54 protein-coding genes (1 of these 54 running past the window's edge) are annotated in these 55,211 nt (G+C 72.1%); 19 read left to right on the forward strand and 35 right to left on the reverse strand.

Features of this window, described 5'->3' with window-relative positions; genetic code table 11:
- Positions 1-99: 99 nt before the first annotated feature.
- Positions 100-1,374, reverse strand: a complete 1,275-nt coding sequence (locus LADH09A_RS11970) for a cupin domain-containing protein (RefSeq protein ID WP_238644961.1) — start codon at positions 1,372-1,374, stop codon at positions 100-102.
- Positions 1,375-1,383: 9 nt separating this feature from the next.
- Positions 1,384-1,689 (reverse strand): hypothetical protein, encoded by a 306-nt coding sequence (locus tag LADH09A_RS11975; protein WP_030490939.1) that lies wholly within the window; start codon positions 1,687-1,689, stop codon positions 1,384-1,386.
- 157 nt (positions 1,690-1,846) lie between these two features.
- Here LADH09A_RS11975 and LADH09A_RS11980 point away from each other — a divergent pair, with 157 nt between their 5' ends.
- Complete coding sequence (locus tag LADH09A_RS11980; protein ID WP_238644962.1) at positions 1,847-2,626, forward strand: DUF72 domain-containing protein; 780 nt, start codon at positions 1,847-1,849, stop codon at positions 2,624-2,626.
- A 45-nt stretch (positions 2,627-2,671) separates the two neighbouring features.
- Here LADH09A_RS11980 and LADH09A_RS11985 read toward each other — a convergent pair whose 3' ends face one another.
- From LADH09A_RS11985 to LADH09A_RS12025, 9 genes are all read right to left on the reverse strand, one after another.
- Positions 2,672-3,100: a DUF2267 domain-containing protein gene (locus LADH09A_RS11985; RefSeq protein WP_179778947.1), complete on the reverse strand. Its 429-nt coding sequence runs from the start codon at positions 3,098-3,100 to the stop codon at positions 2,672-2,674.
- Between the two features lie 298 nt (positions 3,101-3,398).
- Positions 3,399-4,271 (reverse strand): DUF72 domain-containing protein, encoded by an 873-nt coding sequence (locus tag LADH09A_RS11990; protein ID WP_238644963.1) that lies wholly within the window; start codon positions 4,269-4,271, stop codon positions 3,399-3,401.
- 48 nt (positions 4,272-4,319) lie between these two features.
- Positions 4,320-4,718, reverse strand: a complete 399-nt coding sequence (locus tag LADH09A_RS11995) for a TraR/DksA family transcriptional regulator (protein WP_238644964.1) — start codon at positions 4,716-4,718, stop codon at positions 4,320-4,322.
- A 164-nt stretch (positions 4,719-4,882) separates the two neighbouring features.
- Complete coding sequence (locus LADH09A_RS12000; protein WP_238644965.1) at positions 4,883-5,545, reverse strand: nucleoside/nucleotide kinase family protein; 663 nt, start codon at positions 5,543-5,545, stop codon at positions 4,883-4,885.
- 41 nt (positions 5,546-5,586) lie between these two features.
- Entirely contained in the window at positions 5,587-6,192 is a 606-nt protein-coding gene (locus LADH09A_RS12005) for a winged helix-turn-helix domain-containing protein (RefSeq protein ID WP_238644966.1), read from the reverse strand.
- Positions 6,193-6,439: 247 nt separating this feature from the next.
- Positions 6,440-6,988 carry a winged helix-turn-helix domain-containing protein gene (locus tag LADH09A_RS12010; protein ID WP_238644967.1) on the reverse strand — a complete coding sequence of 183 codons (549 nt, stop codon included), beginning with the start codon at positions 6,986-6,988 and terminating at the stop codon, positions 6,440-6,442.
- A gap of 50 nt (positions 6,989-7,038) precedes the next feature.
- The gene (locus tag LADH09A_RS12015; RefSeq protein WP_238644968.1) at positions 7,039-7,524 is read right to left on the reverse strand and encodes a rhodanese-like domain-containing protein; all 486 of its coding nucleotides are present in this window, start codon (positions 7,522-7,524) and stop codon (positions 7,039-7,041) included.
- A 46-nt stretch (positions 7,525-7,570) separates the two neighbouring features.
- A complete protein-coding gene (locus LADH09A_RS12020; RefSeq protein ID WP_238644969.1) occupies positions 7,571-8,026 on the reverse strand; it encodes a cysteine dioxygenase in 456 nt (151 codons plus the stop codon).
- Positions 8,027-8,137: 111 nt separating this feature from the next.
- Entirely contained in the window at positions 8,138-8,515 is a 378-nt protein-coding gene (locus LADH09A_RS12025; protein WP_238644970.1) for a cupin domain-containing protein, read from the reverse strand.
- Between the two features lie 63 nt (positions 8,516-8,578).
- On the opposite strand from LADH09A_RS12025, the gene LADH09A_RS12030 reads away from it, so the two are divergent.
- Both LADH09A_RS12030 and LADH09A_RS12035 read left to right on the forward strand, forming a co-directional pair.
- Positions 8,579-8,971, forward strand: a complete 393-nt coding sequence (locus LADH09A_RS12030; RefSeq protein WP_238644971.1) for an ankyrin repeat domain-containing protein — start codon at positions 8,579-8,581, stop codon at positions 8,969-8,971.
- Positions 8,972-9,003: 32 nt separating this feature from the next.
- Positions 9,004-9,951, forward strand: coding sequence for a DUF3500 domain-containing protein (locus tag LADH09A_RS12035; RefSeq protein ID WP_238644972.1), 948 nt, complete (start codon positions 9,004-9,006; stop codon positions 9,949-9,951).
- 208 nt (positions 9,952-10,159) lie between these two features.
- Here LADH09A_RS12035 and LADH09A_RS12040 read toward each other — a convergent pair whose 3' ends face one another.
- The 7 genes from LADH09A_RS12040 to LADH09A_RS12070 form a co-directional block, all read right to left on the reverse strand.
- Positions 10,160-10,918 carry a class I SAM-dependent methyltransferase gene (locus LADH09A_RS12040; protein WP_238644973.1) on the reverse strand — a complete coding sequence of 253 codons (759 nt, stop codon included), beginning with the start codon at positions 10,916-10,918 and terminating at the stop codon, positions 10,160-10,162.
- A gap of 149 nt (positions 10,919-11,067) precedes the next feature.
- Positions 11,068-11,559, reverse strand: coding sequence for a DUF2231 domain-containing protein (locus tag LADH09A_RS12045; RefSeq protein ID WP_238644974.1), 492 nt, complete (start codon positions 11,557-11,559; stop codon positions 11,068-11,070).
- 267 nt (positions 11,560-11,826) lie between these two features.
- Positions 11,827-12,567: a GAF and ANTAR domain-containing protein gene (locus LADH09A_RS12050; protein WP_238644975.1), complete on the reverse strand. Its 741-nt coding sequence runs from the start codon at positions 12,565-12,567 to the stop codon at positions 11,827-11,829.
- Between the two features lie 179 nt (positions 12,568-12,746).
- The gene (secA2, locus tag LADH09A_RS12055) at positions 12,747-15,038 is read right to left on the reverse strand and encodes an accessory Sec system translocase SecA2 (protein WP_238644976.1); all 2,292 of its coding nucleotides are present in this window, start codon (positions 15,036-15,038) and stop codon (positions 12,747-12,749) included.
- 111 nt (positions 15,039-15,149) lie between these two features.
- Positions 15,150-16,952: an ABC transporter ATP-binding protein gene (locus LADH09A_RS12060; protein ID WP_238644977.1), complete on the reverse strand. Its 1,803-nt coding sequence runs from the start codon at positions 16,950-16,952 to the stop codon at positions 15,150-15,152.
- 55 nt (positions 16,953-17,007) lie between these two features.
- Positions 17,008-18,096 (reverse strand): zinc-binding dehydrogenase, encoded by a 1,089-nt coding sequence (locus LADH09A_RS12065; RefSeq protein ID WP_238644978.1) that lies wholly within the window; start codon positions 18,094-18,096, stop codon positions 17,008-17,010.
- Positions 18,089-19,099, reverse strand: coding sequence for a Gfo/Idh/MocA family protein (locus LADH09A_RS12070; protein WP_238644979.1), 1,011 nt, complete (start codon positions 19,097-19,099; stop codon positions 18,089-18,091). Before LADH09A_RS12070 ends, LADH09A_RS12065 begins: the two co-directional genes overlap by 8 nt.
- A gap of 227 nt (positions 19,100-19,326) precedes the next feature.
- Here LADH09A_RS12070 and LADH09A_RS12075 point away from each other — a divergent pair, with 227 nt between their 5' ends.
- The 5 genes from LADH09A_RS12075 (at position 19,327) to ctaD (ending at position 25,055) form a co-directional block, all read left to right on the forward strand.
- A complete protein-coding gene (locus LADH09A_RS12075) occupies positions 19,327-20,310 on the forward strand; it encodes a glucosyl-3-phosphoglycerate synthase (protein ID WP_238645074.1) in 984 nt (327 codons plus the stop codon).
- Positions 20,311-20,389: 79 nt separating this feature from the next.
- Positions 20,390-21,547: a glycosyltransferase gene (locus LADH09A_RS12080; protein ID WP_238644980.1), complete on the forward strand. Its 1,158-nt coding sequence runs from the start codon at positions 20,390-20,392 to the stop codon at positions 21,545-21,547.
- A 94-nt stretch (positions 21,548-21,641) separates the two neighbouring features.
- Positions 21,642-22,100 carry a DUF4383 domain-containing protein gene (locus LADH09A_RS12085; protein WP_308194540.1) on the forward strand — a complete coding sequence of 153 codons (459 nt, stop codon included), beginning with the start codon at positions 21,642-21,644 and terminating at the stop codon, positions 22,098-22,100.
- A 110-nt stretch (positions 22,101-22,210) separates the two neighbouring features.
- Positions 22,211-22,939: an STAS domain-containing protein gene (locus LADH09A_RS12090; protein WP_238644981.1), complete on the forward strand. Its 729-nt coding sequence runs from the start codon at positions 22,211-22,213 to the stop codon at positions 22,937-22,939.
- A 124-nt stretch (positions 22,940-23,063) separates the two neighbouring features.
- Positions 23,064-25,055: an aa3-type cytochrome oxidase subunit I gene (ctaD, locus tag LADH09A_RS12095; protein ID WP_238644982.1), complete on the forward strand. Its 1,992-nt coding sequence runs from the start codon at positions 23,064-23,066 to the stop codon at positions 25,053-25,055.
- Positions 25,056-25,119: 64 nt separating this feature from the next.
- Here ctaD and LADH09A_RS12100 read toward each other — a convergent pair whose 3' ends face one another.
- Together LADH09A_RS12100 and LADH09A_RS12105 are read right to left on the reverse strand one after the other, a co-directional pair.
- The gene (locus LADH09A_RS12100) at positions 25,120-26,262 is read right to left on the reverse strand and encodes a SigB/SigF/SigG family RNA polymerase sigma factor (protein WP_141909278.1); all 1,143 of its coding nucleotides are present in this window, start codon (positions 26,260-26,262) and stop codon (positions 25,120-25,122) included.
- A gap of 224 nt (positions 26,263-26,486) precedes the next feature.
- On the reverse strand, positions 26,487-27,929 hold the full coding sequence (locus tag LADH09A_RS12105) for a hypothetical protein (RefSeq protein WP_372492260.1): 1,443 nt from the start codon (positions 27,927-27,929) through the stop codon (positions 26,487-26,489).
- Between the two features lie 207 nt (positions 27,930-28,136).
- Between LADH09A_RS12105 and LADH09A_RS12110 the strand changes: the two genes are divergently transcribed.
- Positions 28,137-28,367 carry a CDGSH iron-sulfur domain-containing protein gene (locus tag LADH09A_RS12110; protein ID WP_238644983.1) on the forward strand — a complete coding sequence of 77 codons (231 nt, stop codon included), beginning with the start codon at positions 28,137-28,139 and terminating at the stop codon, positions 28,365-28,367.
- A gap of 331 nt (positions 28,368-28,698) precedes the next feature.
- Here the strand turns inward: LADH09A_RS12110 and LADH09A_RS12115 are convergent, their stop codons facing one another.
- From LADH09A_RS12115 to LADH09A_RS12125, 3 genes are read right to left on the reverse strand one after another with little or no spacing between them, the layout of a single operon-like run.
- Entirely contained in the window at positions 28,699-29,796 is a 1,098-nt protein-coding gene (locus LADH09A_RS12115; RefSeq protein WP_238644984.1) for an iron-containing redox enzyme family protein, read from the reverse strand.
- Positions 29,797-29,845: 49 nt separating this feature from the next.
- Positions 29,846-31,600: a thiamine pyrophosphate-binding protein gene (locus LADH09A_RS12120; protein WP_238644985.1), complete on the reverse strand. Its 1,755-nt coding sequence runs from the start codon at positions 31,598-31,600 to the stop codon at positions 29,846-29,848.
- Complete coding sequence (locus tag LADH09A_RS12125; RefSeq protein ID WP_238644986.1) at positions 31,593-32,717, reverse strand: baeRF2 domain-containing protein; 1,125 nt, start codon at positions 32,715-32,717, stop codon at positions 31,593-31,595. Before LADH09A_RS12125 ends, LADH09A_RS12120 begins: the two co-directional genes overlap by 8 nt.
- A 142-nt stretch (positions 32,718-32,859) precedes the next feature.
- Here LADH09A_RS12125 and LADH09A_RS12130 point away from each other — a divergent pair, with 142 nt between their 5' ends.
- Positions 32,860-33,408, forward strand: a complete 549-nt coding sequence (locus LADH09A_RS12130; RefSeq protein WP_238645077.1) for a hypothetical protein — start codon at positions 32,860-32,862, stop codon at positions 33,406-33,408.
- Positions 33,409-33,470: 62 nt separating this feature from the next.
- On the opposite strand, the gene LADH09A_RS12135 is transcribed toward LADH09A_RS12130, so the two are convergent.
- A complete protein-coding gene (locus LADH09A_RS12135; RefSeq protein ID WP_238645078.1) occupies positions 33,471-33,809 on the reverse strand; it encodes a DUF3817 domain-containing protein in 339 nt (112 codons plus the stop codon).
- 155 nt (positions 33,810-33,964) lie between these two features.
- Between LADH09A_RS12135 and LADH09A_RS12140 the strand changes: the two genes are divergently transcribed.
- On the forward strand, positions 33,965-35,443 hold the full coding sequence (locus LADH09A_RS12140; protein ID WP_238644987.1) for a glutamate-cysteine ligase family protein: 1,479 nt from the start codon (positions 33,965-33,967) through the stop codon (positions 35,441-35,443).
- A gap of 64 nt (positions 35,444-35,507) precedes the next feature.
- On the opposite strand, the gene LADH09A_RS12145 is transcribed toward LADH09A_RS12140, so the two are convergent.
- A complete protein-coding gene (locus tag LADH09A_RS12145; RefSeq protein WP_238644988.1) occupies positions 35,508-35,894 on the reverse strand; it encodes a DUF2267 domain-containing protein in 387 nt (128 codons plus the stop codon).
- A gap of 346 nt (positions 35,895-36,240) precedes the next feature.
- Between LADH09A_RS12145 and LADH09A_RS12150 the strand changes: the two genes are divergently transcribed.
- Entirely contained in the window at positions 36,241-37,260 is a 1,020-nt protein-coding gene (locus LADH09A_RS12150; RefSeq protein WP_238644989.1) for a S66 peptidase family protein, read from the forward strand.
- Between the two features lie 124 nt (positions 37,261-37,384).
- On the opposite strand, the gene LADH09A_RS12155 is transcribed toward LADH09A_RS12150, so the two are convergent.
- Together LADH09A_RS12155 and LADH09A_RS12160 are read right to left on the reverse strand one after the other, a co-directional pair.
- Positions 37,385-38,557 (reverse strand): zinc-dependent alcohol dehydrogenase, encoded by a 1,173-nt coding sequence (locus LADH09A_RS12155; RefSeq protein WP_238644990.1) that lies wholly within the window; start codon positions 38,555-38,557, stop codon positions 37,385-37,387.
- Between the two features lie 28 nt (positions 38,558-38,585).
- A complete protein-coding gene (locus LADH09A_RS12160) occupies positions 38,586-39,536 on the reverse strand; it encodes an SRPBCC family protein (RefSeq protein WP_238644991.1) in 951 nt (316 codons plus the stop codon).
- 238 nt (positions 39,537-39,774) lie between these two features.
- Between LADH09A_RS12160 and LADH09A_RS12165 the strand changes: the two genes are divergently transcribed.
- Positions 39,775-40,791: a carboxypeptidase-like regulatory domain-containing protein gene (locus LADH09A_RS12165; protein WP_238644992.1), complete on the forward strand. Its 1,017-nt coding sequence runs from the start codon at positions 39,775-39,777 to the stop codon at positions 40,789-40,791.
- Between the two features lie 10 nt (positions 40,792-40,801).
- Here the strand turns inward: LADH09A_RS12165 and LADH09A_RS12170 are convergent, their stop codons facing one another.
- On the reverse strand, positions 40,802-41,308 hold the full coding sequence (locus tag LADH09A_RS12170) for a DUF6584 family protein (RefSeq protein ID WP_238644993.1): 507 nt from the start codon (positions 41,306-41,308) through the stop codon (positions 40,802-40,804).
- A gap of 170 nt (positions 41,309-41,478) precedes the next feature.
- On the opposite strand from LADH09A_RS12170, the gene LADH09A_RS12175 reads away from it, so the two are divergent.
- Positions 41,479-41,841: an SCP2 sterol-binding domain-containing protein gene (locus LADH09A_RS12175; protein WP_238644994.1), complete on the forward strand. Its 363-nt coding sequence runs from the start codon at positions 41,479-41,481 to the stop codon at positions 41,839-41,841.
- Between the two features lie 3 nt (positions 41,842-41,844).
- The gene (locus tag LADH09A_RS12180) at positions 41,845-43,896 is read left to right on the forward strand and encodes an amylo-alpha-1,6-glucosidase (protein WP_274529404.1); all 2,052 of its coding nucleotides are present in this window, start codon (positions 41,845-41,847) and stop codon (positions 43,894-43,896) included.
- 59 nt (positions 43,897-43,955) lie between these two features.
- Here the strand turns inward: LADH09A_RS12180 and LADH09A_RS12185 are convergent, their stop codons facing one another.
- On the reverse strand, positions 43,956-44,609 hold the full coding sequence (locus LADH09A_RS12185) for a TetR/AcrR family transcriptional regulator (protein WP_238644995.1): 654 nt from the start codon (positions 44,607-44,609) through the stop codon (positions 43,956-43,958).
- Positions 44,610-44,815: 206 nt separating this feature from the next.
- Here LADH09A_RS12185 and LADH09A_RS12190 point away from each other — a divergent pair, with 206 nt between their 5' ends.
- The gene (locus LADH09A_RS12190) at positions 44,816-45,562 is read left to right on the forward strand and encodes an SDR family NAD(P)-dependent oxidoreductase (RefSeq protein WP_238644996.1); all 747 of its coding nucleotides are present in this window, start codon (positions 44,816-44,818) and stop codon (positions 45,560-45,562) included.
- Positions 45,563-45,640: 78 nt separating this feature from the next.
- Here the strand turns inward: LADH09A_RS12190 and LADH09A_RS12195 are convergent, their stop codons facing one another.
- Positions 45,641-46,579 carry a helix-turn-helix domain-containing protein gene (locus LADH09A_RS12195; protein ID WP_238644997.1) on the reverse strand — a complete coding sequence of 313 codons (939 nt, stop codon included), beginning with the start codon at positions 46,577-46,579 and terminating at the stop codon, positions 45,641-45,643.
- A gap of 94 nt (positions 46,580-46,673) precedes the next feature.
- Between LADH09A_RS12195 and LADH09A_RS12200 the strand changes: the two genes are divergently transcribed.
- The gene (locus LADH09A_RS12200; protein WP_238644998.1) at positions 46,674-47,687 is read left to right on the forward strand and encodes a saccharopine dehydrogenase family protein; all 1,014 of its coding nucleotides are present in this window, start codon (positions 46,674-46,676) and stop codon (positions 47,685-47,687) included.
- A gap of 75 nt (positions 47,688-47,762) precedes the next feature.
- Here the strand turns inward: LADH09A_RS12200 and LADH09A_RS12205 are convergent, their stop codons facing one another.
- The 4 genes from LADH09A_RS12205 to LADH09A_RS12220 are packed head-to-tail and all read right to left on the reverse strand — an operon-like array spanning position 47,763 to position 52,111.
- Positions 47,763-48,977 (reverse strand): DegT/DnrJ/EryC1/StrS family aminotransferase, encoded by a 1,215-nt coding sequence (locus tag LADH09A_RS12205; RefSeq protein WP_308194541.1) that lies wholly within the window; start codon positions 48,975-48,977, stop codon positions 47,763-47,765.
- A 20-nt stretch (positions 48,978-48,997) separates the two neighbouring features.
- The gene (locus LADH09A_RS12210) at positions 48,998-50,284 is read right to left on the reverse strand and encodes a hypothetical protein (protein ID WP_238644999.1); all 1,287 of its coding nucleotides are present in this window, start codon (positions 50,282-50,284) and stop codon (positions 48,998-49,000) included.
- 4 nt (positions 50,285-50,288) lie between these two features.
- Positions 50,289-51,092, reverse strand: a complete 804-nt coding sequence (locus LADH09A_RS12215) for a formyltransferase family protein (RefSeq protein WP_238645000.1) — start codon at positions 51,090-51,092, stop codon at positions 50,289-50,291.
- A gap of 17 nt (positions 51,093-51,109) precedes the next feature.
- Positions 51,110-52,111, reverse strand: coding sequence for a Gfo/Idh/MocA family protein (locus LADH09A_RS12220; protein WP_238645001.1), 1,002 nt, complete (start codon positions 52,109-52,111; stop codon positions 51,110-51,112).
- A 630-nt stretch (positions 52,112-52,741) separates the two neighbouring features.
- On the opposite strand from LADH09A_RS12220, the gene LADH09A_RS12225 reads away from it, so the two are divergent.
- Positions 52,742-54,250, forward strand: a complete 1,509-nt coding sequence (locus LADH09A_RS12225; protein ID WP_238645002.1) for a DUF1996 domain-containing protein — start codon at positions 52,742-52,744, stop codon at positions 54,248-54,250.
- A 176-nt stretch (positions 54,251-54,426) separates the two neighbouring features.
- Positions 54,427-55,134, forward strand: coding sequence for a carbonic anhydrase (locus LADH09A_RS12230; RefSeq protein ID WP_238645003.1), 708 nt, complete (start codon positions 54,427-54,429; stop codon positions 55,132-55,134).
- Between the two features lie 5 nt (positions 55,135-55,139).
- Here the strand turns inward: LADH09A_RS12230 and LADH09A_RS12235 are convergent, their stop codons facing one another.
- Positions 55,140-55,211: the end of a hypothetical protein gene (locus LADH09A_RS12235; RefSeq protein ID WP_238645004.1), read on the reverse strand. The gene runs 594 nt beyond the window's last position; 72 of the gene's 666 nt are visible here — the last part of the coding sequence; its start codon lies beyond the right edge, outside the window — the gene reads right to left on this strand; its stop codon occupies positions 55,140-55,142.

A 55,211-nucleotide genomic window follows, 5' to 3' on the forward strand; every position in this document is an offset into this window, starting at 1 on the left:
CCCGACAGGCCCCGGCCGGCCCCGGCAGGCCCCGGCAGGCCCTTCAGGCCCGACCGGCAAGCCCTGCGGGCCCGAGCGGACAAGCCTGCGGGCCCGGCGTCAGGCCGGGACCAGGACGGCCTCGCGGAGCAGTCGGCGGGCCAGGGTGACCCGGTCGGCGTCGTCGGGCAGGCCGGGCAGGTCACCGACCCGGGAGACTGTGCCGCTGAGCAGGGCACGAGCGGCCGGCTCGCAGGCGACGGGCAGGGTGATCGTCCGGTCGAACAGCCGCAACGCCACCGAGTCGGACCCGTGTGGCACGAGCTGCCAGCGCAGGCCCGGTCGCAGGGTGACCCGGGAGTCGGCGTCCAGGGCGGCCAGCGCGTCGGCCTGGGCGAGCGGTCGGATCGGCGCCGGTCGGGCGGCCGGCCAGGCGCGCTGGCGCAGGCGTGCGGCGACCGCGCCCGGATCGGCGCGCAGGAGCCAGTCCCGCAGTGCCTCCACCGTCTCGGTCAGCTCCGGTTCGATGGCGTCCGGGTCGGCGACGTCGGTGCCGAACGGCAGGCTGGCCCGCAGCCGCTGGTCCTCGACGGCCAGCGCCAGCAACTCCTCGACCAGGGCGTAGCGGGTGAGCGCGCGGATGCCGACGGTCAGGTGCAGCGAGCTGGCATCCTGCGCCTGCGCGCTGTGCAGCCAGCCCCTGGGCAGGTAGAGGGCGTCGCCGGGGGCGAGCACCACGTCCAGCGCGGCGGGGCCCTGCGCGGTGGCGCCGACCTCGTCGGCGCGGCCACCCCACGGCTGCTTCTCCAGCGGGTCGGGCAGCACCGGCGGGTGGATGCGCCAGTGTTTGCGGCCGTCGACCTGGAGGACGAACACGTCGTGGGTGTCGTAGTGGGTGGCGAAGCCCTGGCTGCCGGCCGGGGTGAGGTAGGCGTTGATCTGTAGTGGCTGGCTGAGCGCGAGGCCCAGGTCACGGGCGAAGTCGACAAGCGGTGGCCAGATCCGGTGCAGGCCCTGCAACACGAGGGTGGCACCGGAGGCGTACTGCTCGAGGATGCGCTCGTCGAGCACCTGGTCGCCGATCTCGGCGCCCGCGCCGCCGCCGCCGGTCCAGCGCGAGGACGCGACCAACTGGCCGTCCCTGGCGACGCGCAGGAAGGGGGTACGCAGACCGCGTCGACTGAGCAGCTCGTCGGCGTCGGCGGGGCTGAGGAGGTCGGCGAAGCCGCCCGCGTTGGGTAGTTCGGCGGCGCGGGACAGCAGCGGTGTGTGTCCCCAGTGCGCGGCGGCGAACTTGGCCGGCTCGACCGAGACGCAACGGGCCAGTGCCGCTGTGGCGTGCGCGGACGGAACCGCCGGGCGGCCGTGGCCGCCCGGCGGGTCGAGGTGCGTCATGATGTGCCGCTACCGGGCGCTGCCGTCAGCGCCACCGTCCTGCTGGCCCGGGGTGGCTCCGCCGTCGGCGGGACCCTCCGCGCTGCCGTCGGCGCCACCGTCGTGCTGACCCGGGGTGGCACCGCCGTCGGCGGGACCCTCCGCGCTGCCGTCGGCGCCACCGTCGTGCTGACCCGGGGTGGCACCACCGTCGGCGGGACCCTCCGCGCCACCGTCGGCGCCACCGTCGTGCTGACCGGGGGTCGCGCCACCGTCGGCCGGGCCCTCCGCGCCGCCGCCGCCCGTGGTCTGCATGTCGTCATCGTTGAGTGCCATCGGTACTCCCTTGGGTGTGCCGCCCCGCCGTGCGCCGGGGTCCGTCGTGCTGCGGGTGGTACCCCACGCGCGATCTTCTCTAACCCTCACCGTAGACGCCGAACCGGGGCGACACGGGCAGTTCGCGGGCGGCGGCGGAGAGTGCCAGGATGGGGTGGTGATCCTGGTGGGCACGTCCGGCTGGCAGTACCGGGACTGGCGGGGCCGCTTCTACCCGCAACAGCTGCCGCAGCGGCTCTGGCTGGAGCACTTCGCGGCGGGGTTCGCCACGGTGGAGGTCAACAACGCCTTCTACCGGCTGCCGGAACGGGAGACCTTCGCGGCCTGGCGGGCGCGGACACCGTCGGACTTCTGCGTGGCGGTGAAGATGAGCCGCTACCTCACCCACATCAAACGGTTGCGCGATCCGGCCGAGCCGGTGGCCCGTTTCCTCGGTCGCGCCACCGCGCTCGGTGACCGTCTGGGCCCGGTGCTGCTGCAACTGCCGCCGAACCTGCGGGCGGACGTCGACGCGCTCGACGCGACGCTGCGGCTGTTCCCGGCGGAGGTGCGGGTCGCCGTCGAGCCCCGGCACCCCTCCTGGTGGACCGACGCCACCCGGGCGGTGTTGGAACGGCGTGGGGCGGCGCTGGTCTGGGCCGACCGGCTGGGACGCCCGGTCGCGCCCCGCTGGCGCACCACCGACTTCGGGTACCTGCGGCTGCACGAGGGTCGGGCACGGCCCTGGCCCCGCTACGGCCGCGCCGCGCTCACCTCGTGGGTGCGCCGGCTGACCGACGCCTTCGACGCGGACGAGCCGGCGTACGTCTATTTCAACAACGACCCGGGCGGCGCCGCCATCGTGGACGCCGTCGCGTTCGCCGCGCTGGCCCGCCGGGCCGGGCACCCGGTGACGCGGGTGCCGACACCCGCCGAGGCCGACACCTCACACGACTGAGCCCGCCCGTGGGGTTCCTCGGGCGGGCTCACGAGCGTCAGGCCGTCACGGCATCATCATGGCGAGATCCTTGGGCATGGTGTCCTTCACGTCCTGCCACTCGCCCTGGGTGACGTGTCGGCGCAGGGTGTCCAGCACCACCTGCGTCACCCGTTCCGGGCCGCCCTCCGCGTCGTACGGGAAGCCCTGGCGGACCTCGTAGAGGAAGTCGTCCCGGTTGAGCTTGATCGGCACGTCGGACGGCACCCAGCCGTCGAAGTAGATCCCCCGCACCAGCACCGGCAACTGCTGGGCGAACTCGACGCTCTCGTCCACCGGCAGTCGGTCGCGCAGCAGGTGCAGCACCGTGCGCAGGGCCGCGTACGACTGGTTGCGCCGTTCCTTCGGCCAGCCGTAGGCGTTCTCGATGTCCTTGAGAATGAGGTTCGTCTTGTCCAGCGAGGACTCGAACGCTGAGATCATCGAGTCAGCCATCGGTCGACCCCCGTTCCGTGCTGTCCCACCGTCGGTCGTCGGCGCGCCGAGGCGGCCCCGATGGGCCGCGGCGGGCCCGCACCGGGCTGCCCTGCGGGGCGCGGCGGGCGTTGTCCGCCGTTCCGACCACGTGCAGGACGGCACCGCGCCGTCGATCCGTCACCACTCGAACCGTCATCCCCGTCACCTCCGTGTCGTCTGCGGCGTCGACCACCCCCGGGCGGTCGTACCCACCGAGCCCACCCTGCCCGCGGTGCGGGTGACCCGGCCCCACCCGGATCGGGTGAGCCGGCGACGATCAGTCGGCGCCGAGGAGCCCGGCCAGCGTCGTGGCGTTGGTCTGCGCGTAGTCGCGGTAGCAGTTGTTCATGAGGACGTGGGTCTCGCCGGCCTCGTCGGCCAGCTCGCGCAGCTTCGGCGCCCAGTCGGCCAGCTCCCGCTTGGAGTAGTGGTAGCCGAACTTCTCGTGGATGTCCTTGCTGGTCCACTTGTCGCTGTGCCCGTGGAAACGCACCACCGCGAGGTCCGCGGTGGCGGCCAGGATCGGGGGCAGCGAAGAGCGGTGGCCCTGCGGCATGTCCACGCAGACGTACGGCAGTTTGTGCTCGCGCAGGAACGCCAGGGTCTCGTCGGCGTTGTCGCCGTCGAACCAGGAGGCGTGCCGGAACTCGTAGACCGGGCGCAGCGGCGCGCAGCGCTTCGCCACCTCCAGCAGGTACTGCTTGTTGGCCCGCTTGATGGTGAACCAGGGCGGGAACTGGAACAGCAGCGCACCCAGCTTGCCCGCCTCGACCAGCGGGTCCAGGGCGGACAGGAAACGCGTCCAGACCTCCTCGTACGACTGCGCGGGCAGGTCGTCGGGGTAGACGTTCTTCTTGTCGGTCTCCGGACGCAGGTCCTTGTAGAGGGCGCTGACCCGGGTGGGGTGCCCGGTCAGCAGACTGAACGCCTTGATGTTGAAGGTGAAACCGGCCGGGGTGCGCTCGGCCCACAGCTGCGCGGTCGCCTCGGCGGGCGGCGAGTAGTACGTGGCGTCCACCTCGACCAGCGGGAACTTGCGCGCGTAGTAGGCCAGCCGCTTCTCCGGGGTGTCCGCCGTCTGCGGGTACCAACCCGAGTCCAGCAGAGTGCGGTCGGTCCACGACGCGGTGCCCACCAGGATGTCACCCATGGCTCAAGTCCATCGCGTCACGGACCGACCGGCAACCGCTGGCGTCGCTCAGGCCGCCCGCCGTTCGCGGGTCTGCTTGCAGGTCACGCAGGTGGTGGCGGACGGGAAGATCTCCAGTCGCTCCACCGGGATCGCCGCCGAGCAGCCCTCGCACCAGCCGTAGGTGCCCTCGGCGAGCCGGCCGAGCGCGTGCTCGTACTGGGCGCGACGGTCGAGGATGGTGCGCAACAGGGACTGCGCGGTGTCCCGCTCGGCCGTCTTGGTGCCGCTGTCGGCCTGGTCGTCGCCGGCGGTGTCGCCGACCTCCACCAGCCGCAGCACCTGGCTCTGGAGCACGGCCTGGTCGTACTCGGCGGTCAGCTCGTCGTAGCGCGCCTGGAGGGAGAGCCGGATCTGGTCGATCTCCGTCTGGGAACGGGTCGTACCGACCGTGTCGTGGACGAGCATCGCTGCCTGCCTTTCCTGGGCCTGTGGGCTCACGGTGAACCGGGTGCCGGCGGCGGGAAGCCCCGGTCACGGTCGCAATCGGTGCGCGGGCGATCACCCGTGCTCTGTGAGCCGGGCGAATACCCACCGGATCGGCAGAGCAAACCGGCGATTTTCCGGGGTTGTCAGCCGTCGCCGCCGGGCTCCACGAGCGCGGGACGGCGGGGGTCGTCGGCGCGTACCACCACGTCGGCGAAGCTCGCCGGGACGACCTCCTCGGCGTACCGGTCGAAGGCGGGCAGCGCCCACTCCTGCGCCGGTTCGGTGCGTCGGCGCAGCGCCGCCGGGGACAGCTCCAGGTGGACGGTGACGTCGAAGGGCAGCCCGCCGCCGAGCAGCAGCGGGCCGCTGACCAGGACGACGCCTCCGGGTGGCAGGTCGACGTAGCGGGCTCGGCTGGCCCGGTCGGCGTCGGCGTCCCACAGCGACGGGAGCACCCGACCGGTGCCGCCCGGGCCGGCCGGGTCGAGCACCTCCCGGCGCAGGCCGGCCTCGTCGACCCAGTTCTCGTAGAAGGAGTCCGGGTTGGTGCGGCCCAGCTCGTAGCGCAGCGACGCGGGGCGCAGGAAGTCGGTGGCGCGTACGTGCAGCACCGGACGGCCTCGGGCGCGCAGCGGGTCGACGAGCGCGGCGGCCAGCTCGTCCGGCCCGGCGGCGGGGGCACCGTCCACCGCCACCCGCAGCCGGGCGGGCCCGGCGTCGGCGGTCGCGGAGCGGGTCGCGGCGTCGGCCAGCCGGCCGGTCAGCTCGGTGACGAGCAGGTCGGGCGAGATGGGGCGGATGCGCACCGGACCATCCTGCCCCGCGTCGGGTGGGCGGGTGACGCCGGTCAGCCGCTGCGGTCGATGGTGACCCGGGCGTCGTCGGCCAGCCGGTAGCCCACCCCGTAGACGGTGGTGACCAGTGGAACGTCCACCCCGACCTTGCCGCGCAGCCGACGCACGTGCACGTCGACGGTGCGTACGCCGGCGTGCTCGTAGCCCCAGACGGCGTTGAGCAGTTGCAGGCGGGTGAACACCCGGCGCGGATGGGCGACCAGGTGCAGCAGCAGGTCGAACTCCAGCCGGGTCAGCGGCAGCGGCTCGTCGTCGCGCAGCACCGAGCGGGACGAGGCGAGGATGTGCAGGGCGGGGATGGTCGGGCTGAGCGCGCGGGTCGGCGACCGGTTGGCGGACGTCTGGTCGGGGCGGCGCTCGGTCGGGACGGACCCGATGATCACGCCCTCGCCGCGCTCCAGCATCTCCCGCGCGGCTTCGAGCAGGCGACGTGCCGCTGGGGTCAGCGACTCCTCACAGGCCAGCGGGATGGAGAGCGTCACGGTGAGCACGGGCGTCGCGGTGTTCGCCGGGCGACGCTGACCGCCGGGCGGTCGACCGGGCACCGCGGGTTGCGACGTATGCCATCCGGCGCGCGACGAGGCAGGGCTGACCGACATGGTCCTCCTTGGGCTGGTCCGGGTATCTCCCCACGGCCCGGGACGCCGCTTCATCGATGCTTCCCGGCACCCGGGCGAGAATCAAGAGGCGGCTGCGTTGCATGAATGTGACAATTGACGAACACATCGGAGCCAGATGCTCGCTCTGCGTACGAGGCCTGATGATTACAGCAGAGTCGCCGAGATGCCCCGATACGGGGGTCCCCGCCCGGTTCAGCGAGGTGGTCACAGGCCGCCGGACCAGGGGTTATCGGCTGTGGTCCACGCTGATCCGCGCCTCGTCGGCCAGCCGGTAGCCGACCCCGTAGACGGTCGTCACGACCTCCGAGCCGTCCAGCTTGGCGCGCAGCCGGCGAACGTGCACGTCCACGGTCCGGGCCACCGCGTGCTCGTACCCCCACACACTGGACAACAGCTGGAGACGGGTGAAGACGCGCCGTGGCCGTTCGGCCAGGAACAGCAGCAGCTCGTACTCGATGCGGGTCAGCGGGACGACCCGGTCGCCCTGGCGGACCATCCGCGAGCCGGCCAGGATGCGGACGTGGGCCGCGTCGGCGGGCGGCGCGCCGGTGGCGGGGCTCGGGGCCGGTCGCGGCCCCGGCACCACGTCCTCGACGGTACGCAGCTGACCCTCCCCCGACTCGGCCAGCTCGCCGAGCAACTGCACCAACCGGGCCAGCCGGGGGCTCAGCGGCCCCGGGACGAGGTCGAGGGTGATGGTGAGGGTCGGGCCGGTGCGCGGGCGGGCCGGGCGGGCGCCCGGGTGGCGGCGCGTGGGGATGGCGACGACGGACATGGTGCCTCCTGAGTGGCGGTACGCCCGCCACGCCGGGTGCGGCGTGACGGTCAGCGGCGCGCCCACCCGGTCTTGACGGGGGACGCGAGGGGGGAGGTGTGCAGCGGGGTCGGGCCGAGAGCGGGCAGGCCGGCGATCCGCCACGCCGCGAAGCCGCCGACCACGTCGGTGGCCAGGTGCAGGCCGACGTCCTGCAGGGCGGCGGCGGCCAGCGACGAGGTGTAGCCCTCCTGGCAGAGGATCATCACCGGTACGTCGTAGTCGACGGCCTGGGGCAGTCGGGCCGGGCAGCGGGGGTCGAAGCGCCACTCCAGCACGTTGCGCTCGATCGTGAGCGAGCCCGGCACCACGCCGTGCGCGGCCCGCTGTGCGGCCGGTCGGATGTCGACCAGCAGCGCTCCGGCCCGGTACGCCAGGTGCGCCCGCTCCGGGTCCAGCCGGCGAAGCCGGGCACGCGCGGCAGCCAGGATCTCGTCGATGCCCCGGGAGCCCGGCGGCGGCACGGGGGCCGGACAGTGCTCGGCGGTTGTCTGCATTATCGGTTCCTTCCGGTGACAGGGAGTGGAGCGTGGCTCGCCGCGGTCACCACGACCGGCCGGCCTCGGCGACCTCGGCGACGCGCAGCCGCCCGTCCACCAGGTGGTAGCGGGTCATTCGCAGCAACGCCGGCCGGTAGACGTGCACGCTGACCGCCGGCGCCGGGCCCCGGTTGGTCACCTGGTGCACGTGTCGGGGGCCGAAGCGGCGACCGGCGCCGGCGCTCAGCAGTCGTGGGCGCAACCGACCGGCGGCGACCGTCTCCTCGGTGAGCGCGCCGCTGACGACCCGGAACGCCCCGGCCGAGCCACCGTGGTCGTGCAGGTCGGTGCCCTGGCCGGGCAACCAGCTCAGTGCCCACACCTCGTGGTCGTCGCCGACGGCGAGGCGCGCGTACCAGCGCTCGGCGGGGTCGAAGCGCAGCGCGACCGGCCAGCCGGCCGGGTCGGCCCACCGGGCGGCGACGGTGAGCAGGTCGGGCTCCGGGCGGTGGTGCGTCATGACGGTTCCTCGCGGGTCGTTCGGCGGGGTGCCCCCGTACTTTAGACGGTAAAGCCTATAGGTTTAGTAGGTAATTCCACCTGCTGGGACGCAGGTCAGGTCCACCGTCGATCAGCGCAGCACCGGCGGATCCACCCGGTAGCCGGGCAGCGAGGGCCACCGCACGGTCAGCACCACCGACGCGCGCTCCGCGAACCAGGAGTGGTCCACCCCCCGACCCCACACCACGTAGTCGCCCGGCGCGGCCAGCCGCACCGTCCGGTCCGGCAGCTCGACCCGGAAACACCCCTCCACGAGTACGAGCAGAGTGGTACGCCGCTCCCCGGTCGCCCACCGGGACCGGGCCTGCCCGGGCGGGTGCACTCCCCACTTCACCTCGACGTCGGCACTGTGCCGGATCTCCCCCGGTGGCGCGAAGTGCCCGAGCAGCCAACCGGCGTTGGTGGCACCGTCGACACCCGCGTTGCCCACGTACACCGTCTCGACCATCGGAACCTCCCCCAGCACACCGGCCGAGCAACCTATCAGGACCGCTGCGACTAACCTGGAGCGGTGACCGACCACCTCGACGCCGAGACGCTGGCGTTCGCGCACCGGATGTTCGACCTGGCCCGGGCCGGCTCCACCGAGGAGCTGGCCGCGCAGCTCGACGCCGGCCTGCCCGTCAACCTCACCAACGACAAGGGCGACACGCTGCTGATCCTGGCCGCGTACCACGCCCACCCGGACACGGTGGCCGCCCTGCTGGATCGCGGCGCCGACCACACCCGGGCCAACGACCGGGGTCAGACCGCGCTGGCCGCCGCGGTCTTCCGCAGCAGCACCGAAGCGGTCCGCGCGCTCCTCGCCGCCGGCGCCGACCCGGCACACGGCAACCCCTCGGCACTGGACACCGCGCAGTTCTTCGACCTGCCGGAGATGACAGAGCTGCTGCGCGCCGGCTGACACCGGCGTCGGCGTGCCGGTATACAGGGTCGGTGGAAGATCCCCTGCCCGAGCAGATGAGGGCCGCCAGCACCACGCTGCTGGCCGCGCTCGACCCCGCCGCCCGCGACAGCGCCGTGCACCCGTTCGACGACGAGTCGTCCCGACGCTGGCTGGAGTACCGCCCTCGACCCCGGCCCGGCGTCTGCCTCGCCGCGCTCGACGTCGCTGGCCGCAAGGCCGCGCACCGGCTGCTGGCCACCGCGCTCAGCCCCTCGGCGTACGCGCAGGCGATGGCGATCATCGCGCTGGAGGAGGTGCTGGACCGGGCCGAGGGCTGGCACCGCGGGCGGCACAGCGGCGACTACTGGGTGGCCGTGTTCGGTGACCCGGCACGCGACGACCGCTGGGCGTGGCGGCTCGAAGGGCACCACCTGTCGGTGAACATGACCGTGGTGGACGGTCAGGTCTCCCCCGCCCCGATCTTCTTCGGCGCCAACCCGGCGGCGGTCCGCTACGCCGGCCGCCCGGTCTCCCGCCCACTCGGCATCGAGGAGGACCTGGGCCGGGCACTGCTCGACGCGATCGGGCCCGCCGAACGGGCCGCCGCGATCATCGCCGACGAGGCGCCCGCGGACATCATCAGCGCCACCCGCGGACAGGTCGACGCCCCGCTGGAACCGCTGGGCGTGCCGTCCGACCGGTTGGGGCCGACCGGCCGCGCACTGCTCGACCAGGTGGTCGCGCTCTACCTGGACCGGCTGCCACCCGAACTGGCCATCCGCGAGGCACGCCGACTGGACGCCGGCCGGCTGCACTTCGCCTGGGCCGGCCCGACCCACCCCGGGCAGCGGCACTACTACCGGGTGCAGGGCGAGGATCTGCTGATCGAGTACGACAACACCAGCGCGGACGGCAACCACGCCCACACCGTGCTCCGCCGCCCCGCCAGCGACTTCGGCGCCGACATCCTGGCAACCCACCACCAAGACCACCACTAACCCCTACCCCCATCCCGCCCTCGCCCCCGCCCTCGCCCGGCCCCGGCCCCGGCCCCGGCCCCGGCCCCGGTCGATCATGGAGTTGTGGTGGGCGGCTTGGGCGGGTGCGCCACTTTTGTGAGGCACCACAAGTCCATGATCGACGCGGTCAGGGCCGGCGCGGTCAGGGCCGGCGCGGTCAGGGCCGGCGCGGTCAGGGCCGGCGCGGTCAGGGCCGGGTGGCCTCGATGAGGAAGCGTTGGGCGTGGGCGGTGAAGGGGCCCTCGGTGGTGATGCGGTCGTGCAGGGCCAGGAGTTGTTCGCGGTAGCGGTCCACGGTGAACCCGGGCACCGTCCAGATCACCTTGCGCAGGAACCAGACCACCGCGCCGATGTCGGAGAAGGTCGCCCGCAGGGCGGCCCGGCGCAGGTCCACCACCCGCAGACCAGCTGCCTCGGCGGCGGTGGCCGCGTGTTCGGGATGCCGCTGGGCCGGCGGCGGCAGCGGACCGAGGATCGCCTCACTCAACTCCCGCATGGTGCCCGCCCCGATCTGCTGGGACAGGAACGTCCCGCCCGGCCGCAGCACCCGAGCGGTCTGCACCCAGTCGGTACGCACCGGATGCCGGCTGACCACCAGGTCGAAGGACTCGTCGCGGAAGGGCAGCGGCCCGTCCGGGTCGACCGCCACCACCGTCGCACCCACCCGGCGCAGGGTGTGTCGGGCAACCTGCACGTTGGGTGGCCAGCCCTCGGTGGCCGTGAGCAGCTTCGGCGGATGCGGCACCTCGGCGAGCACCTCACCGCCGCCGGTGTCCACGTCCAGAGCGGTGGTGGCGCGCGCCATCCGATCGGCGACCAGCCGGGCGTACGCCCAGGGTGGGCGCTCCTCGGTGGCCCGGCCGGACAGCCAGTCGAAGCCCCAACCGTCGATCGGCGCGGCGGCTGCCTGCGCGATCAACTCATCGGCGTCCCGTAGATTGGTCATGGCGGTCAGCCTCACCGGCCGGCCACCCCGCCGGCAACTCATTTGCGCCCGCCACCGACCGTCGGACGGGTCGGGTCACGGGCCGGCGGCGTGGGCCGGCGGCGTGCGCCGGTGGTGCCGTGCCGAAACCGCCGTGCCGGCTGTGCGCCTCAGGGGCGCGGGCGGACGATCTCTGCGGTGGCACCGGCGAGCGCGTCGAGGCCGCCGGTCTCGGAACGGCCGGCGTCGAACTGGCGCATCAGCCGGGCGCCCAGGTGCACGCCGACGCCACCGGCGGCCAGCGCGACCAGCTCGGTGATCAGGATCGCGGCCGACGCGCCGTGCTCCGGTGACTGCGACCGGACCAGGCAGGTGAGCAGGAACATCCCGGCCATCACCGCGTTCACCAGGTTGAAGGCGACTGCTGTGCGGCGGGTGCGGTCGACCGGTACGTCCCACAGGTCGACCATGCCGGCCACCGCGGTCAGCGCCGCGGCGACGAGGGCGGCGACGCCCGTCCAGTAGCCGACCTCGCCGAGGAACGCCGGCCCGCCGATGACATCGGTGAGGTCGAAGACGGTGGCGCTGACGAAGAGCCCGAGCGGGAACGTGACCAGCATCGGTTGGATCGGGTGGCCCTGCACTCGCAGCCGGCTCTGCATCGGTCCTCCCCCGGGTCGGCGCAGCTCACCTGACCAGAGTGCTACCCGAGCCCGGTCGGGACGAAACGACGCCGCCCGACTCGCCGCCGAAAGGGAGAACGGGCACCGCCGCGGGAACGGGCACCCGGCCCAAGGTGCTTGATCGACTCGAGATTCAGGAAACCGGGCCATCCAAGGGCCCCGGACACCCCGACATCAAGGAACCCGAGTCGATCAACGCCGAGTGCCGGCAAACACCGAGCCGGGCGGGCCGCGACACGCGGTCGGTCAGGCGTCGCGAGGGCGGGAGACCGTCCGGACCAGTCGCTCGGCCACCTCGCGAAGCGGGATGTCCAACGACGACGCGGCGGTGCGCAGCACGTCGAGGGCTTCGGCTGGCGGGCACCCGCGCTGAGTCATGATCACCCCGACGGCCTGGCCGACCACCCCGTCGTGCAGCAGTGCGGCGTCCTGCTCGCTGGCGAGCGTGAGGTGCCGCTTGCGGTCGCGGACGGCCGCCAGCAGCAGGCCGGCGTGTTCGGCGAGCAGCATCGCGGTCAACTGGTGTTGCGGGGTCAGCAGCTCCGGTGAGGCGGCGTAGAGGTTGATCGCGCCGATCACCTGGTCGTCGATGTCCACCGGGGCGGAGATGACCCCGCGGACGCCGAGATCACGGGCGCGTGCCGTCCAGACCGGCCAGCGGGTCTCACCGGCCAGGTCGGCGGCGAGGATCATCTCGCGGCGTTGGACAGCGCTCATCGCCGGTGAGTCCGGACCGTGCCGCAGGTCGTCCAGCCCGGCCAGTCGCTCGTCGGAGGCGGCCACGCCGGCCGGTTCGCCGGCACGCAGGGCGGTGAACCCGCACCAACGCACCCCGGCGACCGCGTCCCGGGTGACCCGGACGAGCGCCAGCAGCGCCTCATCGAAATCGGTCAGGGCGATCAGGCCGGCGGTCAGCTCCCGCAACAGGGCCGCGGTTTCCAGGACACCGAGGGTCTGGACCACCGGCTCCCGCGTGTCGAGGTTCACGGGTTCGCAGCCTCCGTGCGCGCTCGCACCCGCCCCACGCTCATCGTCACCTGTGTCATCGTCTGCTCTCTCCCGACTCGACCGACCAGCCCTACTACCCGGGGAAACCCGGGTCGAAACGGCGTAAATCGGGGCCCCTGCCGCACGTGGACGTACGACAGGGGCCCCGAAGGCCCACGTCAGCGCGGGGCGCCGCTGAGTCGCCGGCCGATCGACGCGATCAACCGGTCCAGCTCGGACCCGAACGGGTTGTCGTGCACCAGGTACGTCCAGGTGGCGGTGGGCCGGACCAGGGTGCCGTCGTCGGGCTGCCAGTCCTCATCGAATTCGGTCTCGGTGAAGGTGGCGATGGTGCGGGCCTCGATCTCCGGGATCAGGTCGTTGAACGCCGGCACGGCCGCCCGGTGGAACTCGTCCAGCGGGTCGAGCCGGCCCAGCGCGCGCAGGTGCACGCCCTCGCGGACCTCCGACAACTCGGCCAGGTGCTCGGCCCAGAGCCGGTCCAGGTGGAAGAGCGCGATCGAGCGGGCCGCACGGGCGAGCAGGTCCTCGTCCATCTCGCCGGCCTTCTCGGGCTCCTTCTCCAGCAGCATCACGGCGGCCACGTCGCTGGTCAGCAACCGCTCGCGACGGGCGGCGAGGGCCTTACGCTGCTGCTCGATCACCACGCTGTAGCGCCAGGTGTTGCGGTGGATCTCGTGGTTGACGCCCTCGGCGACCCGCTGGGCGTGCTCCACCGCGTAGTCGACCTGCTCGTCGGTCACCAGGCCGTCGGCGTTCATCCGCGGCGACGCCGGCACCGAGTCGGCGGCGTGCCGGACGACCAGGTCGTCCTCCAGGCTGACGAAGAAGACCGAGCCACCCGGGTCGCCCTGCCGGCCGGCGCGACCCCGCAACTGGTCGTCCACGCGGCGGCTGTCGTGCCGGCCGCTGCCGATCACGTAGAGGCCGCCCAGCTCGGTGACCCGCTCCTGGTCGCGTTGGTCGCTGCCGCCCAGGCGGATGTCGACGCCCCGGCCGGCCATCTGGGTGGAGACGGTCACCGCGCCGTACGCGCCGGCCTCGGCGATGATCGCCGCTTCCTCGTCGTCGTTCTTGGCGTTCAGCACGACGCAGGGCACCCCGGCCGCGTTCAGACCGGCGGCCAGGCCCTCGGACTCCTTGACGTCCAACGTGCCGACCAGCACCGGCCGCCCCTTGGCGTGCCAGCGCTGGATCTCGTCGATCAGCGCCTCGTCCTTCTCCGCCCGGGTGGCGTAGATGCGGTCCGACTCGTCCTCACGGATGCACGGGGTGTTGGGCGGGATCACCGCGACCTCGAGACCGAAGAACTCCCGCAGCTGGTCGCCGACCAGCACCGCCGTGGCGGTCATGCCGCAGACCTTCGGGTAGAGCGCGATGTACGCCTGCATGGCGATCGTGCCCAGCACCTCGCCCTCGGCGGTGGCGTCCAGGCCCTCCTTGGCCTCGACCGCGGCCTGGAGCCCGTCGGGCCAGCGGCGGCGCTGGGCCACCCGGCCGCGCATCTCGTCGACCAGCTCGACCGAGCCGTCCCGGACGATGTAATCCACGTCACGGTGCAGCAGGGCGTGCGCGTGCAGCGCCACGTTGACCGCGGAGAGCTGCTCGACGTGCTCCTCGTCGTACAGGTCGATGCCGAGCTTGGCCTCGATGGCAGCCAGGCCGGCGGAGGTGAACGCCACGCTGCGGCCGTCGTCCGCGACCGTGTAGTGCTTGCCCTTGCGCAGGCCACGCACCAGGGCGGCGGCGGCGTGCACCGGGTCCTGCTCGCCCGGCACGGCGCCGGCCAGGACCATCGGCACCCGAGCCTCGTCGATCATGATCGAGTCGGCCTCGTCGACGATCGCGGTGGTCAGGGCCGGTTGCACCCGGTCCTCCACGTCGGTGACCAGCTGGTCGCGCAGGTAGTCGAAGCCCGCCTCGCTGACCGAGACGTAGGTGACGTCGCAGGCGTACGCGGCACGCCGCTCCTGCGGGGTGGAGGCCTCGTTGACCCAGCCGACGGTGAGGCCGAGCAGGGTGTAGACCGGCTCCATCCACTGGGCGTCGCGGCGGGCCAGGTAGTCGTTGATGGTGAGCACGTGCACCGGGCCGTTGCCGAGCCGGACGTGCCCGTACGCGGCGATCGTGGCGGTGAGTGTCTTGCCCTCACCGGTGGCCATCTCGGCGACCTTGCCGGACAGCAGCGACATCGCGCCGAGCAGCTGCACGTCGTACGGCCGCTGGTCGAGGCCCCGGCGGGCGGCCTCGCGGCCGACCGCGCAGATCTCCTCGTAACCGGTGGCGGCACCTGCGGCCTCGGTCAGCTCGGCGTCGTCCAGCGCGGCGAGCTCGTCCTCGCGCGCCTCGACAGCCGGCAGCAGCTTCTCCAGTGGAGCAAGATCCACGGTCGAGCCGGGGCGCTGGAGGAACCGCCGGAACTTGCTCTTGAACCGTTGCGACACACCCATGAGCGGCAACGGTACGCGATTCCGGCCGGCTTGCGCGGCCCGGCTGCCGGCAAGTCGACCCCGAACGCAGAGAGCACGCCGACCCCGAACGGAGGGAGCAGGTCGACCCGGTCAGCCGACCAGCAGTTGGTGGGTGGCGAGCTCCCGGTAGAGGGGGTCGGTGGCGGTCAGTTCGGCGTGGGTGCCGACGGCCACCACCCGCCCGCCGTCGAGGACGACGATCTGGTCGGCGTCGACGACGGTGGCGAGCCGGTGCGCCACGATCAACAGGGTCCGGCGGACGGCCACCGCGTCGATGGCGCGGCGCAGCGCCGCCTCGTTGCGGGAGTCGAGGTTGCTGGTCGGCTCGTCCAGCAGCAGCACCGGCGGGCCGGCGAGCAGCGCACGGGCGATGGCCAGCCGCTGCCGCTCACCCCCGGAGAGCAGCACTCCGCCCTCCCCCACCTGGACGTTCAGGCCCTCGGAAGTGCGCTGGGCCAGGTGCGCGAGGTTGACCTCGTCGAGCACCTGGCGCAACCGGTCGTCGGTGGCGTCCGGGGTGGTGATCAGCAGGTTCTCCCGCAGCGTGCCGGCCAGCACCGGCGCTTCCTGCTCGACGTAGCCGAGCCGGGCCCGCAGCGCGTCGCGGGGCAGGTCCCGCACGTCGTGGCCGTCGAGTCGGACCGCGCCGGCACTGACCTCGTAGAAGCGCTCGACCAGGGCCAGCAGGGTGGACTTGCCCGCGCCGGAGGGGCCGACCAACGCGGTACGCGTACCGGCGGGCACCGCGAAGCTGACCTCGTGCAGCACCGGCTCGCCGCCCGGGTAGCCGAATCCCACCCGATCGAACTCGATCATCGGGGCGGACCGGCGCGGGGTGGTCGTCGCGGCGGCGGGAGCGGGCCGGTCCGCCGCGCCCTCGGCGGGCACGGCGAGGATCTCCTCGATCCGCTGGAGGGCACCCAGGCCGGACTGCAACTGGGTGTACGCCCGCAGCACCTGGCCCAGCGGCAGTGCCAGGAGGAACAGGTACATGACGAAGGCGACCAGGTCACCGACAGAGATCGCCCCGGCGGCGACCCGCGCCCCGCCGATGCCGAGCACCAGCAGGAACGCGCCCTGCACGGTGATCGAGCCGATCGGGCCGACCACCGACTGCACCCGGGCCACCCGCAGGCCGGCCTCGTACGCCTCCCGCGCGCTGCCGGTGACGGCCTGCGCCTCCCGGGTCTCGGCGCGACTGGCCCGGATGGTCCGGGCCGCCGAGATGGCCCGCTCCACCGCCGAGGTCATCTCACCGATCCGCTCCTGGGCGGCTCGGGCCAGCGCCCGGACCCGGCGGGCGAAGGTGGCGGCGAAGCCCAGCCCCAGCGCCACCCCGAGCAGGGTGACGCCGAACAGCAGCGGGTCGAGCAGCACCATGGCCGTGCCGGCGCCGACCACCGTCACCGCCCCGGTGACCGTCTCGAAGAGCCCGGAGGTGACGACCGCTCGCAACAGGGTGGTGTCCGAGCCGACCCGGGAGAGCAGGTCCCCGGTGCGCCGACGGTCGTACTCGGCGATGGGCAGCCGCAGCAGGTGACCGGCGAGCCGCCGCCGGGTGCCCAGCACCAGCCCCTCGGCGGTGCGTTGCAGCAGGTAGTCGCGTAGCCCGCCGATCGCCGCGCCGAGCACCACGAGCGCCACCAGCACCGCCACCAGGTCGGCGACGGGATGGTCGGCGCCGATCCGGTCGAGCACCGAGCGGGTGAGCAGCGGCTGCGCCAGCGACGCCGCCGCGCCGACCAGCGACAGCACGCCCACCACGACCAGGGTGCCGGTGTGCTCCCGCAGGTACGGCAGCAGAGCGCGCAGGCCGACCGGCCGGCCCTCGGCGCCGCCGGCCGGTCGGTCCGTCGAGGTGCCGCCGGCCGGCGGGTGCGTCGAGGTGCTCATGCCGCGAACGGTAGTCCGCCGCGTCACCTGGGCGGGCACGCTCCGGCCCAGCGGGTCAGACGGAGAGCACCACCTGAAGCTCCTGGCGGCGACGGTCGGCCAGGTCGGTGAGCAGGGTGGGCGCCTCGTCGAACGGTACGACCGCCGAGACGAGGTGCTTGCGGATCACGTCCCCGTACGTGCGGAGCAGGTCGACGGTCTCGGCGGAGAGCCGCTCGCGGTCCCAGGTGGGGGCGAGCCCGCGCGGCACCCGGCCGATCTGCGCGCAGCGCAGCGAGAGCCCGTTGTGGTGGAACTCCTCACCGAGCCGCACCGCGTCCGCGCCCTCCTGGTAGAAGGCGAGGTCGATGACAGTGCCCTGGGGACGCAGCAGGCGCAGGGCGAGCTGCAACGCCCAGGCCTGTCCCCGGCACTGGAACACCACGTCCGCGCCCCGGTCACCGGCGGTGTGGGCCCACCGGGTCTTGAGCACGACCGCCGGGTCGTCCGCGTCCGGGTCGAGAGTTTCCAGGCCGAGCGACTCGGCCACCTGGCGACGGTGCGGGGTGGGATCGAGCACCACCACGGAGGCGGCGCCGTTGCGCCGGGCGAACAGCGCCGTCAGCAGCGCCACCACCCCGGCACCGACCACGGCGACGCGCCGGCCGCGCACCCCGTCGCCGAGCGCGCGGACGTCGGCGCCGTGCAGGTCGGCCGCGGCGTGCAGCAGACCGTTGGCGCAGATCGGGCCCATGTGGGCGACGTAGACGCCGAGCAGCGGGTCGAGGTCGTCGGGCAGCGGCACGAACCGCTCGGCGACCGGGTCGGCCAGCCAGCCGGTGCGGTGCCCGTACGTCATCGCGCCGACCGTGCCGACGGCGACGGCCGGGGTGTCGCTCTCCACCACCCGGCCTACCTGCATGTAACCGAGCCGGTTCACCGGGTAGGGGGTGCTCGCCGCGCCCGGTTGGAACAGCCCCAGGTCGGCGTTCCAGGTGACGTTCAGGTAGGGGTTCGTGCCCTTGACGTAGCTCAGCTCGGTGCCGGCGGACACGCCGCTGTAGAGCGTCTCGACCCGGAACGTGCCGGGCCGCTGTGGCGCGGCGTCCTGCTCGACCAGCTCGACCCGGCCGGGGCCGGTGACCACGACGACCTTGTCACGCATTGACGGTCACCCCCGTGCTGAGCGCCGCCGGTGCGGTCGCGGCGGTAAGCCGCACGGTGGTGCCGGTGCGGGCCGAGTCGGCGACCGCGAGGGCCAGCCGTTGGGTGGCCAGCGCCTCGGCGTACGGGACGCGGACGTCGTCACCGATGCCGCGCACGGCGTCGACGAAGGCGCGGTCCACCGCGACCCGGGCGGCCTCCGGGTCGGCGGGAACGTGTCGTTCCCCGTCGGCGTCGCGGATCGTCAGGCCGTCCTCGGTCAGCGAGAGGGCCAGCCCGTCGGCGAGGATCTCCAGGCCGGCGCGGTGCTTCCAGCCCAGCACGCACGCCGCGCTGAGGGTGCCGACCGCACCGTCGGCGAAGCGCAGCGCGGCGGTGGTCACCGAGTCGATGTCGGCGCCGTCGACCGGCGGCGGTGTGCCGTTGCCGTACGCGGTGACCTCGGTCACCTCGCCGGCCAGCACACGGATCAGGTCCAGCACGTGGGCCGCCTGCTCGACCACCGGGCCGCCGGAGCGGTCCCGCCGCGACCACCACGCCACCGGGGGCACCTTGTCGAGCCAGGCGCCGCTGACCATCCGCACCGGACGATCGGCCAGCAGGTCACGGGCCTGATCGAGCACGCTCAGATAGCGCCAGTGGTGACCGACGGCGGTACGCAGCCCGCTGCCCGCGACCAGGTCGGCGATCCGCTCGGCGGTGCCCAGGTCGACCGCGACGGGCTTCTCCACGAACATCGGCACCCCAGCCTCGATCACCGCCTCCTCGGCGGGGCCGTGCGCGAACGGCGGCACGCAGACGTACACCGCGTCCAGGCCACTGGCCAGCAGCTCGGCAACGTCGGCGCAGGCCCGACCGCCGTGCTGCGCGGCCAGCGCGGACGCCGCCTCCGGCGCGACGTCGGTGACCCCGACCAGCTCGACGTCGTCGAAGCCGGCCAGCACCCGAGCGTGACGTTGTGCCACTCCCCCGGCTCCGATCAGACCCACCCGGCACTGCTGCATTTCGGCACCCCTTTGAAGACCTTTCATGAGCGCTAGGAGGAGTCCCCTGGCATGTGCGCAATCAAACGTTCATCCCCCGGGAACGCTGGGATGTCACCGTTGTGATCAAGCTGTTGCCGAGAAAGCGGTTAGCGCGTGGTGAGGAATGGGAACAACCAAATTCGGTTTTTCCACGCACGAACGGAGGGGTGCCCGTGCGGGATGAGACATCGAGCGTGTCACCGGTGGTGGAGGCCTGGGCCACGTACCGGACGACGTCGGCGGGGGACTGGCCGGCGCGTCGGTTGATGCGCGCCAAGGGAGACACCCGGGTCAGCGTCGTGCTGCCGGCACGCAACGAGGAGGCGACCGTCGGCGCGATCGTGTCGACGATCCGGGAACACCTGATGGATCGGGTCGCCCTGGTGGACGAGCTGATCGTGGTGGATTCGCGGTCGACCGACCGCACCGCGCAGGTGGCCCGCGCCGCCGGCGCGGAGGTGGTCAGTCAGGACGCGATGACCCGGGGGCTGCCCCGGCTGACCGGCAAGGGCGACGCGCTCTGGGCCGGTCTGGCCGCAGCCGAAGGGGACGTGGTGGCGTTCATCGACGCCGACCTGCGGGAGTTCCGGCCGCACTTCGTGAGCGGGCTGCTCGGGCCGCTGCTGACCGACCCGTCGGTCGACTTCGTGAAGGGCTTCTACCACCGGCCGTTGGTGGGCGCCTCCAGTGTCGAGCAGGACGGCGGGGGTCGGGTGACCGAGCTGATGGCCCGACCGCTTCTCAACCTCTTCTGGCCCGAGCTGGCCGGCTTCGTGCAGCCGCTCGCCGGCGAGTACGCCGGCCGCCGCGACGTGCTGGCCCAGGTGCCGTTCGTCTCCGGGTACGGCGTGGAGACCGCCATGATGATCGATCTGCTCGACCTGGTGGGTCTCGACGCGATGGCGCAGGTCGACCTCGGTGAGCGCAAGCACCGGCACCAGGACACGGCGGCCCTCGGCCGAATGTCCGCGCAGATCATGTTGACCGCCTGGTCCCGGTTGCAGCGGCGCGGCTGGGCGACCCCCGGGCTGTCCCCGGAGTCGTTGCTGACCCAGTTCCGTCGCGGCGGTTCGGACAGCCTGCCGAACCTCGACCGCGAGATCGTGGTCAGCGACGTGTCGATCGAGGAGCGCCCGCCGCTGGCCGAGCTGCGCCACCGGATGCCCCGCCGTCGGGTGGCCGCCGCGTGAGCGCGAGGAGTGAGCCGATCGTGCGAGCCCCACAGTCGCGGACCGACGGCACCGTGAGCGCCGGGAAGGGACGATTGCGATGAGCCTCACCGTGTTGATGAACGCCGGCCCGTGGCTGTCCGTGCCACCGCCCGGTTACGGCGGCATCGAGAACGTGATCGCCACCCTGGTGCCGGAGCTGCGGCGACTCGGCGTGCGGGTGGTGCTCGCCTCGGTGGGCAGCAGCACCCTGCCGGTGGACGAGCAGATGTCGGTCTTCGCCGACGGGCAGTTCGCGGCGTTGCAACGGCCGTACAACCAGGTCTGCGGGATCGCCCAGGCGCACCTGGCCGGGGTGGTCCGGGAGCTGCACTCCCGCGACGACATCGACCTGGTGCACGACCACGTGGAGGCGGTCGGCCTGGCCACTCTCGCCGCGATGGGTCCCGCCGGTCCGCCGACCCTGCACACCCTGCACTGGGACCTGGCCAAGCACCCCGCGCTCTACGGCGGCCTGGACGGCGGCGACCGGGTCCGGGTCAACGGTGTCTCCGCGTCGCAGCTGGCTCGCGCCCCGCTGGCGTTGCGGGAGCACTCGGTGGGGCACGTGCACCTGTCCACCCCGCTGGCCGTGCAGGCCGACCGGCGGCCCCGACCGGAGAAGGGCGACCACCTGCTCATCCTCGGCCGGATCAACCCGGGCAAGGGGCAGGACGTGGGTGCCCGGCTGGCACACCGGGTCGGCTTCCCGCTGGTCCTGGCGGGGCCGGTCGGCCCGTACCATCGGCCGGCCGATCTTGCCGCCGCGGGCGACGAGGCCCGGCAGAACCCGGACGTGCGGTTCTTCCTCGACGAGGTGGCGCCGCACGTCGACGGTGACCTGGTCCGCTGGGTCGGCACCGTGGCCGGTCAGGAGCGGGACGACCTGCTGGCCAGCGCCCGCGCGTCGCTGTTCCCGCTGCGCTGGGAGGAGCCCGGTGGCACGGCGGTGGTCGAGTCGCTCGCCCTGGGCACCCCGGTGGTGGCGACCGCCCGGGGCTGCCTGCCGGAGCTGATCGAACACGGCCGCACCGGGCTGCTCACCACCGAGGAGGAGGAGCTGGGCGATCTCGTGGCCGCCAGCGACCTGCTCGACCCCGACGAGTGTCGGCGGGTGGCCGCGCAGCGCTTCACCCCGGCGGTGATGGCCCAGCGCTACGTGGAGCTGTACGAGCGGGTCCGCCAGTTGTCCAGCGCGCCGAGGCTGCTGCCGGCCTGAGCGTCGGCGCGACCGGCGGCCGGGTGGCGGTTTGCCGGCGGCGACAGCGGGTAGGCGGCTGCGCTCATGCCCGCCGCGCAGCGAGGAGCCGGGAATGGTCGGACCGATGGCCCACTCCCGGGCCCGACCCAACCCGGCCGACGGCAAGCCGCCGGTGCGGCGCGCGGCGGCGACGGTCGGGGTGCTGTTCCTGGTGATCGGCGTGCTCGGCTTCGTGCCGGGGGTCACCAGCGGCATGGACGACCTGCGCTTCGCCGGCCACGGCTCGGGCGCGTTCCTGTTCGGCGTCTTCCAGGTGTCGGTGCTGCACAACCTGGTGCACCTGGCGTTCGGGGTGGCGGGTCTGCTGCTGGCGCGGACGGTGACCGGCGCGCGGGCGTTCCTGATCGGCGGCGGCGCCGTCTACCTGGTGCTCTGGCTGTACGGGCTGGCGGTGGACCAGGACACCGGGGCGAACGTGCTGCCGGTCAACGACGCCGACGGCTGGCTGCACCTGGGCCTGGGCGTCGGCATGATCGCGTTGGGCCTGCTGACCGGACGAACACGTCCGTGACCTGCCATGACCTGCCGTGACCTGCCTCGCCCTCGTCGCCGGTCCCGTTTGGTCCGCTTCGGCCTCGGGTAGTGGGGAGATCCCGACCCCGCAGCGAATCGAGGGCACCAATGTCGAGCCGGATCACCTGCGAGGTGCGCACCACGGCACCGGTGGCGGTCGTCCGACTCACCGGCGCCCTGGACCTGGGCACCATGCGGTCGGTGCACCACGCGCTCAACGCGGCGCTGGCCGACCAGCCGGACGCGCTGGTGGTCGACATGACCGAGGTCGACGTCCGGGACCGGCTGGCGCTGTCCGTCTTCGCCGCGACGGCCCGTCGGGCCGAGGAGTGGCCGGGCGTGCCGGTGGTGCTCTGCGGCCCGACGCCGATCGCCGCGCGCTGGCTGTCCGAGTCGACGACGTGCCGGGTGGTCCCGGTGTCGCGCGACTGCGCGGAGGCGACCCGGGTGGCGGGCACCCCGTCCCCGTTGCGGATGCGGGCCCGGCTGGAGCCGGTTTCCGGCGCCTGCCGGCGAGCCCGGGAGCTGGTCACCGAGGCGTGCGCGCGGTGGAACCTGCCCGACGCGTCCGGCCCGGCGGCGTTGGTGCTCAGTGAACTGGTCGGCAACGTGGTCCGGCACGCCGGCACGCCCATGCAGGTGACGGTGACCCTGCGCCGGCCGTACCTGCACCTGGCAGTGGTCGACGGCAGCAGCGCCCAGGCCCGGGCCGGCGGGACGGACCTGCACGCCGAGGGTGGGCGGGGGTTGCTGCTGGTTCGGGAGCTCACCCAGCGCTGGGGCAGCGTGCCGGCCGGTACGGGCAAGGCCGTCTGGGCGATGCTGCCCGCGACCTGAGCGTTCGAGGTGGGTGCGCCGGTACTGGCGATCTGACCGAAATTACCGCTCTGGGCTGGTTACATGGGGAGAGGGTCGGGTAGGCACGCCCGTCCTTTCTGCCGTCACGACGGGGTGAGCAACCATGCCCAAGCGGGTAACCACGGAACCCGGTCGAGATCGGGGCCCGGCGATCCTGGCACCGGCCCGCTTCGGGGGTTTTCCCGGGGCGGTACGCGCACCGGTCCCCGGCAACTCGTTGATCAAGTTTCTCGCCACGACCGACCACAAGCAGATCGGTCTGCTGTACCTGCTGACCTCCTTCGGGTTCTTCCTGGTGGCCGGGCTCCAGGCGATGGTGATGCGTGCCGAGCTGGCCCGACCGGGGATGCAGTTCCTCTCCTCGGAGCAGTACAACCAGCTCTTCACCTCGCACGGCGCGGTGATGCTGCTGCTGTTCGCCACGCCCGCGGCCTTTGGTTTCGCCAACTACATCGTGCCGATCCAGATCGGCGCACCGGACGTGTCGTTCCCCCGCCTCAACGCGCTGGCCTACTGGCTGTACCTGTTCGGCGGGTTGATGGTGGTCGGCGGGTTCCTCACCCCGGGCGGCTCGGCGGACTTCGGGTGGACCGCGTACAGCCCGCTGAGCAGCGTCGAGCACTCCCCCGGCGTGGGCGCGAACATGTGGGTGCTCGGCTTGGTCGTCTCCGGGCTCGGCACCATCCTCGGCGCGGTCAACCTGATCACCACGATCCTCACCCTGCGCGCGCCCGGGATGACCATGTTCCGGATGCCGATCTTCACCTGGAACATGCTGTTCACCAGCGTGCTGGTGATCCTCGTCTTCCCGCTGCTGGCCGCCGCGCTGCTGGCGCTGTCCGCCGACCGGCTGCTCAACGCGCACGTGTACGACCCGGCCACCGGCGGGCCGATGCTCTGGCAGCACCTGTTCTGGTTCTTCGGTCATCCCGAGGTGTACATCATCGCGTTGCCGTTCTTCGGCATCATCACCGAGATCATCCCGGTCTTCTCCCGCAAGCCGCTCTTCGGCTACACCGGCATCGTGCTGGCCACCATCGCGATCACCGTGCTGTCCATGACGGTCTGGGCACACCACATGTTCGCCACCGGCCAGGTGCTCCTGCCGTTCTTCAGCATCCTGAGCTACCTGATCGCGGTGCCCACCGGCGTGAAGTTCTTCAACTGGATCGGCACCATGTGGAAGGGGCAGCTCACCTTCGAGACACCGATGCTGTTCGCCATCGGCTTCCTCGTCACGTTCCTGCTCGGCGGTCTCACCGGTGTGCTGCTGGCCAGCCCGCCGGTCGACTGGCACACCCACGACAGCTACTTCGTGGTGGCGCACTTCCACTACGTGGTGTTCGGCACCGTCGTCTTCGCGCTCTTCGGCGGCTACTACTTCTGGTGGCCCAAGATGACCGGGCGACTGCTCGACGAGCGCCTCGGCAAGGCGCACTTCTGGACCATGTTCATCGGCTTCCACGGCACCTTCCTCGTGCACCACTGGCTGGGCAACGAGGGCATGCCGCGCCGGTACGCCGACTACCTGCCCACCGACGGGTTCACCACGCTGAACACGATCTCCAGCATCTTCGCCTTCATCCTCGGCCTGTCCACGTTGTTCTTCATCTACAACGCGTGGAAGTCCTGGCGGTACGGGGCGGTGGTGACGGTGGACGACCCGTGGGGCTTCGGCAACTCGTTGGAGTGGGCCACCAGTTGTCCACCGCCGCTGCGCAACTTCGATCGGATGCCCCGGATCCGCTCCGAGCGCCCCGCCTTCGATCTGAAGTACGGTCCGCTCGTCGCCGACCTGGGCCGCGACCTGCCGCAGCGCACCACCAAACCGCCGCAGCAGTTCGGCGACGAGCTGCGGGTGGAGCACCACGCACCGGAGTCGCCGTCGGCCGAGGGTGCGCACGGCGCCCGCGACGCGACCGACTACCAGCCGGCGCCCCGCTCCGGCGCCCGGCCGGTGGACGTGCCGGAACCCGAGGGTGTCCGTCGGCCGAGCTTCGAGGAGAGCGACCCACCCAAGGACGCCGACGACGCGCCGAAGCCGCACGAACGCTGGCGTCACCCGCACAGCGACGGCAAACCCGAGGAGCACTGACGGGTACGTGCACAGAAGGGCCGACACCCCGCGGGGTGTCGGCCCTTCGCCCGTACGTCTGTGGTCAGTCCCGGGCCGGCGCCAGGCCGGCGGCGGTGAGCGAGCGGCGCACCGCGGGCTGGACCCGGGTCAGCCGCAGAGGCACCCCGGTCCGCTCCGCCGCGTCCCGTCCGGCCATCAGCGCGGCTATCCCGCCGGCGTCGAAACCACCCGCGCCGACCAGGTCGACGACCACTTCGCTGGGCTGGCCGGTGACCGCCTCCAGCATGGCCCGGCGCAGCTGGTCCGCGCCGTCGCGGTCGATCTCGCCGCCGACCTCGACGACCACCCGGTCGCCGTTCTGCTTGACCGAGATCCGGGTCTTGCCCGGGTCGGGCTCGGCGGCGCCGTTCTGCCATGGCGGCGGCGCATCGGCGAGCATCGCCTGGCGCAGCCAGGTGAGCGCCCGCGACAGCAGCCGGGACACGTGCATCTGCGAGATGCCGAACCGGGCGGCGATCTCCGCCTGGGTCTGGTTGCCGTAGAACCGCATCGCCAGGATGCGTCGCTCACGCCAGGGCAGTCGGTGCAGCAGGCCGCTCACCGTGACCCGGTCGTCGACGGATTCGAGGGCGTTGTCCGACTCGCCGACGAGGTCCCCGAACTCCGCGGAGCTCTCCCCGCCCACCGGGGCGTTGAGTGAGGCCGGGCTGTAACCGGCCGCCGACTCCAGCGCGGCGAGGATCTCCGCCTGCGGGGTCTCCAGTCGGGCGGACAGCTCGGCCACCGACGGCGCCCGGGACAGCTCGCTGGTCAACGCCGCGGTGGCCTGCCCCACCTCCAGGATGAGGTCGCGCAGCCGGCGGGGCACGTGCACGCCCCAGGTCCGGTCCCGGAAGTGTCGTTTGATCTCGCCCACGATGGTGATCGCGGCGTACGCGGTGAACGAGCCCCGTTCCGGGTCATACCGGTCGACCGCGTTGACCAGCCCCAGCCGGGCCACCTGCTCCAGGTCCTCCAGCGGCTCCCCACGACCCCGGTAGCGGCGGGCCAGCCGCCCGGCGAAGGGCAACGCGAAGCGCACGAGGTCGTCCCGGGCCTCGCCCCGCCGCTCCGGGGGCAGCCCTTCGATCCGGGCCGCGTACGCCAGTGCCGCCGCGTCGAGATCCTCAAGACCTCGATCGGTGGGTGGTGGTGTGGTCGTGGTCGTGCTCGTCTGTCCGAACATCCGCGCCTCCCTCAGGAAGGTCCCCCGCCCGGATCGGGAAACCGGTCGTGCGCGTGGTCGATCCACGCACCGGGCCGGAAAAGTGGGTCAGTGACTGGGATGCCAAGCGGGCGACACCGCCTCTACGCAGCGCAATCAGGCCGTCGCAGCCAGCGATGTTCCCGCTCCGTAGGTACTCAATCACGGGACCCCGGGTTCGCGAGGATGTTTCGGCGTGCTCCGTCTCAGGAGACCAGCAACCCCTGGTGGCCGCCGCTGTCGCGGAGCACGGCCAGCGCCTCGGCGGCCCCCAGCGGGGGCGGCACGGGCAGGTCGTACGGCTGGGCGCGCATGACCTCGGTGGCCCGGCGGGTGGGCACGGAGGTGACCGGGTAGCCACGGGCGGTGGTCCGGTCCAACGCCCGACGCCGTCGCCCGAACCCGGCCACGGCCAGCCACTGGGGCAGTCCCGCCAGCGCGGGCGAGCGCATCCCGGGCGGCTCGGGCAACACGTCCACCGAGCTGAACGCCTCGCTGCCGGCCAGCCACCACTCGGCCTCGTCGACCGTGCGTCGGGTGGCGTTCTCGCACCAGTACGGCACCAGCCCCGCCCGCACCACTTGCCACGGGTCGAGCAGACGGCCGCATTCCACCACCAACCGGTCACCGGTCTTGCCTGCGCCGCGCAGCCACCGCCGGTACAGGTCGGCGACGCCCGCGCTCAACGCCGCCGGTCGGGGCACCAGCACCCGGTGCAGCGGGTGCTCGTGGCGGGTGGACCAGTCCCGTGCGGCCGTCTCGAAGCCCGGGTCGACGCCGTGCTCGGCCTGACCCGACGGTACGGACACCTCCGGTGGTTCCCAGCGGGCCACGCTGCCGCCGACGGAGCGCAGGACCTGCCGCAGCGCGTGGCTGTCCGGGTGGAAGTCCACCGGGTCCATCCCGCTGGCCGGGCAGCCGACCTGGAAGCTGTGCCCCGGGCCGCCCTCCAGGACCGGCCAGGTGCGCGCGTCGTCGACCAGCAGCACCGGCGCACCGGGGAGCAGGCGGTCGGCCAGGAACTGCGCGTACGCGGCCGGTAGGGCCCTCCACGCGGCGGTCAGCGCCACGGTCGCGCCGGCCAGCGCGCCACGGCTGGCCGGGCAGTGCACCTGCCGCAGGTGCAGGTCGGCGTTGCCGGCCAGCAGCCGGGTGGCGAGTGCCGCGCCGTGCTCCAGGGCGGCTGCCGGATTGTCCACCGCTCCGTCGGACCAGTGCAGGATCATGTCGAAGCCGGCCGGCAGCAGTGGCACGCCGAGGGCCACCGCGAGGTGCGCCGCCCCGCCGTGCGGGGAGCCGATGAGCACCCCCGGGTAGCGCTGGCGGGGGTACTGGTCGACGAACCAGCGGGCCACCCGTGCGGCGTCCACCTCGTCGGCCTGGTCCACGGTCAGCGCGACCCGACCGGCGGCGCGGGTGACCGCGGCACGGCGTACCGGCTCCGGGGTACCGGGGAACCGTGACGTCGGCCCGGTCTGACCGAGATCGGCGCAGTCCACGCCGCGAAGCGCCCGGGCGGTGGCGGCGACCAGCACCCGGGCGGCGCTGCCCGCGGCCACGACCCGGTCGCCGGCCAGACCGGCGCCATCGGCCGTCAGCCCCTTGTGCACCTTGTGCACCGGGCCCACCTTGCCTCGTTCGCTCACCACGCGGCCCGGCTTCCCGTCCCGATGGGGTTCAAACGGGGCATCACCCACCCGGCGGCACATTCGGCCGGTCGGCGGGGTGCGCCGGTCATCGTCGGCGTTCGGCGACGATCGACGGGAGCCGGACGGCAACCCGCCTTCTCCCACCTGCCGGAACACGGCGGCCGACGGGCGTGTTTCGCCAGGGCCAGGGCGGGCACTTCCGGGGCCATGCGCACCGACGACGCCATCGAACCAGCCGCCGCGACGATCACCCCGTACGAGGACGGCCCGCTGCTGGTCCGCGGCGACTTCGAGCTGGTCACGCCGGACGGCGAGCGCATCGACGCGCGCCGGGCCACGGTGGCACTGTGCCGGTGCGGCAAGTCGGCGCTCAAGCCCTTCTGCGACGGCACCCACAAGGCGATCAACTTCCGCGCGGGCACCACCCGCGAGGGCTGACCCCATCTCACGTCGCCGCGTGACCCTCCGTGAGCGCGCGGACGGCCAGGCCCCTCGTCGCGTGACCCAGCGTGAGCGTGCGGACGGCCAGACACATCGCCGCGTCACCCAGCGTGAACGCGCGAACGGACCAGACCAGAGGCACCGCCCCCCTTTGCTCTGCACCCCTCGATGCACCGGTTGCGGAGCGTGCGTGGTGCGCGGGCGGGTGCAGAGCAAAGGGGGCAAGGCACATGGCCAGCTCCCACCCGACGGCCGGCGGCCCACCCCGCCGGACCCACAAGCCCTGGGCGTGATCCGTCAGCTTCCCGGTTGTGCCGAGCCGTTCGAATCAGACAAGCGCGGGCGGGGCCGGCGGGGCAACCGCGGGCAACGCGACGAGCGAGACGGTCGGCGGCACGGTCGGCGGGGCGGGCGACCGCAGTGAGCTGCGGCCGGCGGACCAACTGTCCAGCAGGTGTGCGGCGAACAACCGGTCCACCGCGAGCCCGGCCGCCGCGCCGAAGAGCACGTCGGGAGCGAGGGTCGGCTCGACACGGACGAGGCCGCCGCACATGTCGTGCGCGGCGATCTGCTCGTGTACCGCGTCGGCCTCGACGTGCTCGTCGTAGAAGCGGGTCGCCACCTCGTCGAGGCCGAGCCGGCGTAGCCCGTTGCCGTAGCGTCGGTTCGGCAGCGAGGAGGTCATCTCGAACGCGGCCAGGTGCCCGAGCAACGCGCCGCGCAGCCGTCGGTGCAGGCCGAGCAGCGACATCAGGTTGTTGGTCGCCAGGGTCACCGCCGGCACGGCGTCCAGGTGAGCGGCGTACGCGGTGTCCAGCCCCAGCCGGTCGAGGGTGCGCCGGAACAGCTCGGCGTGCATCCGGTCCAGCCGGCCGTTGCCGTACTCGTCGGTCTGGATCTCCACGAGCGCGGCCTTGGCTGGGCCGCCGAGGCGGGGCAGCGCCCAGCTGTGCGGGTCCGCCTCACGCAGGTGGTAGACGGACCGGTGGACGACGAACTCGCGGAACTGGGTGAGATCGGCGCGTCGTTGCAACGTCGCGGCCAGCGGCGGCCCATCGTCGGCCGCGACCACCTGGGCCAGGCCGGCCGCCACCCCGGCGGCGGGCACCGTCGGCGCGCCGACCAGTCGGCGCAACGCCGCCTCGAAGACCGCTTCGCACCGGGCGCGCAGCGCGAGCAGCGTCGGCTGCCACTCCCACGAGTCGTCCACCCCGAGCCAGCCCCGGTAGTGCAGCTCGTAGCAGAGGAACAGAGTCAGCTGAAGGTCCTCGTCGGTGATCGGGTCCGCCGGGTCGAGGTCGACGCCGAGACCGGTCGGCAGGTCGTGCGGCGGGCGCCGCAGAGCCTCGACCACCGCCGCGGAGAGCGTGCCACGCGGCCGCGGCAGGATCGCCGGGCCGTAACGGCGGTCAGCGGTCTCGGACATGGGACCTCCAGCATCGGTGGGCCGCTTCTGATGCCCTGGCCCGGGGCCGCTAAACGAAGTCGTTGGCGTTCGCGGTGAGCTCCACCTGCTCCCGGACCTTCCGGGCCGGGGCGCCTTCGGCGTACAGGCCACGCAGGTCGGCGAACGCCGGTTGCGGCGGCGCCAACGACACCGCCGGGTCGACGACCGCTTCCAGGACGCAGGGACGGTCCGCCGCGAGGGCCTCGTCCCAGGCCGCGCCGACCAGCTCCGGGCGGTCCACCCGCACCCCGTGCAGCCCGAGCAGGCGGGCCCAGCCGGCGTACGGCACGTCGGGGCGGCGGTGGGTCGGGTCGGACGACGGCTGCCGCCCGCCACCCATGCCTTTCTGGTCGCGGTTGTTGAGCACCAGCACCACCAGCCGGGGGTCGCGCCACTGCTGCCAGTGGTGCGACACGGTGATCAGCTCGGCGAGCCCGTTGAGTTGCATGGCCCCGTCACCGACCAGCGCGATCACCGGTTGGTCGGGGGCGGCGAGTTTGGCGGCCACCGCGTACGGCAGGGCGCAGCCCATCGAGCCGAGAGTGCCGCACAGTTGGGCTTGCACCCCGGGTGGCAGGGTGAGGTGCCGGGCGTACCAGTAGAGGACAGAGCCGACGTCGACCGCGACCGCGCCGCTGCCCGGCATCCGGGCGGACAGCTCCTGGAGGACGAGCTGCGGGTTGACCGGGTCGGCGGGCGCGGCCACCCGCTCGGCGGCGACCCCCCGCCACCGGTCCACCGAGCTTTCCACCGTGGCGCGCCACTGCTGCTCGGGCCGGCCGCGCAGGCGGGTGAGCAGGGCCCGCAGCGTTTCGGCGGCGTCGCCGACGAGCGGCACGTCGGCCGGGTAGCGGGTGCCGATCCGGCGACCGTCGATGTCGATCTGCACCGTGCGGGCCTGCTCCGGCATCGGGAAGTAGTTGGTCCACGGGTCGTTGGTGCCGACCATCAGCAGCGTGTCGCAGCCGCCCATCAGCTCAGCCGCCGCCGGGGTGCCGACCTCGCCGAGCACCCCGGTGTGAAACGGCAGCCGCTCGTCGAGGACCGGCTTGCCCAGCAGTGAGGCGGCCACCCCGGCCCCGAGCCGGTCGGCGATCTCGATGATCTCGGGAGCCGCGTCGCGACCGCCCTGGCCCACCAGGATCGCGACGCGCTGGCCGCCGCCGAGCAGTTGCGCGGCGGCATCGAGGTCCACCTCGTGGGGCAACACCCGGGCCAGCGGCTCACCCGGGGTCGCCGTCATCACCCCAGCGGCGTACGTCTGGAGGTCGGGCACCACGGCTTCCTGCAACTGCCGGGGCAGCACGACGCAGGTCGGGCTGCGCGTCGCCGCCGCCGTGCGGAACGCCTGGTCCAGCAGCGCGACCACGTCCTCGGGGCTGCGTCCGTAGCGGACGAACTGGTTGCACACGTCGCCGAAGAGCCGGCTCAGCCCGATCTCCTGGTGGGCGCCGCCGAGCGGCCCGGAGATGTCCTCCCCGACGATCGCCACCACCGGCTTGCTGTCCAGCTTGGCGTCGTAGAGGCCGTTGAGCAGCTGGACGGCGCTGGGCCCCTGGGTGGCGAGGCAGACCCCGATGCCGCCGGTGAACTTGGCGTGCCCGGTGGCCATGAACGAGGCGGTCTCCTCGTGCCGGGCCGGGACGAACGCCGGCTCACCGCCGGTGCGGTCCAACGCCTCGATCAGCGGGGCGATGGCCTCACCCGGATAGCCGAAGGCGCGGGGCACGCGCCAGGCCAGGAGCCGCTCCACCACCAGGTCCGCCACCCGGCGCTCAGCCATTTTCGCGCCCCGGTGTGCTGGGGTCGACGTAGCGCAGCACCGCACCGACGCCGTCGTCCAGCTCGGGTGCTTCCTCCGGGCCCAGCACGGTCAGCGCCGCGTCGGTGCCGACGAGTGCCCGGACCAGCGCCGCGTCGGCGCGTACCCGCTGCGGGTCGGTCACCGACATCGCGGCCAACTGCCCCGGGTCAACGGCGATCTCGGTCGGTTCCGCGCCGATCCACAGCTCACCGTTGGCCGACGGGTCGTCCACGATGATCATCGTGTCGACCTGGTTGCGTTGCAGGGCCGAGACGACCGCGTCGAGCCCGCCGCCCACGTCCTCCTGCACGCCGAACTTGTCCAACGCGGCGGCGATCCGCTGGTCGGCGATCTCCGCGATGGTCTGCACGGTGAGGTCGTCGAGCATCGTCTGGTCGGCGCCGCCGGCCCGGGACCCGGCGTCGGTGCGGACCACGAGGTCCTGCCACCGCTCCGGCATCTGGGCGGCGATCATTCCGGTCGCCCGGACGTCACCGGCGACGACCACCACGTCCGCGCCGACGCGGTCGGCCAGGTCCACGGTCGCCGCGGTCACGTCGCCGGCGTTCTGGTGCCACGCCTCCATGGCCGCCCGCTGATAACGCGACTGGGACCACCCGCCGGGCTTCGCCCGCCGCAGCGGGAAGTCGTCCCGGCCGGCGACGTGTGCCCGCCGGGGCACACCTCCGGCGCTGACCGCCATCGCGTCGGCGCCGAGCCGGTCGGCCACCACCCGTACCCAGGCCACCTGTTCGCCGCGCTGGGCGAGCAACGGCATCACGTGCGGAAGTGGCGCGTAACTGGCCAGGTCGCGCAGTGGTGGCGCGGACAGGTACTCGGAGAGCACCACCCGGCCGTGACTGGCGAAGACCGCCAGGCCGTAGTCCCCGACCATCGGGTCGTGGCCACGGATCACCCGGTCCAGCGCGGCGATGCTCGCCTCGTCGGCACCCTGTTCGGTGAGCCGACTCTGCAAGGCGCGCCAGCGCAGGTCCAGTGCCGGTTTCGCGTCCTCCGTGTCGGCGGAGGCGTCCAGATACACCGAGCACCACGGCCCGGGACGGTCGTAGAGCGGGCGCAGGAAGGACAGCTGCATGCTCGACCCCTTTCCAGCTCGGCCCCCCGCTTACCCGGGTCGCCCGGGATGTCACCTCGTGGCCGTGAGCCCGTGACCAGGTTTCATTCACGTCGTTCAACCGAGGACGTCGATACGATCTGTGAACACAAGCGGACTCTCGGTGGTGGGGATGGACAGCGGACTCGATACCCGACGGATCGTGCACCCGACGGAGCGCATCGTCACCGGGCGGTTGATCCGCCTGCTCGACGGTTACACCCGCGAGGTGCGTATCGGGCAGCCGGTGCTGGTGGCGGTGCTCGCGGCGGCGGCGTTCGCGCGGCTGCCCGCGCTGCTGCTGCGCTCGCTCTTCTCCTTCGGCGGTGGCGGCACCCGCCGACGCTGGAAGCAGTTGAAGCAGGGCCCGGAATATCTGGTCACGCCGGTGCGACTGCGCAACACCGCCGGGCAGCTCTGCGAGGTGGAGTTGCACGGTCACCTGCCGCAGAGCGCCCTGCACCCGGCCGACCAGGTGCAGCTCACCCTGCGTCCGCAGCGGGACCCGGAGCTGCCACCCCGGATCGAGCGGATCGTCAACCTCACCACCGGGCAGCTGCTGACCCCGCGTACGGCGACGCTCTGGTCGCATCTCGGGCCGCCGCTGCTGTTGCAGGCGTTCCTGGGCGCGCTGCTGCTGGCCGGCGTGGTGGCCTGCTCCGCGCTGACCTGACCGGTCAGGCAGGTTCGTCGCCCGGCCGGCCGGTCAGCCCGCCGGGCGGGCTCCCGGGCGGGTCAGCCGACCGGGGCGGGTTCGCGGGCCGGTTGACGGTCGACGCCGAGCATCCCCCGGCGGCGGGCCCAGCGCTCGAAGGCCAGGGTGGCGAACGGCGGCACCGCGCTGGCCAGGGCCACCGCCGTGGCCAGCAGGCTCCACCGGTGCAGCCGGGCCACGGCCAGCACCAGCAGGACGTACGCGACGAACAGGCCGCCGTGGATCGGCCCGAAGATCTTCACACCCAGCTCGTTGTCCGGCGGGCCGTACTTGACCAACATGCCGACCAGCAGTGCTAGCCAGGAGCAGGCCTCGGCGATCGCCGCCACGACGAACAGCCGGGTCACCTTCTCGCGCATCCGCACGCCACCACCTCTCAGGGCCGTAATGCTAACGGGGCGGCCTGACCGGGCTATCAGGGCGGGCAGGTGGGTAGGAAGAGACCATCGGGTCTATCCCCGCCCGCCGCGGACGTGCGAGGTTAGGGGGGACCAGCGGTGACAAGGTGGTGACCATGGGCGAGGACGTCGGCGTACGAACCTTCAGTCGAGAAGACCGGGCCCGTTATCGCGACAAGGTCCGCCGCTGCCTGGACGTCTTCGCCGAGATGCTGCGCGAGTCCCGTTTCGACGTGGACCGGCCGCTGACCGGCGTGGAGATCGAGCTGAACCTCGTCGACGAGGCGTCGAACCCGGCGATGCGCAACGCCGACGTGCTGGCGGCCATCGCCGATCCGAGCTTCCAGACCGAGTTGGGCCAGTTCAACGTCGAGATCAACGTGCCGCCGCGCCGGCTGAGCGGCACCGGCACCGCCGACTTCGAGGAGTACGTGCGGGCCAGCCTCAACGCCGCCGAGATGAAGGCCCGGGCGATCGGCGCGCACATGGTCATGATCGGCATCCTGCCGACGTTGCGTCCCGAGCACCTGACCGCCGAGACGCTCTCGGCCAACCCCCGCTACAAGCTGCTCAACGAGCAGATCTTCGCGGCCCGGGGGGAGGATCTGCCGATCGCCATCAGCGGGGTGGAGCGGCTGGCCGTCACCGCGGACACGATCACCCCGGAGGCGGCCTGCACGAGCACCCAGTTCCATCTGCAGGTCAGCCCGGCCCAGTTCGCCGACTACTGGAACGCCGCGCAGGCGATCGCCGGCATCCAGGTCGCGGTCGGCGCGAACTCGCCGCTGTTCTTCGGCCGGGAGCTGTGGCGCGAGACCCGGATCCCGCTGTTCCAGCAGGCCACCGACACCCGGTCGGAGGAGATCAAAGCCCAGGGGGTACGCCCCAGGGTCTGGTTCGGCGAACGCTGGATCACCAACGTGTTCGACCTGTTCGAGGAGAACGTACGGTACTTCCCGGCGCTGCTGCCGGTCTGCGACCCGGAGGACCCGACGCAGGCCCTGGCGGCCGGCGAGGTGCCCAGTCTCGCCGAGTTGCGCCTGCACAACGGCACCGTCTACCGGTGGAACCGCCCGGTGTACGACGTGTCACGCGGCCGACCGCACCTGCGGGTGGAAAATCGGGTGCTGCCCGCCGGCCCGACCGTGCTGGACACCATCGCCAACGGCGCCTTCTACTTCGGGCTGGTCCGCGCCCTCGCCGAATCGGACCGGCCGCTGTGGTCGCAGATGTCGTTCAGCGCCGCCGAGGAGAACTTCACCAGTTGCGCCCGGCACGGCATCGACGCGCAGGTGTTCTGGCCCGGCCTCGGCTACCTGCCGGTGACCGAGCTGGTGCTGCGCCGGTTGCTGCCGATGGCGCACCACGGTCTGGACCGGTGGGGGCTCGACCCGGTCGAACGCGACCGGCTGCTCGGCGTCATCGAGCAGCGCTGTCTGACCAGCCGCAACGGTGCGACCTGGCAGGTGGAGACGCTGCACCGACTGGAGTCCGCCGACCACCTGGACCGGCCGGAGGCGCTGCGCGAGGTGGTCCGCCACTACGTGGACCTGATGCACAGCAACCGGCCCGTGCACGAGTGGCCGATCCCGTGAGCGCCCCGGGTCGCCCTGGTCGATCCGCACGCCGGGCGTGACGACCCGGGGATCCCCGGGCGGCTCAGCCGCGTGGGGTGGGAACACCGAAGAGATCGGTGATGCCGCCGGGAAGCTGGGCGAGCAGGTCGTGCCGCTGGTCGTCATCGAGCGCCTCGGCGACGGTACGCAACACCGCCTGGGCGTGTTGACGCACGTGGTCGGCGTTCGCGACCTGCTCGCGGTCCCCGACCGCCTTCAGGAACTGGCCGACATCCCACCGGCGGCCCTCCGGGTTGCGGGTGACGGACCCGCTCAACCGCTCCGGTAGCTGTGCCGCCAGGTGGTCGGCCTCCTGCCCGGCGAGCCGCTCACCGAGTACCGACAGGACGGCCTGCACGGACCGCACGGCCTCGTTCTCACCGAGGCCAGCGCGCTGTCGTACCGTGGCGATCATCTGCTCGTACTCCATGCTCCGCTCCTTCGGTCTCCTCGACATGCCGTCAGGCCTGCCTGCGGACGAACGGGGCGAGTTCCCACGCTCCCTGGCCACAAACGGGTCTGGCGCGGACCCGGACTTCCCCGCCGTCGGCGGGCGGGGCCACCCAATCCGCCGCGAACCAGACGTGTCACCCCCCATTACCGGCTGACCGGAGCGGTTACTGTCCCTTGTGGACCCCACCCAGCCTTGAGGACTGTCGTAGGCTGTGGCAGCTCGTACATCGTCTGATCACGATGAGGGGACGCCGGTGACCACTTCGGACACAAACCCAGCTCTGACCGAGGGGGCCGCGCGGGTGCCCCTGTCCCGTCGGCACATGCTGCGGATGGGAGCGGCGGCGGCCGGTGGCGCGGTGCTCGTCGGTCAGGCCGAGGCCGCGTCCGCGCAGGCCGCGCCGGGTGGCGCGAAGCGCGTCCTGCGGGCACCGGCGCTGGTGCCCGGTGACCGGGTCCGGGTGGTGTCGCCCGGCAGCACGCCCGACCCCACGAACATGGCCCGTGGCATCGAGATCCTGCGCGGCTGGGGCCTGGAGGTCGAGCTGGGCAGGCACGTCTTCACCAAGTACGGCTACCTGGCCGGCACGGACGCGCAGCGGCTGGCCGACCTGAACGCCGCGCTCACCGACCCGGGAATCCGTGCCGTGTTCGCCGCCCGGGGCGGTTACGGCACGCAGCGGATCGTCGACCAGATCGACGTGTCCGTCATCCGCCGGGACCCCCGGGTCGTCGTCGGTTTCAGCGACATCACCAGCATCCACGGCAAGCTCTGGCGCGACACCGGCCTGGTCACCTTCTACGGCCCGATGGTCAACTGGAGTGACGACCGCACCGGCCCCGAGTCGGCCGAGGCGCTGCGCAGGGCGGTGATGACCACCGCACCCGTCACGATCTCTCGGGACCCAGCCGAGACGGCCGCTTCCGTGCTGGTGCCGGGTCGGGCGTCGGGGCCCCTGCTCGGCGGCTGCCTGACGCTGATCTCCACCTCGCTCGGCGCGGAGGACTCCCCGCGCTTCGACGGCGCGATCCTGTTCTTCGAGGACGTGGACGAGGCTCCGTACAGCATCGACAGCATGCTGACCGAGCTGCGCCGGGTGGGCGTGCTGTCCCGGGTCGCCGGGGTGGTCATCGGCCAGATCACCAACAGTGTCGGCGAGCCGGGTGAGTGGGACGCGGCGGCGGTGCTGAAGGACCGCCTCTACGACCTTGGCGTGCCGGTCCTGGGTGGGCTACGGCTGGGGCACGGCAACGGGCAGCTCACCGTGCCGCTGGGCTCGCGCGCCACGATCGACGCCGCCGCGGGCACCCTGACGGTGGAGCCGGGAGTCCGTCCGCGCTAGTGGCGTTGGGTCATCCGGCGCTGCGCCTCGTCACGGCGACGGGCGTGATCGACTCGGGTTCGGTGAAGTCGGGGTGTCCCGTCGACCCGGACACCCCGACTTCCAGAAATCCGATTCGATCACCTCAGACCTTGAGCAGCACCTTCGTACAGTCGTCCTGCTTCTTCTGGAAGATCTTGTAGCCCTTCGGGGCGTCGCGCAGCGGCATCCGGTGGCTGACGATGAAGCTCGGGTCGATCTCGCCGCGCTGGATGCGCTCCAGCAGCGGGCGGGTGTAGCGCTGGACGTGGCACTGACCGGTCCGCATGATCAGTGAGCGGTTCATGAACGCGCCCATCGGGAACTTGTCGACGAAGCCGCCGTACGCGCCGACGACCGAGACCACCCCACCCGAGCGGCAGGCGAGGATCGCCTGGCGCAGGGCGAACGGCCGTTCCGTCTCGACCCGCGCGACCTGCTTCGCCCGGTCGTAGGCGTACATGGCGGCGTTGCCGTGGTGGCCTTCCAGACCGACCGCGTCGATGCACGCGTCGGGCCCCCGGCCGGCGGTCATCTCGTTGAGGGTGTCGAGCACGTCCGCCTGCTCGTAGTTGATCGTCTCGGCGCCGATGTGCTCCTCGGCCAGCCGCAACCGGTACGGGAACCGGTCGATGACGATGACCCGCTCCGCGCCGAGCAGCCGGGCGCTGGCCGCAGCGAACAGCCCGACCGGCCCGGCGCCCCAGACCGCGATCACCTGGCCGGGTTTGATGTCGCACATCTCGGCGCCCATGTAGCCGGTCGGGAACACGTCGGCGAGCATGACCGCCTGGTCGTCGCTGACCTCGTCGGGCACCTTGAGCGGGCCGATGTCGGCGAACGGCACCCGGGCGTACTCGGCCTGACCGCCGGCGTAGCCGCCGAGCAGGTGGGAGTAGCCGTAGATGCCGGCTGGCGAGTGTCCCATGATCTTCTCGGCGATGCCGGCGTTGGGGTTGGAGTTCTCGCAGACCGAGTAGAGGCCGCGCTGGCAGGACGAGCAGTGCCCGCAGGCGATCGGGAAGGGCACCACCACGCGGTCTCCCGGTTTGAGGTTGCGGACCTGCGGGCCCACCTCGACCACCTCGCCCATGAACTCGTGGCCGAGGATGTCGCCCTTGCGCATCGCGGGGATGTAGCCGTGGTAGAGGTGCAGGTCGGAGCCGCAGATCGCGGTGGTGGTGATCCGGACGATCGCGTCCCGCGCGTTCATGATCTTCGGGTCGGGCACGTCGATCACCTTGACGCTGTCGGTGCCCATCCAGGCGGTGGCCTTCATCATCGGTCCCTTTCGGATGCGTGGGCGGTCAGCGGCGCGACGTGGGCAGCGGCTGGGCGGGGCGCTGCATGGCCTGTTGACGTACGGAGATGCCGTTGGGGCTGCCCTCGGAGCGGACCACCTCGCCGGTCTCCAGCACCTGCTTGAAGCGGCGCAGGTCGTCGCGGACCTGCTGCTCGGGCTCCTCGCCGAAGAGCTTCGCCACCACCCGGCCGAGCGCGCCGGCCGGCGGCGCGTACCGCAGCTCGACCCGGACCTCGGTGCCCCGGTCACCGGGTGCGGGCACGAACCGGACCCGCCCGGCGTTGGGCACCCGGGTGCCCGGCAGCGAGCGCCAGGTGATCGACTTGTTCGGCTGGTCGTCGATGATCTCGGCGTCCCACTCCACGCGCTGACCGGCCGGGCCACGGGCGATCCAGTGCGAGCGGCGCAGGTCGTCGGCGCGTACGGACTCCAGGTGCGCCATGAAGCGGGGCAGGTTCTCCATGTCCCGCCAGAACCGGTACGCCTCGGCGGGCGATCGGTTGACGGTCACGGCGATCTCCATCCGGATCATCCGGGCCCGGGCCCGTTGGGCCCGACCGATCCGCACGGCGGACAGCACGTCGACGGCGGTGATGCCGGCGACCGCGAGGGTGCTCAGCGCGACCCTGCGGCGTCGCTCTCCGCGGCGGTCGGCGAGGGCGCGCCCGAGCAGGGTCAGGTCCATGGCGTCGCCGGCCACCCGGCTCCAGGCCCAGCCGGCGGGCCGACGGCCGCTGAGCAGACCGGCGGCGCTGCCCAACTCCCGGAGGCCGACGGCCGGAAGCACGGCCCGCGCGGACGGGGAGTCGTCCACCCCGGTCAGTCGTGCCACGGGTCCCGGCGCGACCAGGGCGCCCACGCCCAGCGCCAGACTCAGCAGGCCCAGGGCGCTCGGCAGCGTCGCAGGCACCGGCCCGTCCAGCTCGGGCAGGAGCACAGTGTCGATACGGGTCATGCCTGGTCCCTTCCGGTGGACGTGACCGCCGGTCCGTCGGCGAAGCGGCGGTGGTCCCGCCCCCGTGACGCTATGCCGTACGCGTGACGGACGCGCCCGGTTCGGGACAGAAGGTCCGATGCGGGCGGCGTGGGCGAAAACGCCTCGCCAACGGTCGACATCGTGACATTGACCTATTTGGATCATCTGCGGGCCGTACCGTCGGCCCCACCCGCCGCGCCGCCGGAAGGACGACCTCATGAGCCGTGCCCTTCTCCGCCAGCTGACCGCCACCTTTGCCGTCGCACTGCTCGTCGTGCAGCCCGCCGCACCGGCTGCCGCGCGTACCCCGGGGTCTGCGACGCCCGCGCCCGGCAGCGTCCGCACCATGGTGCGCGACGCGGCGACCGGCGCACCGGTGCCCCGGGCCTGCGCCGCGCTCGTCCCGGTGGACGCTGCGGCCCTGGCGGCGGTCGCCCTCGGCGAGGACCAGCTCGGACGCTACGGGGGCTGCGCCGACGAGCAGGGCGTCCTGGTGACCGGTGACGTCGCCCCGGGCAGGTACCGGCTGCTGGTGCGCCCCTACGACACGACGACGCACGGCTGGCAGTGGGTCGGCCGGCACGGCGGCACCGGTGAGCGCGAGCGGGCCCGGGTGGTCCAGGTACGCGCCGGCGCGGTGAGCGGCGTGCCGGACGTCCGGCTCGACCCGCCCGGCACCGTCGTCGGGGTGGTGACCGACGCGGCGACGGGCGCCCCGGTCCCCCGCGCCCGGGTGATGGTGGTGCCCTACGTGCCGCATCCGAAGTACGGCGACCACGGCCCGACCACCGACGAGGACGGCCGCTACACGATCACCGGCCTCGGCCCGTACGACTGGCCGGTGCAGTTCGCCGCGGACGGGCTGGCGACCGTGTGGTCCGGTGGGGTGGGCAGTCGGCAGCAGGCCCGGCCGGTGCGGGTCCGCGCCCAGCAGACGGCGACCCTGAACCAGGCGCTGCCCGCCGGGACACCGCTCGCCGGGGCGGTACGGGTCGGCGAGCTGGGCACCTACGCCCAGGTGATCGCATTCGACGCGGCGACCGGGGATCTCGCCGGCGTGGCGGACGTGGGCTCCGGTTACACCCTGCGTCTGCTCCCCGGGCAGCGGGTGAAGCTGCGCTGCGACTGCGCGTACGCCCCGCCGGCGTGGCACCGCGATGCGGTCGGCTTCGACGCGGCGACCCCCGTACGGGTCCGGCGTACGCCGGTCGTGGTGGACTTCGACCTCGGGTAGGCCCGCTGGCCTACCCCGCCCACCGGAGCACGGTGATCAGGCCGACGACGGTGAGCGACACCAGGACCAGCCCGATCACCGTTGCCACGAGGCAGCCCAGCTCGTCCTGCCACGAGCTGGGCTTACCCGGCCGAGGGCCGGCCCCGGTCCAGGCCCCCGGGGCAGCGCCTTCCCGCTCGGCCTGCTCGACCAGCCGCCCGAGCCGCGCGCCCGCCACCGGCCCGAGCCGGTCGGTGGGGTCGGCGGTCACCGTCAGCACCCGCACCCGGTGCCAGGCACCCGGGTAGGACCGCTCGAACGCGGCGATCTCCTGCGCGCTGGTGTCCTCGGTGAGGAACCCCCAGCGCCCGGCCTCGGCCACGTTGCCCACCTGCCGGTAGAGGGCGGCACGGCGGGCGCGCAGCTCCAGGTCGTCGGGGTACGCGGCGTTCAGGCTCGCCAGGCGCTGCATCGCCGGGTGGACGTGCCCCCTTTGCAGGTCGGCCTCGACCTTGGCCAGTACGTGCTCTTTCGCCATGGCGGACATTCTGAGCGGTACGCGTGCCGCACCGACAGCCGAATATCGCCGGTCCACACCACCTGGACCCGCTTCACGCTGACCCCCTGAAGAAGGCGCGCCACGGTGAGTTAACAGTGACCCGCACCGGGTAGCCGGCATCCGCTGCTACCGGCGATCGGGGAGGTGGGATGACGGCGACCAACGGCTTCTTCGAGCGGTTGACCGATGCCGGCCAGGACCCGCGGTTCAGCAACGTCTGTGGGAGCGTGCGGTTCGACATCCGCGACGGCGGCCACCTGGAGCAGTGGCTCCTGGACATTGATCACGGTCGGATGCGGGTGACGAGAAGCGGTGGCCCCGCCACCACCGTGATCCAGGTGTCCGCCCAGGTCGCGGACGCGATGGCGCGAGGTGAGGTGAACGGCCTGGCGGCGATCACCCGGGGCGAGATCCTGGTCGACGGTGACCTGAGCCTGGCGCTGCGGATCGGGCGGCTCTTCCCGCGCGAGCCGGAGCCGCCTCGGCGCGACGACCCCGACTCCGGGACGTGACCGATGAGGGACATCGCGGGCACCGTGGCGTGCATCGACGGGAACACCTTCATGGTGTCCGACGCCAGTGGCGATGTGGAGTCGTCCCCCGCCACTCCGGTCGGGCTGTTCGCGGCCGACACCCGCTTCCTGTCCCGCTGGATGCTCTTCGTCAACGGCGAGTGCATGACCGCGCTGTCGGTGGACGACAGCCAGTACTACGAGGTCACGTTCTTCGTGGTGCCGGGCGCGGCGGTCGACTACGTGGAGGCGGACCTGTCAGCCATCCGGCGCAGGCGCATCGGCCCGGACCTGACCGAATCGCTGACGATCTTCAATTACGGCGAGCAGGACACGGAACTCGACGTACGGCTGGAGGTGGCGGCCGACTTCGCCGACATCTTCGAGATCAAGTTCGACATCGCTGACAAGGCCGGCACGCACTACACCCACGTGGGCCCGAACGAGTTGCGCCTGGGCTACCGGCGCGCCACCTACCGGCGCGAGGTCGTCGTGACGGCGAGTGAACCCGCCGAGTTCGACCCGGACGGCATCCGCTTCAAGGTCCGACTGCGCCCCGGTGAGCAGTGGTCGACGCGGTTGCAGGCTGCCATGTTGGCGCTGCGCCCGGACGGCGTCGACCTGCGCTCCGCCCTGCGGGTGCAGCGGCCCGACGAGTCCACCCTGCCCACCAGCCTGCGGGCCTGGGTCGAGGCGGCCCCGACGCTGGACACCGACAGCGTTGCCCTCCAGCAGGTGTACCACCGCAGCCTGGTGGACCTGGCGGCGCTGCGCTTCGCACCGCTCTCGCTCAGCGGCGCCGCCGTACCCGCGGCCGGGTTGCCCTGGTTCATGACCCTGTTCGGCCGCGACAGCCTGCTGACCTGCCTGCAGACCCTGCCCTTCACCCCGACCCTGGCCCCACCGACGCTGCGGATCCTCGCGTCGCTCCAGGGCGCCCGCAGCGACGACGTGCTGGAGGAGGACCCCGGCCGGATCCTGCACGAGCTGCGCTACGGGGAGTCGGCCGCGTTCGAGGAACAGCCGCACTCCCCCTACTACGGCACAGTGGACGCCTCACCACTGTTCGTGGTGCTGCTCGACGAGTACGAGCGGTGGAGCGGCGACACGGCTCTGGTGACCGAGTTGGAGCAGGACGCGCGCGCGGCCCTGGCGTGGATCGACCAGTACGCGGACCTGACCTCCACGGGCTACATCTGGTACCGGAGACGCAACCGCGCCACCGGCCTGGACAACCAGTGCTGGAAGGACTCCTGGGACAGCATCTCCTACGCCGACGGGCGGCTGCCGGGCTTCCCGAGGGCCACCTGCGAAACCCAGGGGTACGCCTACGACGCCAAGATCCGCGGTGCGCGGCTGGCCCGTACCGTCTGGGGTGACCCTGACTACGCCGACCAGCTGGAGCGCGAGGCCGCGTCGCTGTACGACCGCTTCAACCGGGACTTCTGGTTGGAGGACCGGGGTTACTACGCCCTCGCGCTCGACCACGACGGCACACCCGTCGACAGCCTGTCGTCCAACATCGGGCACCTGTTGTGGAGCGGAATCGTGCCGCCGGAGCGGGCCCGGCGGGTTGTCGAGCACCTGATGGGTCCAGCGCTCTTCTCCGGTTGGGGCGTGCGGACCCTCGCCGAGGGGCAGCGCCGCTACAACCCGCTCGGCTATCACAACGGCACGGTCTGGCCGTTCGACAACTCGTTCATCGCCTGGGGTCTACGCCGGTACGGGTTCACCAACGAGGCGGGCCGCATCGCCGAGAGCATCCTCTCCGCCGCCACCTACTTCGAGGGCCGGCTGCCCGAGGCCTTCGGCGGGTTCGACCGCGACACCACCCGGTACCCGGTCCGGTACCCGACCGCCGGCAGCCCGCAGGCGTGGTCCAGCGGGGCGTGCATGCTGCTCATCCGCACCATGCTCGGCCTCGATCCGCACGAGGACCACCTGGCCGTGGCACCGGCGCTGCCGGCCGCCTTCGGGCGGATCGCGCTCCTGGACATCCCGGGCCGCTGGGGTAAGGCCGACGCGTTCGCCCGTCACCGCCCCGACCAGCCCTAGCCACCCGATCCGCAGGCCTGGACACCTGGTTTCTCGGCCGGTCAACAACCGGATCGCCGCTAGCGACCTGCCTGATCGTGAGGGCTGAACGGGCGGGGAGTATGCGTGATGCCGTTGAGGATGAGCGTGAGTCCACGCTCGAACTCCTGGCCGCTGAACACAGCCCCGACCGGGGCCAGTTCGGCGAGGGTCGGTAGAGCACCCTGGGCGAGCGCCTCGATGCGGCCGGCGGCGGAGGCGGGATCCTTCTCGCGCGTGAGCGCACCAGCCAGCTCGTTCTGGGCGATGCCCGTGACAAAGGCGGAGACGGCACGGAACGCGACGAACAGGTCGACCCCGTCGAGACCTCCCCGAGCGAGGGCTGCCGCGAGCGCCTCAGCCGGAGCGAGGCTCGCCCGGGAGGAGGTGCGGCGGGTGAGTATGAGCGGGATGACCGCCGGATGTGCGCGGAAGGTCCGCCACATGGCGGTGGCTACGGCGCGCGTGTCGGCCAGCCAGTCGTCGCTTGGCTCCGGTATCTGGACGCGCGACGAGACGGCGTCTACCACGAGTTCCTCGAGGGCCTCCCGACTGTCGACGTAGTTGTAGAGGGTCATGGCGCCGGTTTGTAGGGACGCCGCGAGCGAGCGCATGGTGAGCCCGGCCAAGCCATCCCGGTCGACGATCACCAGCGCGTGCTGCTGGATGTCCGTGAGGGTGAAACGGGCCCTCATGTTGGCTCCCCCTGAAGACGGGCACGGCGTACGGCATCCGTGCGGGCTGGACGTCCAGACGGCGCACCTCGGAGGCGAACCTCCGCCGCGCAGACGTGCCTCATGTCACTTGACACGTACAGCGTACGCGAGCAAGGCTTACGTACGTTGTACGTATCCGGAGCGCCCACCAGGCCAAATCTGAGACCATCCGGCAAGGAGTTCCCATGACAACCAAGACCGCTCTCGTCACCGGCTCGACGAGCGGAATCGGCCGCGCCACCGCACTCACGCTGGCTCGCGCTGGTGTCCGTGTCATCGTCTCCGGACGCAGTGCCGAACGAGGAGTGCAGGTGGTGGAGCAGATCCGCGCCGAGGGAGGAGAGGCCGAATTCGTCGCCGCCGACCTCCGCGACGCGCAGTCCGCGGTGGACCTCGCGGCCAGGGCCACCCAGGCCGCCGAGTCCGCAGGCGGAACCCTCGACATCCTCGTGAACAACGCGGCGATCGGAGCTGGCGGACCGACCGCGGGCACCGAGGAATCGACCTTCGACGCGGTACTGGGCACCAACCTGAAGGCGCCGTTCTACCTGGTCGCAGAGCTTGCGCCCGCCATGGCGGCACGAGGCGGTGGAGCGATCGTCAACGTCTCCACGCTCGCCGCCGAAGTCGCTCTTCCGGGCCTGTCCGTCTACGGCGCGAGCAAGGCTGCCCTGGACCTGCTGACCAGGAGTTGGGCAGCCGAGTTCGGCCCGGCGGGAGTGCGCGTGAACTCCGTGCGCCCCGGCCCGACCCGGACTCCGGGGTCCGAAGCCCTGGGCGAGATCCTGGGACAGCTCGCGGCCCAGGCACCGCTGGGTTTCATCGCCGATCCGGAGGACATCGCCGCCGTCATCGCGTTCCTCGTCAGCGACGAGGCCCGCTTCGTCACCGGCGTGATTCTGGACGCCGACGGTGGCCGCACCGCCGTCTGAGCGAGTCAGCCTCCGCTGACCTGACTGTCACCACCCCAGGCCGCCCAGTCCTCCGGGCGGCCGGGGGTGCCATGCCCGTCAGGCGCTGCGGAAGGTGCGCCGGTAGGCGTCCGGCGGCACGCCGACGGTGCGGTGGAAGTGTCGGCGCAGTGTCGTGGCGGTGCCCAGGCCGGCTGCCTCGGCGACGACGTCGATGCTGTCGTCGGTGTTCTCCAGCAGCTCCTGGGCGCGGCGGATCCGCTGGGTCGACAGCCACAGCAGCGGGGTGGTGCCGGTAACCGCCCGGAAGTGCCGGGCCAGGTTGCGCGAGCTCATGTTCGCCTGCCGGGCCAGGTCCTCGACGGTGAGCGGCCGGTCCAGTCGTTGCAGCACCCAGGGGAACAGGGCGGCCAGCGGGTGGTCGTCGCGGGCGGGCACCGGGGTGGTGACGTACTGGGCCTGACCGCCGGCGCGGTGCGGCGGCACCACCAGGCGGCGGGCGACCGCGTTGGCGACCGTCGAGCCGTGGTCGCGGCGGATCAGGTGCAGGCACAGGTCGATCGCGGCGGCCTTGCCGGCGGAGGCGAGCACGGTGCCGTTGTCGACGTAGAGCACATCCGGGTCGACCCGCACCCGGGGGTAGCGGGCGGCCAGCGCCTCGGTGTGGGCCCAGTGCGTGGTGGCGCGCAGCCCGTCGAGCACCCCGGCGGCGGCCAGCACGAACGCGCCGGTGCACAGGGAGACGATTCGGGCGCCCGCCGCGTGGGCGGCGCGCACGGCGTCGAGCAGGTCGGGCGGCACGTCCACGTCGACGTCCTCCACCGCCGGGATGATCACGGTGTCGGCGCGAGCGAGTCGGTCCAGCCCGTGGTCGGGCTCCATCTGGAATCGCCCGACCCGGACCGGGCCGTGGCCGCAGACCACCACGTCGTACCACGGGTCCGCCTGGCCGGTGGGGTCGCGGGCGAAGACCTCGCAGGCCATGCCCACCTCGAAGTGCAGCATCCCGTCGGTGGCGGCGATCGCGACAGTGGTCATGTCCGAAACTGTACGGGTAATGGCGTTCCCGACACTGGTCGGTCGTCGGCCGCTACGGGAGGCTGTTCCCAGTCGATCTTCTCAGGGGGCAGCAATGGGTCAGCGGGTGGCGGTGTTCGGGGCGTACGGGCACACCGGACGGTTCGTGGTGACGGAGTTGCGCGAGCGCGGGTTCGTGCCGCTGCTGCTCGGCCGCGACGAGAGCAGACTGGCGGCGTCGGGGCTCGCGTACCGGGTCGCGTCGGCCGACGACCCGGCCTCGCTCGACCAGGCACTGACCGGGGCGGACGCGGTCGTCAACTGCGCCGGCCCGTTCGCCTCGACCGCCGCCCCGGTGATCGAGGCCGCGCTGCGCGCCGGCATCCCGTACGTGGACGTGGCGGCCGAGATCGAGGCCAACGTCGACACGTTCGCGCACTTCAGCGAGCCCGCCCGGGCGGCCGGCGTCGCGGTGGTCCCGGCGATGGCGTTCTTCGGCGGGCTCGGCGACCTGCTGGTCACCACGGCAATGGGCGACTGGGCGTCGGCCGACGAGGCGCACGTCGCGTACGGGCTGAGCAGCTGGCACCCGACGGCCGGGACGGTCGCCGCCGGCGCCGTCTCCCGCGAGCGCCGCGACGGCCGCCGGGTGCGCTACACCGGCGGCCGGTTGGAATACCACGTCGGCGAGCAGAGCCTGCCGAGCCTGGAGTGGGACTTTCCCCCGCCGCTGGGCCGGCGGCGGGTGCTCGGTGAGTTCACCATGGCCGACGTCGTCACCGTGCCGAGCCACCTGGCCATCCCCGAGGTCCGCACGTACATGGCCGCCGACGCCGCCACCGACCTGGCCGACGCCCAGGCACCGGTGGCGGTCGACGAGTCGGGCCGGTCGGCGCAGACGTTCACCGTCGACGTCATCGTGCGGCGCGGTGACACGCGGCGGCGCGTCGTCGCCACCGGCCGGGACATCTACGCCGTCAGCGCACCCCTGGCGGTCGAGGCGGTCCGGCGCATCCTCGCCGGTCAGACGAGGACAAGCGGCGTCGCGTCCGCCGGCGAGATCTTCGACGCGCCCGACTTCCTCCGCGCGCTGTCGCCGGGCATCTCGGTGGAGCTGATCAGCGCGTGAGGCCGACCGGCGTCGACTGATGCCGTCTAGGGGCTGTTTCATAAGAACTGGCCGGCCGCCCTTATGAAACAGCCCCTAGGGCTGGTCGCCCAACGCGCCGGCGGCGTCGTGCACCTTCGCCAACGCCTCGACGAGATCGACTATGCCCTCCGTGCCGTCGCGGAACACGTTCTCCCGCAGATAGATCTGGCGAGCCCACAGCGCGTCGCCCGTGTCGAATCCGGCTGGCACGGCGTCCGCACCGTGTCTCTGACGAAGCAAAGCCGCCCACGGCGCGAAGAGGTCGTAGTGCCCGACCGAGGGGTAGGGCGCCCAGCAGGGGATGCCCTCCGCTTCCAGCGCCCGACGAACGGTCATGCCGTCGGCGCCCGCGAACTCGGCCGGCTCGATGGTGAGGGAGAAACGGGAGAAGCTCAGCCGGGTCAGACGCGGATCCGCTGGTGCGATGGTGACACCCGGGATCGTGCAGGTGGACTCCAGGTGCGCCGCGGCCGCTGCGCGCATCTCCCGTTGCGCCGGAAATCGGGTGAGCGCGCCGTTCAGCAGTGCGGCCTGCAGGTCGGTCATGCGGTGGTTTCCCCCTCGCAGGGAGGGGCCGCCACCCCTGGCACGCCCGCAGTCCACGATGGATTCGGCCGCGTGGGCAAGGTGCTCGTCCGAGGTCAGGATGCTTCCACCCTCGCCGGCCGCCATACCCTTCGAATCCTGGTGACTGAAGATCCCGAACTCCCCGAAACAGCCCGCGCCCACCTCGCGCCACCGCTGGCCGTGGGCTTGGGCGGCGTCCTCCACGATCGCCACTCCCCCCTTCCGGGCGATCGCCGTCAGACGGTCCATGTCCGCCATGTGCTGCGCGAGATGGACGGGCATGATCGCTCGGGTCCGGGGGGTGACGGCGGCCGCGACGTGGTCAGGATCCATGGCCGACGTCGCCGCCACGACGTCGACGAAGACAGGTCTCGCGCCGGCACTGATCACCGCCGCGGCCGTGGCCACGAAGCTCAGACAGGGGACGATCACCTCGTCGCCCTCACCGATCCCGAGCGCACGCAACGCGACCTCGAGACCCGTTGTCCCACTGCTGGTGAGGACGCAGTGCCGCGCGCCCTGGTATCGCGCGAAGTCGGTGGTGAACCTTCTGGTCGCAGGGCGCGGAACCGGGTGCCCGCCCCACGCGTCGCCGCCCAGGACCTCCTCCAGGGCGCGAACGTCGTCCGGAGCGTACGTCGGCCAGGTGGGGTACGGCCGGGCTCGGACCGGGTGACCGCCGTGCATCGCGAGCTTGCTCATCGCTCTCCTCGCTGCGGGCTCTATGCCTCTGGTGCAATGACGTGAAGCGTCGCGGGGCGGGCTCGTGCCAACTCGGCCGACTCGGCCCGGTTCCGGCCCTCCAACCGGTCGGCCAACTCGTTTCCCTTGTGTCCGATGGCCGCGCCCGTGGTCGCGATGCCGGCGACGATCACCAGGCCGAATGGTGTCTCGGTGAGGAGATCCCGGACGACGTCGTTCCAGGCGCCGGCGACGGCGAGCGCGTAGAGCACGGTGTTCGCCCGCCGGAGGGCCACGACCTGCGACCTCCGGTAACGCAACGTTCGGTGTCGGGAGGCGAACCGGCCGAACTCGCCTGAGTCGACATGCCGCGAGAGGCTGACGACGTATTCCTCGAGACGCTCCTTGGCTTCGCCCAGCGTGCTGCTGGTCGGGTGCGCGCGGAAGCGGCGCATGGCCTCGAAATACCTCACCCGTTCCCGCTGCCCGGCCATCAGCAGGCGCTCGAAGTTCGCCGCCGTGATCGACTGGCGAGTGTCCAGCGACAGCGCATTCGCCTGGATCTCCCGCGACTCCAGCGGCTCCAGTGTCGTTTCGAGCCGGCAGGTGGCGCCGATGGGCGTGACGGTCCTCCCGATCTGGGTCAGATCGTGACCGTAGGAATGACCCAACAGGGGCGACGCCAAGGTACGCGCATAGGCGAAGTCGAAGACGATCGTGCCGAGTTCGGCTATTCGGGTGCCGAACAGCTTGAGCTGCGGCATCTCCCGCGGTATGCCGTTCCACCACGTCCCCGGTATGGTCCCGGTGGCGTCCAACTGCCGGGCAGCGGATTCGATTATCGCGCCGTGGAAGTGGGCGGGCAGCTTGACGATGCTCTGCAGGTCTTCGATCAGGTGCTCACTGATCTCGTTCTTCGCGGCGTCGACGAGGTCGGCGTCGACGCCCACTGTCGCGTGCCGGTCGTAGAGCAGGTCGAGGTCCGCGGCTGCTCGTCGGATGTCGGCGACCGACTGTCCGCCGGTCGGAATCGCGGCGGACCGGATCGCCTGCAACTTGTCGGCCAGCTCGGTGAACGTCGACGTGTCGCTGGTGAGGACGGGAACGATGCGGCGGGAAGCGATGCGAGCAGCGCCGGGCGACAGCAGCAGACCCCTGGTCGCGGGATTGCACAGCAGCGAGGTCGCCGGAACGTAGATCTCCTCGGTGAACAGCAGGTCGAGGAAGAGGCGTTCGCGAATCTGCACCTCCCGGACGGGGCCGATCCCTGCGTCGGCGGCCGTGTTGAACTGATTGCTCAGCGCGAACAGACCTGATACGTCGCTCATGGTCCTACGCCTTCCGGGTGTCCGATCGTTGGTCGTCGCGCTCCCTGCGACGGATGCTCACACTCACCTCGTACGTCTCGCCGTCCTCTCGGAAGATCAACGCGCCCGGTGGCGGGGTTGTCAGTCGTGACGGGGTGAACATGCGGGCCCGCAGCAGGTTCAGCAGGCTCCGGGCGGTCGTCGGCGCGTCCAGGTCAAGCTCCGAGGCGGCCTCCAGCTCGACACGCCGGTGGAAACTGCCGGTACTGGCCTGCGGGCTGCGCGTGAGCTGCCCGCGCACGATGTCGGGTAGGAGGGTCAGATAGAGATCTGCCAGTTCACGCTTCGCTCTGGTCAGCAGAGTCTGGCCGGTGTCCTCCCAACCGACGGTGATCCGCCTCTGACAGATGATGTCGCCGCCGTCGAGCCGTTCGTCGACGAAGTGGATCGTCACCCCGAACGGCTCGTCGTCCCGCACGGCCCAGAAGTTCGAGTTCATGCCCTTGCCGTACGGGAGGAAGCCCGGGTGGAAGTTGAGGCACCCATGGGCGGGCAGGGAGAAGACGTCACGATCCACGACGTAGGGCCACCAGGCCAGGACGATGTAGTCGAGATCGAGCGTCCGCAGGTGCCGGACGAACCCGGGCTCCAACCGTCTGCCGATCCTGGCGAAGGGTCGGTCGCCGGCCATGGCCTGCAACTGCGCGTTGGTCTCCTCGCGCCCGGCCTCCGGCACCGCGACCAACACCACGTCGAGCTCTTCACAGGCGAGCGTCAGTTGCACCGCTCTGACGCCGACATCGTCATTGGCGAAGAACCCGATCCTCATGCGACTCCTCAGCGTTGCTACGGGCCGGCGTCAGGCGGAACGGGTACCGGCGCCCCGTCGCGCTCAGCGGACTGACATGCCGCCAGGGTCATCTGCAGACTGAGCAGGTTGTGTCGTAGGGAGTGGTGTGGCTCGCGGCGCTCCACTATCGCGCTGAGCAGTTCACCCAGGGCGCCCGCGAAGCCGTCGTAGTACCACCCGCCGACGAGCGGCACCCGGTGCGACTCGTCGCCCAGCTCCAGGACGAGATGCTCCTGTCCCCTGACCGAACCGCGGATCGTTCCGAGGGAGCCGTGGACCCAGAACGGGTGGGTGGTGTTCGGGGGTTCGGCACCGCCGATGCCCCGGATCATGGCGCAGACGCCGTTCTCGTAGGCGATCTCCGCCCACATCCCCCATGCCGTACCGCCCTCGGGCTGGCCGGGCGTCCGAAACGTCGACGCCCGCACGTGCTGGATGGGCGTGTCCGCCATCCAGCACCGCGTGATGTCGAACCAGTGCATCGAGAAGTCGAAGATCGTGAAGTGTGGATCCCGGTCGAAGACGGTGCCGACGATCCGCTGGAAGTTGGTGTTCTGCAGGTAGGTGATCGACCGCACGTCACCGATGGCTCCCTGTTCGATCAGCAGACTCGTGGCCCGCCACGGAGGTGCCCACCGGGCGTTCTGATTGACGGCGACGACGGCTGGGCCACTGGCGGCGACGTCCAGGACGGCCCGCAACTCCGCGACGGTGCGGGAGAACGGCTTCTGCGCGAGCACGTGCTTGCCCGCCCGTAGGGCCGAGATCACCGCCTGCGGACGGTCCTCCGGCTGCGTGGCGACATCCACGAACTCCACAGCCGGGTCGGAGATGAGTTCCTCCACCGAGGAGTAGACGCGCAGCGGACCAAACCGCTCGATCGTCTGCCGGATCGCGTCGCCCGATGGATCGAAGATCCCGGCGATGGGTACCTCGTACTTCAGGTAGGTGGGGAGGTGCGCCTCGCGGACGATCCCGCCGGCGCCGATGATGCCCACCGCGGGGCGGTACCCCTCGGGGAAACGGGGTTCGTAAGCGCCGGCCGCGATCATCGCACCTCAGTTCCGCCGCAAACGGACAAGTCCGGCCCATTCGGGCTGATCGATATTACCGTGGCGGCCAGCCGCTTGTCATCCGAACACTCGCGGCAGGCGGCACCACCGCGGTCGGGCGCGCAGCGACCGGGACCGGTCGGCCATGCGCCAGGCGCGCCTTCGGAGCTGAGTCGTTTGCGACATCATCCGCCAGCGAGAATGGGTCGGCTCGGGGGACACGGCGGCCCCCGCCCGCCACGCCGGAACGGCCGGCCCAGATAATTGTGGCAAGATTTATCTCCAAAAGATGTAATCGCCGAATCGCCGGGAAGACGCGACCGATGAGGACACCCCAGACCCGGGTACGCGCCGCTGGCCTGCACCGACGGTGACAGGAGTCCCACCTCACGCACTTAAAGAAGACTTAAGAATCTACGACCGAAAAACTGTTATCCAGTACGGACAATGCGGCGACCAGCAGCCTTCCCGACCACCCTTCTTAATTCTTCATCCGCAAGTTGTTGCCAGCTCTCGGTGCGCTCATACTTCCTTTCGTCAACAGCTTTGTCACCGACTCAAAGGACAACACTGGTAATGCGGACTCCCCCCGCGCACGTCGCACCGCCGGATCGGGCGCGTAAGCGTCGTCGCCTCACTCGCATCACGCTCGCCTCCGCGGTCGTCGCCGCGCTCGGCGCCAGTGGCATCTACATCGCCGGCGCCCAGGCCGAAGAGGTCGACGTGCCCGGCCGGGTCCAGGCGGAGACCTTCGCCGCCAACTCCGGGGCGCAGACCGAGGGCACCGGCGACACCGGCGGCGGCCGGAACGTCGGCTGGCTGGCCAACGGCGACTGGCTGCGGTACGACAACGTGTCGATCACCGGCACCGACCTGACGGCCCGGGTCTCCTCGCACAACGCCACCGGCGGCACTGTCGAGTTGCACCTCGGCGCGCAGGACGGTCAACTGCTGGCGAGCTTCCCGATCGCCCAGACCGGCGGTTGGCAGCAGTGGAAGACCGTCACGGCCACGGCACCCGCGGTGCCGACCGGCGCGCAGACCGTCTTCGCCGTCATGAGGAGCACCTCGCCGTCGGACTTCGTGAACCTCAACTGGTTCACGTTCGGTCCCCCGGCGGGCACGTCGCCGAGCGCTTCGGCCAGCGCGTCGTCGTCGCCGACCGCGTCCGCCACGCCGAGTTCCACCCCGTCGGCGTCTGCGTCCGCGTCGGTGCCGCCGAGCACTCCCGCCGGCGGCTGGGTGCCCGTCGACCAGGCCAAGTGGAACAAGGAGCTGGCCGCGTTCAACGCGCTCAAGCCCAAGGCGGTGCCGCCAGGCACCACCCGGGTCCCTGAGTTCCACACGGACTGCGGCGTCTCCAACTCCGCGCCGGACGACCCGATCGTCCTGCCCGGCCTCGCGGGCGCCTCACACATGCACACCTTCTTCGGTCCGAAGATCGACGCCTTCACGACGACGGACAAGCTGTTCGCCGCCGCGAACACCTGCAACGCCCCGGGCGACAAGAGCGCGTACTGGACCCCGGAGCTGCGCAAGGACGGCCAGCCGGTCCCGATCAAGAGCATGCGCATCTACTACGGCTCGCGGGTCAAGGACCCGTCGACGGTCAAGCCCTTCCCGCCGGGCCTGGTGGTGGTCGAGGGTGACGCCAAGCGGCAGGTGGACACTCCGAAGAACGCCGGCAGCAACCAGTTCTGGTGCGCGGGCAGCGCCGAGATCGGCCGCAGCGCCGACGGCAACTGGCCGAGGTGCGCTCCCGGCGGCAACCTGATCTTCCAGCTCGTGTTCAAGGACTGCTGGGACGGCAAGAACATCGACTCGCCCGACCACAAGTCGCACATGGGCGACCCGGTCAACGGCGTCTGCACCGGTAAGTACCCGGTGGCGGTGCCGGACCTCTCCTTCATGGTCAACTACGAGTCGCTGGGCGGTGACGGGCTCAGCCTCTCCTCCGGCAAGCCGTCCTCCATGCACGGTGACTTCATGAACGCCTGGGAGCCGGAGCGCCTCGCCGACCTGGTGAAGTCCTGCCTCAACCAGAACGCCAAGTGCGGCATCGACACGACGTTCGCCGGCGGCTGAGCTTCGCCTCCACACCGTTGTCGACGGACGGCCCTCTCGCTCAGGCGAGGGGGCCGTCCGGCATCCCGCCCGGCCGCAAACAGGTGCCTCGGGCAACTTTTGTCGATCACGGTAGGTCCATCGGCCGCCATCGACTGATAGGAAGGAGCAACCCCCTAGTCTCCCGGGAGATCACCGTGGCACCTGCACACCTGTCCCGCCGTTCCCTGCTGGCTGCCGGCAGCGCCGCCGCCGTCGCACTCGGTGCGTCGGCGGGCCCGTCGGCTGCCGCCGCCGCGCCAGCCGACAACCCGGTCGACACCCCGGCCGAGGCGCTGCGTCGGCTGCAGGCCGGCAACCGGCGCTTCACCTCCGGCCGCGGCCGGCACCCGCACCAGGGCCTGAGCGACCTGCACCGGCTCGCCGCCGGCCAGCACCCGTTCGCCATCACGGTCGGCTGCGCGGACTCCCGGGTGGCACCGGAGGTGCTCTTCGATCAGGGGCTCGGCGACCTGTTCGACAACCGGGTGGCCGGCAACATCGTCGACGACCTGCTGCTGGGCAGCGTCGAGTTCGCCGTCGAGGAGTTCGGCAGCCTGCTCATCGTCGTCCTCGGCCACGAACGCTGTGGCGCGATCACCGCCACCATCGACGCCATCCACTCCGGCGGCACGGCGCCCGGTCACATCGGCACCATCGTGGACGCCCTGCGCCCGATCGTCGAGCCGGTGCTGGACCAGCCCGGCGACCCGGTGGAGAACGGGGTCCGCGCCAACATCGCCGCCCAGGTGCACGCACTCTCCGCGCGCAGCACGATCATCTCGGAGAAGGTCCACCAGGGCGCCCTGCGGGTCGTCGGTGCCCGCTATGACCTCGACAACGGGCACGCCTCGCTGGTGGCCTGACCGAGCTACGCGGAGGGCGGCGCCGGTCGGTCGGCAAACGGCACCGACCAGCGCCGCCGGTCGCGCCGCGGCAGACG

This window comes from Micromonospora cabrerizensis (genome assembly GCF_022230955.1).
In the GTDB taxonomy this organism is placed as follows: domain Bacteria; phylum Actinomycetota; class Actinomycetes; order Mycobacteriales; family Micromonosporaceae; genus Micromonospora; species Micromonospora cabrerizensis.

Excerpts from the sequence above, each read along its gene's own strand:
- LADH09A_RS11970 (WP_238644961.1), bottom strand. The coding sequence starts at position 1,374 with ATGACGCACCTCGACCCGCCGGGCGGCCACGGCCGCCCGGCGGTTCCG.
- LADH09A_RS11975 (WP_030490939.1), bottom strand. The coding sequence starts at position 1,689 with ATGGCACTCAACGATGACGACATGCAGACCACGGGCGGCGGCGGCGCG.
- LADH09A_RS11985 (WP_179778947.1), bottom strand. The coding sequence starts at position 3,100 with ATGGCTGACTCGATGATCTCAGCGTTCGAGTCCTCGCTGGACAAGACG.
- LADH09A_RS11990 (WP_238644963.1), bottom strand. The coding sequence starts at position 4,271 with ATGGGTGACATCCTGGTGGGCACCGCGTCGTGGACCGACCGCACTCTG.
- LADH09A_RS11995 (WP_238644964.1), bottom strand. The coding sequence starts at position 4,718 with ATGCTCGTCCACGACACGGTCGGTACGACCCGTTCCCAGACGGAGATC.
- LADH09A_RS12005 (WP_238644966.1), bottom strand. The coding sequence starts at position 6,192 with ATGTCGGTCAGCCCTGCCTCGTCGCGCGCCGGATGGCATACGTCGCAA.
- LADH09A_RS12010 (WP_238644967.1), bottom strand. The coding sequence starts at position 6,988 with ATGTCCGTCGTCGCCATCCCCACGCGCCGCCACCCGGGCGCCCGCCCG.
- LADH09A_RS12015 (WP_238644968.1), bottom strand. The coding sequence starts at position 7,524 with ATGCAGACAACCGCCGAGCACTGTCCGGCCCCCGTGCCGCCGCCGGGC.
- LADH09A_RS12020 (WP_238644969.1), bottom strand. The coding sequence starts at position 8,026 with ATGACGCACCACCGCCCGGAGCCCGACCTGCTCACCGTCGCCGCCCGG.
- LADH09A_RS12025 (WP_238644970.1), bottom strand. The coding sequence starts at position 8,515 with ATGGTCGAGACGGTGTACGTGGGCAACGCGGGTGTCGACGGTGCCACC.
- LADH09A_RS12040 (WP_238644973.1), bottom strand. The coding sequence starts at position 10,918 with ATGACCAATCTACGGGACGCCGATGAGTTGATCGCGCAGGCAGCCGCC.
- LADH09A_RS12045 (WP_238644974.1), bottom strand. The coding sequence starts at position 11,559 with ATGCAGAGCCGGCTGCGAGTGCAGGGCCACCCGATCCAACCGATGCTG.
- secA2 (WP_238644976.1), bottom strand. The coding sequence starts at position 15,038 with ATGGGTGTGTCGCAACGGTTCAAGAGCAAGTTCCGGCGGTTCCTCCAG.
- LADH09A_RS12060 (WP_238644977.1), bottom strand. The coding sequence starts at position 16,952 with ATGAGCACCTCGACGCACCCGCCGGCCGGCGGCACCTCGACGGACCGA.
- LADH09A_RS12065 (WP_238644978.1), bottom strand. The coding sequence starts at position 18,096 with ATGCGTGACAAGGTCGTCGTGGTCACCGGCCCCGGCCGGGTCGAGCTG.
- LADH09A_RS12070 (WP_238644979.1), bottom strand. The coding sequence starts at position 19,099 with ATGCAGCAGTGCCGGGTGGGTCTGATCGGAGCCGGGGGAGTGGCACAA.
- LADH09A_RS12080 (WP_238644980.1), top strand. The coding sequence starts at position 20,390 with ATGAGCCTCACCGTGTTGATGAACGCCGGCCCGTGGCTGTCCGTGCCA.
- LADH09A_RS12085 (WP_308194540.1), top strand. The coding sequence starts at position 21,642 with ATGGTCGGACCGATGGCCCACTCCCGGGCCCGACCCAACCCGGCCGAC.
- LADH09A_RS12090 (WP_238644981.1), top strand. The coding sequence starts at position 22,211 with ATGTCGAGCCGGATCACCTGCGAGGTGCGCACCACGGCACCGGTGGCG.
- ctaD (WP_238644982.1), top strand. The coding sequence starts at position 23,064 with ATGCCCAAGCGGGTAACCACGGAACCCGGTCGAGATCGGGGCCCGGCG.
- LADH09A_RS12100 (WP_141909278.1), bottom strand. The coding sequence starts at position 26,262 with ATGTTCGGACAGACGAGCACGACCACGACCACACCACCACCCACCGAT.
- LADH09A_RS12110 (WP_238644983.1), top strand. The coding sequence starts at position 28,137 with ATGCGCACCGACGACGCCATCGAACCAGCCGCCGCGACGATCACCCCG.
- LADH09A_RS12115 (WP_238644984.1), bottom strand. The coding sequence starts at position 29,796 with ATGTCCGAGACCGCTGACCGCCGTTACGGCCCGGCGATCCTGCCGCGG.
- LADH09A_RS12120 (WP_238644985.1), bottom strand. The coding sequence starts at position 31,600 with ATGGCTGAGCGCCGGGTGGCGGACCTGGTGGTGGAGCGGCTCCTGGCC.
- LADH09A_RS12125 (WP_238644986.1), bottom strand. The coding sequence starts at position 32,717 with ATGCAGCTGTCCTTCCTGCGCCCGCTCTACGACCGTCCCGGGCCGTGG.
- LADH09A_RS12135 (WP_238645078.1), bottom strand. The coding sequence starts at position 33,809 with ATGCGCGAGAAGGTGACCCGGCTGTTCGTCGTGGCGGCGATCGCCGAG.
- LADH09A_RS12140 (WP_238644987.1), top strand. The coding sequence starts at position 33,965 with ATGGGCGAGGACGTCGGCGTACGAACCTTCAGTCGAGAAGACCGGGCC.
- LADH09A_RS12145 (WP_238644988.1), bottom strand. The coding sequence starts at position 35,894 with ATGGAGTACGAGCAGATGATCGCCACGGTACGACAGCGCGCTGGCCTC.
- LADH09A_RS12150 (WP_238644989.1), top strand. The coding sequence starts at position 36,241 with ATGCTGCGGATGGGAGCGGCGGCGGCCGGTGGCGCGGTGCTCGTCGGT.
- LADH09A_RS12155 (WP_238644990.1), bottom strand. The coding sequence starts at position 38,557 with ATGAAGGCCACCGCCTGGATGGGCACCGACAGCGTCAAGGTGATCGAC.
- LADH09A_RS12160 (WP_238644991.1), bottom strand. The coding sequence starts at position 39,536 with ATGACCCGTATCGACACTGTGCTCCTGCCCGAGCTGGACGGGCCGGTG.
- LADH09A_RS12165 (WP_238644992.1), top strand. The coding sequence starts at position 39,775 with ATGAGCCGTGCCCTTCTCCGCCAGCTGACCGCCACCTTTGCCGTCGCA.
- LADH09A_RS12170 (WP_238644993.1), bottom strand. The coding sequence starts at position 41,308 with ATGGCGAAAGAGCACGTACTGGCCAAGGTCGAGGCCGACCTGCAAAGG.
- LADH09A_RS12175 (WP_238644994.1), top strand. The coding sequence starts at position 41,479 with ATGACGGCGACCAACGGCTTCTTCGAGCGGTTGACCGATGCCGGCCAG.
- LADH09A_RS12180 (WP_274529404.1), top strand. The coding sequence starts at position 41,845 with ATGAGGGACATCGCGGGCACCGTGGCGTGCATCGACGGGAACACCTTC.
- LADH09A_RS12185 (WP_238644995.1), bottom strand. The coding sequence starts at position 44,609 with ATGAGGGCCCGTTTCACCCTCACGGACATCCAGCAGCACGCGCTGGTG.
- LADH09A_RS12190 (WP_238644996.1), top strand. The coding sequence starts at position 44,816 with ATGACAACCAAGACCGCTCTCGTCACCGGCTCGACGAGCGGAATCGGC.
- LADH09A_RS12195 (WP_238644997.1), bottom strand. The coding sequence starts at position 46,579 with ATGACCACTGTCGCGATCGCCGCCACCGACGGGATGCTGCACTTCGAG.
- LADH09A_RS12200 (WP_238644998.1), top strand. The coding sequence starts at position 46,674 with ATGGGTCAGCGGGTGGCGGTGTTCGGGGCGTACGGGCACACCGGACGG.
- LADH09A_RS12205 (WP_308194541.1), bottom strand. The coding sequence starts at position 48,977 with ATGAGCAAGCTCGCGATGCACGGCGGTCACCCGGTCCGAGCCCGGCCG.
- LADH09A_RS12210 (WP_238644999.1), bottom strand. The coding sequence starts at position 50,284 with ATGAGCGACGTATCAGGTCTGTTCGCGCTGAGCAATCAGTTCAACACG.
- LADH09A_RS12215 (WP_238645000.1), bottom strand. The coding sequence starts at position 51,092 with ATGAGGATCGGGTTCTTCGCCAATGACGATGTCGGCGTCAGAGCGGTG.
- LADH09A_RS12225 (WP_238645002.1), top strand. The coding sequence starts at position 52,742 with ATGCGGACTCCCCCCGCGCACGTCGCACCGCCGGATCGGGCGCGTAAG.